This is a genomic window from Yoonia sp. (assembly GCF_017854565.1).
Classification (GTDB): domain Bacteria; phylum Pseudomonadota; class Alphaproteobacteria; order Rhodobacterales; family Rhodobacteraceae; genus Yoonia.
In genome coordinates, this window is the sequence record NZ_JAFMHJ010000003.1 from 54,771 (window position 1) to 111,345 (window position 56,575).

General features: G+C 59.2%; 60 protein-coding genes (2 of these 60 only partly in view). 31 read left to right on the forward strand and 29 right to left on the reverse strand.

Going from position 1 to position 56,575, the window contains the following annotated elements:
* From dprA to QZ196_RS02595, 5 genes are all read left to right on the forward strand, one after another.
* Positions 1-529: the 3' portion of a DNA-processing protein DprA gene (gene dprA, locus QZ196_RS02575; RefSeq protein WP_296423579.1), read on the forward strand. The gene continues 605 nt to the left of window position 1, outside the view; the window shows 529 of its 1,134 coding nt (coding positions 606-1,134); its start codon lies off the left edge, out of view; its stop codon occupies positions 527-529.
* Positions 530-635: 106 nt separating this feature from the next.
* Positions 636-3,248, forward strand: a complete 2,613-nt coding sequence (topA, locus tag QZ196_RS02580; protein ID WP_296423581.1) for a type I DNA topoisomerase — start codon at positions 636-638, stop codon at positions 3,246-3,248.
* 107 nt (positions 3,249-3,355) lie between these two features.
* Positions 3,356-4,054, forward strand: coding sequence for a CoA transferase subunit A (locus QZ196_RS02585; RefSeq protein WP_296423583.1), 699 nt, complete (start codon positions 3,356-3,358; stop codon positions 4,052-4,054).
* 11 nt (positions 4,055-4,065) lie between these two features.
* Positions 4,066-4,317: a hypothetical protein gene (locus tag QZ196_RS02590; RefSeq protein ID WP_296423585.1), complete on the forward strand. Its 252-nt coding sequence runs from the start codon at positions 4,066-4,068 to the stop codon at positions 4,315-4,317.
* 3 nt (positions 4,318-4,320) lie between these two features.
* Positions 4,321-4,947, forward strand: coding sequence for a 3-oxoacid CoA-transferase subunit B (locus QZ196_RS02595; RefSeq protein ID WP_296423586.1), 627 nt, complete (start codon positions 4,321-4,323; stop codon positions 4,945-4,947).
* Positions 4,948-4,977: 30 nt separating this feature from the next.
* Here the strand turns inward: QZ196_RS02595 and QZ196_RS02600 are convergent, their stop codons facing one another.
* Positions 4,978-5,817, reverse strand: coding sequence for a lytic transglycosylase domain-containing protein (locus QZ196_RS02600; RefSeq protein ID WP_296423588.1), 840 nt, complete (start codon positions 5,815-5,817; stop codon positions 4,978-4,980).
* A gap of 353 nt (positions 5,818-6,170) precedes the next feature.
* Here QZ196_RS02600 and QZ196_RS02605 point away from each other — a divergent pair, with 353 nt between their 5' ends.
* From QZ196_RS02605 to pdeM, 15 genes are all read left to right on the forward strand, one after another.
* Complete coding sequence (locus tag QZ196_RS02605; protein WP_296423591.1) at positions 6,171-6,350, forward strand: hypothetical protein; 180 nt, start codon at positions 6,171-6,173, stop codon at positions 6,348-6,350.
* A 235-nt stretch (positions 6,351-6,585) separates the two neighbouring features.
* On the forward strand, positions 6,586-6,765 hold the full coding sequence (locus QZ196_RS02610; RefSeq protein ID WP_296423593.1) for a hypothetical protein: 180 nt from the start codon (positions 6,586-6,588) through the stop codon (positions 6,763-6,765).
* A 360-nt stretch (positions 6,766-7,125) separates the two neighbouring features.
* Complete coding sequence (cpaB, locus tag QZ196_RS02615; protein ID WP_296423594.1) at positions 7,126-7,965, forward strand: Flp pilus assembly protein CpaB; 840 nt, start codon at positions 7,126-7,128, stop codon at positions 7,963-7,965.
* A 214-nt stretch (positions 7,966-8,179) separates the two neighbouring features.
* Positions 8,180-9,607, forward strand: a complete 1,428-nt coding sequence (locus tag QZ196_RS02620) for a type II and III secretion system protein family protein (RefSeq protein WP_296423596.1) — start codon at positions 8,180-8,182, stop codon at positions 9,605-9,607.
* A gap of 15 nt (positions 9,608-9,622) precedes the next feature.
* Positions 9,623-10,285 carry an OmpA family protein gene (locus tag QZ196_RS02625; protein ID WP_296423598.1) on the forward strand — a complete coding sequence of 221 codons (663 nt, stop codon included), beginning with the start codon at positions 9,623-9,625 and terminating at the stop codon, positions 10,283-10,285.
* A gap of 245 nt (positions 10,286-10,530) precedes the next feature.
* Positions 10,531-11,775, forward strand: coding sequence for an AAA family ATPase (locus tag QZ196_RS02630; protein ID WP_296423601.1), 1,245 nt, complete (start codon positions 10,531-10,533; stop codon positions 11,773-11,775).
* An 11-nt stretch (positions 11,776-11,786) separates the two neighbouring features.
* A complete protein-coding gene (locus QZ196_RS02635) occupies positions 11,787-13,244 on the forward strand; it encodes a CpaF family protein (RefSeq protein WP_296423603.1) in 1,458 nt (485 codons plus the stop codon).
* A 5-nt stretch (positions 13,245-13,249) separates the two neighbouring features.
* On the forward strand, positions 13,250-14,215 hold the full coding sequence (locus QZ196_RS02640; protein ID WP_296423605.1) for a type II secretion system F family protein: 966 nt from the start codon (positions 13,250-13,252) through the stop codon (positions 14,213-14,215).
* Positions 14,216-14,219: 4 nt separating this feature from the next.
* The gene (locus tag QZ196_RS02645) at positions 14,220-15,197 is read left to right on the forward strand and encodes a type II secretion system F family protein (protein WP_296423607.1); all 978 of its coding nucleotides are present in this window, start codon (positions 14,220-14,222) and stop codon (positions 15,195-15,197) included.
* A gap of 4 nt (positions 15,198-15,201) precedes the next feature.
* Positions 15,202-15,762: a tetratricopeptide repeat protein gene (locus QZ196_RS02650; RefSeq protein ID WP_296423609.1), complete on the forward strand. Its 561-nt coding sequence runs from the start codon at positions 15,202-15,204 to the stop codon at positions 15,760-15,762.
* A 28-nt stretch (positions 15,763-15,790) separates the two neighbouring features.
* On the forward strand, positions 15,791-16,645 hold the full coding sequence (locus tag QZ196_RS02655) for a tetratricopeptide repeat protein (protein ID WP_296423611.1): 855 nt from the start codon (positions 15,791-15,793) through the stop codon (positions 16,643-16,645).
* A gap of 5 nt (positions 16,646-16,650) precedes the next feature.
* Positions 16,651-17,142, forward strand: a complete 492-nt coding sequence (locus tag QZ196_RS02660) for a prepilin peptidase (protein ID WP_296423613.1) — start codon at positions 16,651-16,653, stop codon at positions 17,140-17,142.
* Positions 17,143-17,265: 123 nt separating this feature from the next.
* Positions 17,266-18,576, forward strand: coding sequence for an ATPase (locus QZ196_RS02665; RefSeq protein ID WP_296423615.1), 1,311 nt, complete (start codon positions 17,266-17,268; stop codon positions 18,574-18,576).
* Between the two features lie 125 nt (positions 18,577-18,701).
* Positions 18,702-21,107 carry a ligase-associated DNA damage response DEXH box helicase gene (locus tag QZ196_RS02670; RefSeq protein WP_296423617.1) on the forward strand — a complete coding sequence of 802 codons (2,406 nt, stop codon included), beginning with the start codon at positions 18,702-18,704 and terminating at the stop codon, positions 21,105-21,107.
* A gap of 39 nt (positions 21,108-21,146) precedes the next feature.
* The gene (gene pdeM / locus QZ196_RS02675; RefSeq protein ID WP_296423810.1) at positions 21,147-21,830 is read left to right on the forward strand and encodes a ligase-associated DNA damage response endonuclease PdeM; all 684 of its coding nucleotides are present in this window, start codon (positions 21,147-21,149) and stop codon (positions 21,828-21,830) included.
* Here the strand turns inward: pdeM and QZ196_RS02680 are convergent.
* The 17 genes from QZ196_RS02680 to ruvC form a co-directional block, all read right to left on the reverse strand.
* A complete protein-coding gene (locus tag QZ196_RS02680; RefSeq protein ID WP_296423619.1) occupies positions 21,784-22,518 on the reverse strand; it encodes a LytTR family DNA-binding domain-containing protein in 735 nt (244 codons plus the stop codon). The genes pdeM and QZ196_RS02680 overlap by 47 nt on opposite strands.
* Positions 22,519-22,596: 78 nt before the next feature.
* Entirely contained in the window at positions 22,597-23,490 is an 894-nt protein-coding gene (gene folD, locus QZ196_RS02685) for a bifunctional methylenetetrahydrofolate dehydrogenase/methenyltetrahydrofolate cyclohydrolase FolD (protein ID WP_296423621.1), read from the reverse strand.
* Positions 23,491-23,680: 190 nt separating this feature from the next.
* The gene (locus tag QZ196_RS02690) at positions 23,681-25,357 is read right to left on the reverse strand and encodes a formate--tetrahydrofolate ligase (protein ID WP_296423624.1); all 1,677 of its coding nucleotides are present in this window, start codon (positions 25,355-25,357) and stop codon (positions 23,681-23,683) included.
* Between the two features lie 140 nt (positions 25,358-25,497).
* Entirely contained in the window at positions 25,498-26,076 is a 579-nt protein-coding gene (locus QZ196_RS02695; protein ID WP_296423626.1) for an MOSC domain-containing protein, read from the reverse strand.
* Positions 26,077-26,203: 127 nt separating this feature from the next.
* Entirely contained in the window at positions 26,204-28,117 is a 1,914-nt protein-coding gene (gene ftsH / locus QZ196_RS02700; protein WP_296423628.1) for an ATP-dependent zinc metalloprotease FtsH, read from the reverse strand.
* Between the two features lie 79 nt (positions 28,118-28,196).
* Positions 28,197-29,456: a tRNA lysidine(34) synthetase TilS gene (gene tilS, locus QZ196_RS02705; protein WP_296423630.1), complete on the reverse strand. Its 1,260-nt coding sequence runs from the start codon at positions 29,454-29,456 to the stop codon at positions 28,197-28,199.
* Positions 29,447-30,265, reverse strand: a complete 819-nt coding sequence (ybgF, locus tag QZ196_RS02710; RefSeq protein ID WP_296423632.1) for a tol-pal system protein YbgF — start codon at positions 30,263-30,265, stop codon at positions 29,447-29,449. The genes tilS and ybgF overlap by 10 nt, the downstream gene beginning before the upstream one ends.
* A gap of 19 nt (positions 30,266-30,284) precedes the next feature.
* Complete coding sequence (gene pal / locus QZ196_RS02715) at positions 30,285-30,833, reverse strand: peptidoglycan-associated lipoprotein Pal (protein WP_296423634.1); 549 nt, start codon at positions 30,831-30,833, stop codon at positions 30,285-30,287.
* Positions 30,834-30,908: 75 nt separating this feature from the next.
* Positions 30,909-32,225: a Tol-Pal system beta propeller repeat protein TolB gene (tolB, locus tag QZ196_RS02720; RefSeq protein ID WP_296423636.1), complete on the reverse strand. Its 1,317-nt coding sequence runs from the start codon at positions 32,223-32,225 to the stop codon at positions 30,909-30,911.
* 103 nt (positions 32,226-32,328) lie between these two features.
* Entirely contained in the window at positions 32,329-33,501 is a 1,173-nt protein-coding gene (locus QZ196_RS02725) for an energy transducer TonB (RefSeq protein ID WP_296423638.1), read from the reverse strand.
* A 2-nt stretch (positions 33,502-33,503) separates the two neighbouring features.
* Positions 33,504-33,980, reverse strand: coding sequence for an ExbD/TolR family protein (locus QZ196_RS02730; protein WP_296423640.1), 477 nt, complete (start codon positions 33,978-33,980; stop codon positions 33,504-33,506).
* Position 33,981: 1 nt separating this feature from the next.
* Entirely contained in the window at positions 33,982-34,656 is a 675-nt protein-coding gene (tolQ, locus tag QZ196_RS02735; RefSeq protein WP_296423642.1) for a protein TolQ, read from the reverse strand.
* Between the two features lie 113 nt (positions 34,657-34,769).
* A complete protein-coding gene (gene ybgC, locus QZ196_RS02740; protein ID WP_296423644.1) occupies positions 34,770-35,156 on the reverse strand; it encodes a tol-pal system-associated acyl-CoA thioesterase in 387 nt (128 codons plus the stop codon).
* Positions 35,153-35,785, reverse strand: a complete 633-nt coding sequence (locus tag QZ196_RS02745; protein WP_296423646.1) for a hypothetical protein — start codon at positions 35,783-35,785, stop codon at positions 35,153-35,155. The genes ybgC and QZ196_RS02745 overlap by 4 nt, the downstream gene beginning before the upstream one ends.
* A 46-nt stretch (positions 35,786-35,831) precedes the next feature.
* The gene (gene ruvB, locus QZ196_RS02750; protein ID WP_296423648.1) at positions 35,832-36,851 is read right to left on the reverse strand and encodes a Holliday junction branch migration DNA helicase RuvB; all 1,020 of its coding nucleotides are present in this window, start codon (positions 36,849-36,851) and stop codon (positions 35,832-35,834) included.
* A gap of 76 nt (positions 36,852-36,927) precedes the next feature.
* Positions 36,928-37,587 carry a Holliday junction branch migration protein RuvA gene (ruvA, locus tag QZ196_RS02755; protein WP_296423651.1) on the reverse strand — a complete coding sequence of 220 codons (660 nt, stop codon included), beginning with the start codon at positions 37,585-37,587 and terminating at the stop codon, positions 36,928-36,930.
* Positions 37,584-38,090 (reverse strand): crossover junction endodeoxyribonuclease RuvC, encoded by a 507-nt coding sequence (ruvC, locus tag QZ196_RS02760; protein ID WP_296423655.1) that lies wholly within the window; start codon positions 38,088-38,090, stop codon positions 37,584-37,586. The genes ruvA and ruvC overlap by 4 nt, the downstream gene beginning before the upstream one ends.
* A gap of 309 nt (positions 38,091-38,399) precedes the next feature.
* On the opposite strand from ruvC, the gene QZ196_RS02765 reads away from it, so the two are divergent.
* On the forward strand, positions 38,400-38,609 hold the full coding sequence (locus tag QZ196_RS02765) for a DUF1127 domain-containing protein (protein ID WP_296423658.1): 210 nt from the start codon (positions 38,400-38,402) through the stop codon (positions 38,607-38,609).
* Between the two features lie 79 nt (positions 38,610-38,688).
* Here the strand turns inward: QZ196_RS02765 and QZ196_RS02770 are convergent, their stop codons facing one another.
* The 6 genes from QZ196_RS02770 to QZ196_RS02795 form a co-directional block, all read right to left on the reverse strand.
* Positions 38,689-39,033: a hypothetical protein gene (locus QZ196_RS02770; protein ID WP_296423660.1), complete on the reverse strand. Its 345-nt coding sequence runs from the start codon at positions 39,031-39,033 to the stop codon at positions 38,689-38,691.
* A gap of 97 nt (positions 39,034-39,130) precedes the next feature.
* A complete protein-coding gene (locus QZ196_RS02775; protein ID WP_296423662.1) occupies positions 39,131-40,009 on the reverse strand; it encodes a 50S ribosomal protein L11 methyltransferase in 879 nt (292 codons plus the stop codon).
* A 31-nt stretch (positions 40,010-40,040) separates the two neighbouring features.
* Positions 40,041-40,742 (reverse strand): SGNH/GDSL hydrolase family protein, encoded by a 702-nt coding sequence (locus QZ196_RS02780; RefSeq protein ID WP_296423663.1) that lies wholly within the window; start codon positions 40,740-40,742, stop codon positions 40,041-40,043.
* A 29-nt stretch (positions 40,743-40,771) separates the two neighbouring features.
* Complete coding sequence (locus tag QZ196_RS02785) at positions 40,772-40,921, reverse strand: hypothetical protein (RefSeq protein ID WP_296423665.1); 150 nt, start codon at positions 40,919-40,921, stop codon at positions 40,772-40,774.
* Positions 40,914-41,564: a peptide-methionine (S)-S-oxide reductase MsrA gene (gene msrA, locus QZ196_RS02790; protein WP_296423667.1), complete on the reverse strand. Its 651-nt coding sequence runs from the start codon at positions 41,562-41,564 to the stop codon at positions 40,914-40,916. The genes QZ196_RS02785 and msrA overlap by 8 nt, the downstream gene beginning before the upstream one ends.
* Positions 41,565-41,616: 52 nt before the next feature.
* Positions 41,617-42,846, reverse strand: coding sequence for an MFS transporter (locus tag QZ196_RS02795; protein WP_296423669.1), 1,230 nt, complete (start codon positions 42,844-42,846; stop codon positions 41,617-41,619).
* Positions 42,847-43,231: 385 nt separating this feature from the next.
* Between QZ196_RS02795 and QZ196_RS02800 the strand changes: the two genes are divergently transcribed.
* From QZ196_RS02800 to ccoS, 5 genes are all read left to right on the forward strand, one after another.
* Positions 43,232-43,738 carry a hypothetical protein gene (locus QZ196_RS02800; protein WP_296423671.1) on the forward strand — a complete coding sequence of 169 codons (507 nt, stop codon included), beginning with the start codon at positions 43,232-43,234 and terminating at the stop codon, positions 43,736-43,738.
* 304 nt (positions 43,739-44,042) lie between these two features.
* Positions 44,043-45,458: a cytochrome c oxidase accessory protein CcoG gene (ccoG, locus tag QZ196_RS02805; protein WP_296423672.1), complete on the forward strand. Its 1,416-nt coding sequence runs from the start codon at positions 44,043-44,045 to the stop codon at positions 45,456-45,458.
* Positions 45,455-45,907: a FixH family protein gene (locus QZ196_RS02810; protein ID WP_296423674.1), complete on the forward strand. Its 453-nt coding sequence runs from the start codon at positions 45,455-45,457 to the stop codon at positions 45,905-45,907. The genes ccoG and QZ196_RS02810 overlap by 4 nt, the downstream gene beginning before the upstream one ends.
* Positions 45,904-48,051 (forward strand): heavy metal translocating P-type ATPase, encoded by a 2,148-nt coding sequence (locus tag QZ196_RS02815; protein ID WP_296423676.1) that lies wholly within the window; start codon positions 45,904-45,906, stop codon positions 48,049-48,051. The genes QZ196_RS02810 and QZ196_RS02815 overlap by 4 nt, the downstream gene beginning before the upstream one ends.
* Positions 48,048-48,221 (forward strand): cbb3-type cytochrome oxidase assembly protein CcoS, encoded by a 174-nt coding sequence (gene ccoS, locus QZ196_RS02820; protein WP_296423678.1) that lies wholly within the window; start codon positions 48,048-48,050, stop codon positions 48,219-48,221. The genes QZ196_RS02815 and ccoS overlap by 4 nt, the downstream gene beginning before the upstream one ends.
* On the opposite strand, the gene QZ196_RS02825 is transcribed toward ccoS, so the two are convergent.
* The 5 genes from QZ196_RS02825 to hmgA are packed head-to-tail and all read right to left on the reverse strand — an operon-like array spanning position 48,190 to position 53,203.
* Positions 48,190-48,372 carry a DUF2783 domain-containing protein gene (locus QZ196_RS02825; RefSeq protein ID WP_296423680.1) on the reverse strand — a complete coding sequence of 61 codons (183 nt, stop codon included), beginning with the start codon at positions 48,370-48,372 and terminating at the stop codon, positions 48,190-48,192. The genes ccoS and QZ196_RS02825 overlap by 32 nt on opposite strands.
* Positions 48,356-49,948 (reverse strand): FAD-dependent oxidoreductase, encoded by a 1,593-nt coding sequence (locus QZ196_RS02830; RefSeq protein WP_296423682.1) that lies wholly within the window; start codon positions 49,946-49,948, stop codon positions 48,356-48,358. Before QZ196_RS02830 ends, QZ196_RS02825 begins: the two co-directional genes overlap by 17 nt.
* A complete protein-coding gene (locus QZ196_RS02835; protein WP_296423684.1) occupies positions 49,945-50,895 on the reverse strand; it encodes an MBL fold metallo-hydrolase in 951 nt (316 codons plus the stop codon). Before QZ196_RS02835 ends, QZ196_RS02830 begins: the two co-directional genes overlap by 4 nt.
* Positions 50,892-51,851, reverse strand: coding sequence for a fumarylacetoacetate hydrolase family protein (locus tag QZ196_RS02840; RefSeq protein ID WP_296423687.1), 960 nt, complete (start codon positions 51,849-51,851; stop codon positions 50,892-50,894). The genes QZ196_RS02835 and QZ196_RS02840 overlap by 4 nt, the downstream gene beginning before the upstream one ends.
* The gene (gene hmgA, locus QZ196_RS02845; RefSeq protein WP_296423689.1) at positions 51,848-53,203 is read right to left on the reverse strand and encodes a homogentisate 1,2-dioxygenase; all 1,356 of its coding nucleotides are present in this window, start codon (positions 53,201-53,203) and stop codon (positions 51,848-51,850) included. The genes QZ196_RS02840 and hmgA overlap by 4 nt, the downstream gene beginning before the upstream one ends.
* A 67-nt stretch (positions 53,204-53,270) precedes the next feature.
* Between hmgA and QZ196_RS02850 the strand changes: the two genes are divergently transcribed.
* From QZ196_RS02850 to QZ196_RS02870, 5 genes are all read left to right on the forward strand, one after another.
* The gene (locus QZ196_RS02850; protein ID WP_296423691.1) at positions 53,271-53,705 is read left to right on the forward strand and encodes a MarR family transcriptional regulator; all 435 of its coding nucleotides are present in this window, start codon (positions 53,271-53,273) and stop codon (positions 53,703-53,705) included.
* Between the two features lie 149 nt (positions 53,706-53,854).
* A complete protein-coding gene (locus QZ196_RS02855; RefSeq protein WP_296423692.1) occupies positions 53,855-54,139 on the forward strand; it encodes a co-chaperone GroES in 285 nt (94 codons plus the stop codon).
* Between the two features lie 73 nt (positions 54,140-54,212).
* The gene (groL, locus tag QZ196_RS02860) at positions 54,213-55,850 is read left to right on the forward strand and encodes a chaperonin GroEL (RefSeq protein ID WP_296423694.1); all 1,638 of its coding nucleotides are present in this window, start codon (positions 54,213-54,215) and stop codon (positions 55,848-55,850) included.
* A 117-nt stretch (positions 55,851-55,967) separates the two neighbouring features.
* Positions 55,968-56,462, forward strand: coding sequence for an N-acetyltransferase (locus QZ196_RS02865; RefSeq protein ID WP_296423696.1), 495 nt, complete (start codon positions 55,968-55,970; stop codon positions 56,460-56,462).
* 3 nt (positions 56,463-56,465) lie between these two features.
* On the forward strand, positions 56,466-56,575 hold the 5' portion of the coding sequence (locus QZ196_RS02870; protein WP_366510941.1) for a hypothetical protein. 502 nt of this gene lie beyond the right edge of the window; 110 of the gene's 612 nt are visible here — the first part of the coding sequence; its start codon is at positions 56,466-56,468; the stop codon falls past the right edge of the window.

A 56,575-nucleotide genomic window follows, 5' to 3' on the forward strand; every position in this document is an offset into this window, starting at 1 on the left:
AGGGCTGCGGCTGTCGGAAATGCCGATGGGGTTGCAGCCGCAAGCGCGGCATTTTCCGGCGCGCAATCGGATCATTAGCGGGCTGTCGCGGGCCGTTGTCGTCGTCGAAGCCGCCGCGAAATCCGGCAGCCTGATCACCGCACGCAATGCACTTGACCAGGCGCGCGATGTGCTTGCCGTGCCCGGCCACCCGTTCGATGCGCGCGCGTCCGGCTGCAACATGCTGATCCGCGATGGGGCACAGTTGGTCCGCAACGCCGCCGACATCATCGAGGCGCTGAGTGCCACCGCCGCCCACACACCCGAACTTCCCCTGCCCGCGCCGGAACCCGCCAAACGATCACTGCGGACCACGGTGGCACTGCACGACCTCATTCTGTCGCGTCTGGGTCCGGCGCCTGTCGCCGAAGACCAGCTGATCCGCGACATCGCCGCCCCCATGACCATGGTCGCACCGATTCTCGTCGATCTGGAACTTGACGGCAAAATCATCCGGCAGGCAGGCGGGCTTTTGTCCCGCGTCGTGTGACCCAGAGCGCACAAAATCCCAAAGGGTTTTCGCTGCATTGACATTCCACCTACAGACGCCACATCTAGCCGCACCATATTGCTCGCTGGATTAAGTTAGGATTCCTATGCCCGTTGTCGTCGTCGAATCCCCCGCCAAGGCCAAGAAAATAAACGAATATCTCGGCAAGGGTTACGTCGTTCTGGCCTCTTATGGGCATGTCCGCGACCTGCCGCCCAAGGACGGATCGGTCTTGCCGGACGAAGATTTCGACATGAAATGGGAAATCGCGAGCGACAGCAAAAAGCATATCAAAGCCATCGTTGACGCGCTCAAAGACGACAATGAACTGATCCTCGCAACCGACCCCGACCGCGAAGGCGAGGCGATCAGCTGGCATCTGACCGAGGCATTGACCGCCCGCAAAGCGATCAAAAAAGACACGCCGGTCAGCCGTGTCGTGTTCAACGCGATCACCAAGAATGCGATCCTCGAGGCGATGAAACACCCCCGTCAGGTCGATGCGCCCCTGGTCGAGGCATATCTGGCCCGCCGCGCGCTGGACTATCTGGTCGGCTTCAACCTGTCCCCCGTCTTGTGGCGCAAACTGCCCGGTGCGAAATCGGCTGGCCGCGTCCAATCCGTGACCCTGCGCATCATCGTCGAGCGCGAAATGGAAATCGAAGCCTTCCGCAATCAGGAATATTGGACCGTCAAGGCGCTGCTGCAATCCCCGCGCGGCCAGACCTACGAGGCGCGTTTGACGACACTGGCTGGCAAGAAGCTTGATAAATTCGACCTTGCCAATACCACACAGGCCGAAATGGCCGCGCAGGCCATCAATTCGCGCGATCTGGTCGTCACATCGGTCGAGGCAAAGCCCGCGACCCGCAACCCCTCACCACCCTTCATGACCTCGACCCTGCAGCAAGAGGCCAGCCGCAAATTCGGCATGGGTGCCAAGCAAACCATGAGCGTGGCGCAGCGCCTCTACGAGGCGGGCCTGATCACTTACATGCGGACCGACGGCATCGACATGGCCCCGGAGGCTGTGATCGGCGCCCGTGATGCAATCAAGGCGAAATTCGGCGCAAACTACCTGCCCGACACCCCGCGCATCTATAAGAACAAGGCCAAGAACGCTCAGGAGGCCCACGAATGTATCCGGCCAACGGATATGATGGTGGCCGCCGACCAAGCCGACATCAAAGACAGCGACCAGCGCAAACTGTACGATCTGATCTACAAACGCACCCTTGCCAGTCAGATGGCAGCGGCGCGTCTGGAACGCACAGCCGTGGATGTGGCCAGCCGCGATGGACAGGTGGTGCTGCGGGCCAACGGGCAGGTCATGCTGTTTGACGGTTTCATTGCGATCTACGAAGAAGGCAAAGACGACAGCGTTGTCGATGATGATGACAAGCGCCTGCCGCAGCTCGCCGAAGGCGAAAAAGCCGACAAGAAATCCGTCGAGCCCGAACAACATTTCACCCAGCCTCCGCCCCGCTACACCGAGGCCACGCTGGTCAAACGTATGGAAGAGCTTGGGATTGGCCGCCCTTCGACCTATGCGTCGATCGTGACGACGATACAGGACCGCGGCTATGTCGAAAAAGACAAGAACCGCCTTATTCCCCAAGACAAAGGGCGTTTGGTTACGGCATTCCTGACAAACTATTTCCGCAAATATATCGGCTATGATTTCACGGCGGATCTGGAAAACCAGCTGGACGAAGTCAGCGCGGGCAACGCCGACTATAAAAAAGTGCTGGAACGGTTCTGGCGTGATTTTTCGGCGGCCATCGCCGAAACCGCCGATCTGCGCATCACCGAAGTGCTGGAAAAGATCAACGAGGTACTTGAACCACATCTGTTCCCACCGACCGAAGACGGCAGCGATCCGCGCCTTTGCCCCAACTGCGGCGCCGGACGTCTGTCAATGCGCACGGCCCGGTCTGGTGGCGCATTTATCGGTTGCTCGAACTATCCCGAATGTCGCTATACCCGCCCCTTTGGCCCACCGAACCACGAGGCAGAGGCGTCGGCGATCCCCCCCGAAGGCAAGCTGCTGGGAACCGATGCAGATGATGAAATCCGTGTGTTCAAAGGCCGTTTTGGTCCCTACGTCCAGCGCGGCGCACTGACGGAAGACAACAAGAAGCCCCCGCGCCAGTCGATCCCAAAAGAATGGGAACCAGAAGAACTGGATCTGGAACACGCCTTGATGTTGCTATCGCTGCCGCGCGAAATCGGCCCACATCCCGAAGACGGTGTGATGGTCTGGGCCAACATCGGGCGCTATGGCCCCTATATCAAACACGCGCCCAGCACATCGGACCGTGGCGGCACCAATGCCAATCTTGACGGCATTGACGAGGTGTTCACCGTCGGGATGAACCGCGCCGTGCAGTTGTTGGCCGAAAAGGTCGCGTCACGCGGTGCGCGCGGCAAGGCGGCGGCACCGATCCACGAATTGGGCGAACACCCGGAGGCGGGCGGGCCCGTCAATATTTACGACGGCAAATATGGCCCCTACGTGAAGTGGGAAAAGATCAACGCGACCATCCCCGAAGACATCGCGCCTGCCGACCTGACCTTGGCGCAGGCGGTACATCTGATTGATGAACGCGCTGAAAAGGCTGGAAAAAAGAAACCTGCGGCCAAGAAAAAGCCTGCGGTCAAAAAGAAGCCCGCAGCAAAGAAGGCGCCGGCTGCCAAGAAAGCCGTTGCAAAAAAGTAGGATAGCGTGGGGCAGACGCCCGACCGCATTGCCGCACGCCGCATGAATTGACTTTCCCCACGGGGGCGGTCAGTTTCTGCCAAATAGTCACACCGGGGATTCCGTCAATGAAGAAAATTTATGGGTCAGCTGCTGACGCGCTTGATGGCTTGCTGCACGACGGGATGTTCATCGCCGCCGGTGGATTTGGCCTGTGCGGCATCCCCGAACTTCTGCTTTCCGCGATCCGCGATGCGGGCACCAAGGACCTGACCTTTGCGTCGAACAACGCGGGCGTCGATGATTTTGGCATCGGCATCCTGCTGCAAACCCGGCAGGTCAAAAAGATGATCAGCTCTTACGTGGGCGAAAACGCCGAATTCATGCGCCAATATCTGTCAGGTGAACTCGAACTGGAATTCAACCCCCAAGGGACGCTGGCCGAACGGATGCGCGCCGGCGGCTCCGGTATCCCCGGATTTTATACCAAAACAGGCGTCGGCACCGTGATCGCCGATGGCAAGGAACACAAAGATTTCAACGGCCAGACCTATATCTTGGAAGAAGGCATCGTTGCCGATCTGGCCATCGTAAAGGCATGGAAAGCGGACGCGACCGGCAATCTTGTTTTCCGCAAGACCGCCCGCAACTTTAACCCGCCCGCCGCCATGTGCGGCAAGATTTGTGTGGTTGAGGTCGAGGAAATCGTGCCGACAGGCAGCCTTGACCCCGACTGCATCCACCTGCCCGGCATTTACGTGCACCGCATCATTCAAGGCGACCACGAGAAGCGGATCGAACAACGCACCACCCGGCCCGCTGCATAAGGACAGGTGAAATGACCGCACCACGCAAAGACCCGGCTGCTGCCGAACGCCGGAAAATGGTCGCTCAGAATTTCCAGCACTGGGTCGGCCGCGCCCGCGAGTTGGTGCATGCCAATTTTGGTGGCAACGAGGCAGAGCTGCAACACCTGACGCTTCAGGCCGCCCACAGCCTGATGCTGGAACATCGGCTGGGCGAAATCGAAGCGAATATGGCCGATATCAAATCACTACTGACCAGCCCGGCGCGTCCGGCGGAGGAATAAACCATGGCTTGGGACCGCAATCAAATGGCCGCACGGGCCGCACAGGAACTGCAAGACGGCTGGTATGTGAACTTGGGCATCGGTATCCCGACGCTGGTGTCCAACTACATCCCCGACGGGATCGAGGTGACCTTGCAGTCCGAAAACGGCATGCTCGGCATGGGCCCTTTCCCGGTCGAGGGCACCGAAGACGCCGACCTGATCAACGCAGGCAAGCAGACGATCACCGAACTGCCGCAGACCGCGTATTTCGACAGTGCGCAAAGCTTTGGCATGATCCGCGGCGGCAAAATCGCCATGGCAATCCTTGGCGCTATGGAGGTCGCCGAAAACGGCGATCTGGCGAATTGGATGATCCCCGGCAAACTGGTCAAAGGGATGGGCGGCGCGATGGATCTTGTCGCTGGCGTGGGCCGTGTTGTCGTGGTCATGGACCACACCAGTAAACATGGCGAAAGCAAGGTGCTCAAATCCTGCACCCTGCCGCTCACCGGTCAAAATGTCGTCGACCGCATCATCACGAACCTTGGCGTTTTTGACGTGGTCGAAGGCGGCTTGAAAATCGTCGAGACAGCGGATGGCGTCACCGAAGACGAACTGCGCGCCGCAACCTTGGCAACGATTGTCTGATTTCACGGCGTGGGCGGCAGGCCCTGCCGCCTAAATACCGTTGACGTTGAAAACACAGCCATCGGTCATCAGTTGCGGCTGCGTCTGACACAGACCCTTTGCCACCTGCCAGGCCGCCAATACCTTTGGCACATAGGCCCGTGTTTCGGCAAAGGGCGGCACACCTTCATGGCGGCGGACATTCCCTTCGCCAGCGTTATAGCCTGCCAATGCCAGAATCGGGTCATTGTCGAAATGGTTCAGCAGCCAGGCCAAATACGCCACGCCACCTTTTATATTCTCACCCGAATTCATACTGTCGCTCACGCCAAACCGGCTGGCTGTCGCGGGCATCAACTGCATCAGCCCCTGGGCCCCTGCGGTGCTGACCGCGTCGATCCGCCCGGCGCTTTCCACCGCGATCACCGCAAGGACAAGCGCCGGTGACACATTCGTACCGACTGTCTCACGCAGAATGTCCTGCCCGTGCGCCGACGCAAGATCTTGCAGGCTTTGCAAACGAGGTGCGGGCACCGCTTTGCCCGGAGGCGGATTATTGATCCGGTTAATCGCAATCTCAAACCGTCCGGCGCGTGTGTCTGCCAGTCTTGGCGACACGGTCTGCCAGAACCACTCAAGCCCGGACAGCGCCGGTGCTGCGATATCCGCCGGGTTCGGTGCTATCGGCGTCGGTGCGGGATCGGCATAGACCGGCCCCCGCCGCGGCGCGTTGGGATCAATCTGTACCGTGATGCGGCTACCGGCATTACCGGCGGGCACTGCTACCCGTTTAAACGAAAAATCCGGCTGCAACCGCACCACCTCGGCGGCGACCGGACCGACGCCCAGCAACAGCGCCAAAGCAGCCAAGGTGATGATCTGACGATTCATTTTCTGTCCTGCCTGCCGTGTCTTGTTGAACGGACCATGGCAGAAAACCGCCAAAAGGCCACGAAAACCCAAACAATTGGGGCAATTTCACGTCATTGCAGGCTTTTGCGCAACGCTATGATGAAGTTTCGAAAAACTGATACGTTAATTTTTCACTAAATATCAAAAGCTTAATTCTGTTTATCGAAAAAAAATGCGGCTATCGGAAAAAATATGGACCGCGTCAAACTCCCGCCCCATTCAAAGGGCTATATAAGGGCATCCAAGATGGGGGACGGGCCGCAGACGAAGCGGTGCCAACCATCCGGCGAGGTAGAGAATGAACACCAGCAATACCCTGAGGAGGGACTACTATGCTTAACTTTATCAAGAATTTCCGCAACGACGAAGACGGCGCAGTAACAGTTGACTTCGTTGTTCTGACTGCAGCAATCGTTCTGCTCGGCCTGCTGGTCGGTACAGCTGTCAAAACCGGTGCAACAACACTGGCCGCTGACATCAAGGCAGACATCGAAGCACAAGTTACACCATAAGTCGCGCATCGACTTATGAGTTGAGAATAAATGGCGTCACCCATCCGGGTGGCGCCGTTTTCATTAAGGATGCAGACATCCGGGCCAATAGTACATTTAAAGTTGTAGCATTGTCGAAATTTTGCCCCAATGCGCGCATAGCATTCGGCGACATCACGGGGGCTACGCCGATACAGTCGTATTGATAGCCACCAAAAAGCGAAACCTAAAGGCAGACCCTTAGGAGGGGTGAGAAATGCAGAAATTATTGCTGAACTTCCACAAGGATGAATCAGGCGCTGTGACGGTTGACTTCGTCATCCTGACAGCGGCCCTGGTGCTTTTGGGCTTTCTGATCATGGCTCTCGTCGGTGGCGCGGCACAAAATAATGCCGACTGGCTCAAAACGACCATGGAAAACCAAGCTACCCCCTAACGTCGTCGTTCGTGACATCATGTCGGCCTGCGTCATCACGTGGCGCGGGCTTTTTGCGTTTAATTGTGACCTACAGCGCACAAAGCCCAAAAAACCGGCGCGGCGCGGCGTCGGCGCGGCTTTGCAACTTGACATCCAAGCCCGGCAGGTACTGTGGTACAAACGTACGATTGGCGGCGACCCCGCCCATCAACTGGGTCAATCCGGCATACACGACGTACGTGCTTTAAGTAGTTATTGCGGAAGTGGTGTTAGGTGCAGAACGCGGGTTCCATTGACCTTTAGGAATACGTACTAGCTTAAAAACGTGATCTGGGAATTTCAGTCGCGGGTCCGAAAAGACGAAAAGAGGTTACGATAATGCGTGCAGTTTTTGGATTGGTTCTGCTGATTGGCATGGGGCTGGCAGGGTTTGCCGTCTTTATGGTCAAAGGCTACTTTGACGCGCAGGCAGTGCAGCTTGCGCAAGAGCAGCGGCGATCGGCAAATGCCATTGCGACCGTGGACTTATATGCACCCAAGCGCGACCTGACCTACGGCGAACTGCTGACCGTTGATGACGTTCAGCTGATCAAATACGCTAAGGAATTTCTACCAAAAGGGGCCTTTCAAACCCAAGAGGAACTGTTCCCCGCAGGCGTGGAAACTCCGCGTGTTGTTATTCTGCCGATGTCGATCAATGAACCGATCCTGATGACCAAAGTGACCGAACCCGGCGCCAGCCGTGGCTTGACCGCGCTTGTGGAGCCCGGAATGCGCGCCTTTCCGATTGAAGGCCGCGTCGCAACGGGCTTTGGCGTGCTGCGCCCCAACGACCGCATCGACGTCTACTGGACCGGTCGCCTGACGAACGGCAACGAGGTGACGAACCTTCTGAAGTCCGGGCTGGAAATTATCGCCGTGACCGGCGATCAGGAATTTGCAGGCGGCCCGCAAAGCGTGGTCGTTCAGGTGACCCCGGAAGAAGTGGCCCTGCTGACACAGGCGACCAACAGCGGCGCATTGACGCTTTCACTTGTTGGTGCCGGCGACCTGACCAACGCCGCCCCGATCCAGATCGACAACCAGCGGATCACCGGAGAGGTAGCAGAGGTCGTGGCCCCTGCCCCGGTCATCGAAGCCGAACCCGAAAGATGCTATCAAACGGTCCGGCGCGGCACAGCGACCGAAGAGACCGAAGTTGATTGCAGCACGCAGTAATTTTGCGCCCACTGCCACCCCGAATCAAACAGCGCCCGGTTTCCGCCGGGCGTTTGTGTTTGTGCGCTCGCAGCAAGAGTGTTGCGCGTTGTCCACATACGGTTCGTCGGACAACTCTTTGATTATTGCAATAAATGGGGAACTGACGCATGGTCGAAAAATCAGGGCATCTTAAGACCCAATAACGAGGCGTGATCGGAGAGGCAGGTCACTTATGAACTATGACAGATTTATCAAAGCCGCACTTACAGGCTTGACGTTGTCGCTGGTAGCGGCACCGACATTGGCACCGGCAGAAACGTTGCGCGTCTTGCGCGGCGAGGCATCCAGTGCACTTAACGTTCCGATGAACCGGGCCGTCGTCGTGGAAAGCGATGTTCCGTTTACGGAACTTTCCATCGCAAACCCCGGCATTGCAGACATTTCTTCCCTGTCCGACCGCACGATCTATGTGCTGGGCAAGGAACCAGGTCGCACCACACTGACCCTCTTGGGCACAGACGGGCGCCTGATCACCAATGTTGAGGTTCATGTCTCTCCTGATATGGCCGAATTCAAGGAACGCCTGACGCAGATCCTGCCCGGCGAAAACATCGAAGTGCGCACGGCCAACGACGGCATCGTACTTTCGGGCACAGTCAGCTCAATCGCGCGGCTTGATCGCGCCATGGAACTGGCGCAGCGTTATGCGCCTGATCGGGTGTCTAACCTGATGAGCGTTGGCGGCACCCAGCAGGTCATGCTGAAAGTGCGGTTTGCCGAAATGCAGCGGTCAGTCAGCAAATCGCTGTCATCGTCGCTGGCTTTGTCCGGCACGGCGCTGGACGGCGATCTTGGGATTACGTCAGGCACCAACACAACCGTTGGCAATGGCGGCATCACCAGTTCCTTGGGTGGCAATGTACCGGGTTTGAACGAAAACAACGGTGCGTTCCTGTTCGGCTTCAACGCAGGCGGCCTCGAAGTTGGCATTCTGCTCGAAGCACTTGAATCGCGCGGCGTCGTGCGCACTCTGGCAGAGCCAAACCTGACAGCCCTCAGCGGTCAGGAAGCAACGTTTCTTGCCGGTGGCGAATATCCCGTTCCCGTCAGCAACTCTGATGGTGGCATCTCGGTCGAATACAAACCATTCGGCGTGGAGCTGAACTTTACACCGCGGGTCGTCGATGGTGACATCATCAATCTTGAGATGATCGCAGCCGTGTCGGCGATTGACCCGTCAAACAGCTTCTCGGCAAATGGCTTTCAGATTGATGCCTTCAGCCGTCGGGAAACATCGACCACTGTCGAAATGCGTGATGGAGAAAGCTTTGCGATTGCCGGGCTTTTGTCAGACGACTTTGTTGACTTGAACGGTCAGGTGCCGTGGATCGGCGATGTACCGATCCTCGGTGCGCTGTTCCGCAGTGCTGAATACAGCCGTCGCCAAACCGAACTGGTGATTATCGTGACGCCACATCTGGTCTCGCCGACCCGTGGCGCAGCACTTTCGCTGCCAACGGATCGCGTACGGCCACCGACCGAGCAGGATTTGTTCCTGTTTGGCCGTGTAGCGGCACAAGATGCGCCATCACGCGGTGGTGCAGGCGAAGTGGCACGTCAGGACTTTAGCGGGTCCTACGGCTATGTCCTGGATGAATGATTGGAGCGCAGGTCGATGAAATACTTTATAACAACGGCAATCGCCGCAATCACACTGGCCGGGTGTACTGCCAAGGACCCGACTTTCTCGTCCTTCTATTCAGAAGCAGGGGCAAAGATCGATTCGGGTAGCTTCGGTGATGCCACCATGAACAATATGATGGTTCAGTCCGGACAGCAGGATTACACCATCAATCTGGCGCGCCGTTTCGCGTCAGAGGTGAACTCCACCGTGAACTTCGCGTTCAACTCAACTGTCCTGGATGCCGACGCGCAAGCAACACTGTTGCGTCAGGCCGACTGGATCCGTCAGTTCCCCGAAGTGCGCTTCAAGGTGTTCGGTCACACTGACCTTGTTGGCAGCCAAGCGTACAACCGCCGCCTGGGTCTGTCCCGCGCGCAAGCTGTCGTTGCCTTCTTGTCGGCACAGGGCATTGACCTCGACCGTCTCGAGGCTGTTGCATCCTTCGGCGAAACACAGCCATTGGTGCCGACGGATGTCCGCGAACGTCGCAACCGGCGCACCGTAACCGAGGTGTCTGGGTTTGTTGACAACGAGCCGATGCTTCTGAACGGCAAATACGCCGAGGTGATCTTCCGCGAATATGTCGCCAGCGCAGCACCGACATCAATGCTGCAGGGCACCACAATCCAAACTGGTGGCGGCAACGGCGGCTAGTCAATAACAAATTGTTCACGCCAAGTGTCAGCCTGGCGTGAACACTCCCTGATTTTCCCCAAGATCGTCGCAATATATCGCACAATTACGATCTTTTGGTCCAAATCTCGACATGATTGTCGCCAATACTCCCATTGATAAAGCATGCGCTGCCGTGTGGCAGAGGACGTAGCGACCGACGGTTGATGGTCGATCATATGGACCATACAAAGGCGCTGATGCCCAACTGATGAGGACGTTAGACTATGAGTACGAGCCCGGTCGTGCAGCACGACCCACCACAAATCGTTGCATGTACGATCAGTCGTGACGTCCAGATATTCGATCTGCTGATTGAAGACATGGAGACAGCACTGGGTGATTCCTGGGGCGACCTCAGCTTTGACGATGCAGTCGCGTTCCTTAGCCAACCCGAAGCAGGCGGTCTGCAATTTGTTACCATCGCCATGGATTCCCACGACGAGGACAACCTCGAATTAGTTTCCGAGGTGATCAGCGTCGCCAAGGCGGCGGGCATCAAGGTGATCTTGATCGCAGAAGACGTCAGCCCGACCGCATTGCACCAGTTGCTGCGGCAGGGCGGCGATGAATTTGTCCCCTACCCCCTTCCCGAAAACGAGCTTGCCCGCGCGATTGAACGGGTGCTCACCGCAGAACCGACGGCCCCGGCCCAAACAGGCGCGACCAAGTTCAAGGCAACGGGCGACAGGTCCGGCGTCGTGATCCCCATTCATGGTCTGGCCGGCGGAACCGGCGCCACGATGTTGGCGGTCAACCTTGCCTGGGAACTGGCCAATATCGACCCCGGCAATCCACCGCGGGTTTGCCTGCTTGATCTGGATTTCCAATTCGGCACCGCATCAACCTATCTTGACCTGCCCCGCCGCGAGGCCGTTCTCGAGATGCTGACCGATACCGTGGCGATGGACAGCGACAGCTTCATGCAAGCGCTTTTGCCCTACGAGCAGAAGCTGCATGTGCTGACATCACCGACCGACATGATCCCGCTTGATATGATCACCTCCGATGACATCCGCCGGCTCATCGAAATGGCGCGTGTCAACTTTGACTATGTCGTTGTGGATATGCCAACCACGATGGTGGAATGGTCGCAGACGGTTCTGGAAGCCGCGCATGTCTATTTTGCGATGATTGAACTCGATATGCGCTCGGCGCAGAATACCCTGCGGATCAAACGCGCCCTGCAATCCGAAGACTTGCCGTTCGAAAAAATTCGCTTCGTGTTGAACCGTGCGCCCGGCTTTACCGACCTGAATGGAAAGGGCCGGGTAAAACGCCTTTCAGAAAGCTTGGGCATTTCGGTCGAAGTCCAGCTGCCCGATGGCGGCAAACCTGTTGCGCAAAGTGGTGACCATGGCATCCCAATGGCTGTCGGAATTCCGAAAAACCCGTTGCGCAAAGAGATACTGAAACTTGCGAAATCTGTGCATGACGTCAATCAGGCGGATGCAACTGAAGCCAGAGCTTAGGAGGCCAGGCCGTGTTTTCAAAATATAAAAAGCCGACGGCAGGAAAAGACGCACCGGCGACTGCGGTATCTGCAAATTCCAAGGCGAATATCGCCCCAGCCCCGGCTGCCAAAATCGACGAGCCACGCAAGTCGTTGATGAAAACGATGCCCATCAGGCCCGCCGAAATCGGCGCCATGGACAAAGACAAGCGCCGCAAGGAACGTTTGGGTGAAATCAAGCTGGAGCTGCACAAGGCCCTCTTGGACAACCTCAATCTTGCCGCATTGGATACCGCGACCGAACAGGAACTGCGGACCGAAATCAACGCGATCGCCAATGAAACCCTCGAAGACATGGGGATCGTGCTGAACCGCGATGAACGCCAGTCGCTCAGCCAGGATCTGTTTTTCGAGGTGACCGGCCTCGGCCCGCTCGAGACACTGCTGAAAGACGACAGCGTCAACGACATTCTGGTCAACGGCCCGCATCAGATTTTTGTGGAACGCGACGGCAAACTGCAGTTGACCGACATCACGTTCAAAGATGAAAAGCACCTTTTGCGGATCATCGACAAGATCGTGTCGGCCGTGGGCCGTCGTGTTGACGAATCCAACCCCTACGTTGACGCCCGTCTTGCCGATGGGTCGCGTTTCAACGCCATGGTGCCCCCCATCGCGGTGGACGGCAGCCTTGTGTCCATTCGTAAATTCAAAAAAGACAAGCTCGGCATCGAAGAGCTGGTCAAATTTGGCGCCTTCACCGAAGAAATGGCCGCTTATCTGCAGGCCGCCGTGTCCACGCGCCTAAATATCATCGTATCGGGCGGTACGGGTTCGGGTAAGACGACGACCTTGAACGCGCTGTCGGGTTTCATCGACGATTCGGAACGTATCCTGACGATCGAAGATACCGCCGAACTTCAGCTGCAACAGACCCACGTCGGCCGCATGGAAAGCCGCCCGCCCAACGTCGAAGGTAAAGGCGGCGTCAGCCAGCGCGATTGCCTTAAAAACGCCCTGCGTATGCGCCCTGACCGGATCATCGTGGGCGAGACGCGTGGCGAGGAAGTCATCGACATGCTGCAGGCCATGAACACCGGCCACGACGGATCAATGACGACAATCCACGCAAACTCGGCGCGGGATGGCGTGTCGCGTTTGGAAAACATGATTGCGATGGCCGGGATTGATATGCCGCTCAAAGCGATGCGGAGCCAGATTTCGTCGGCTGTGAACCTCATCGTGCAGGCATCACGTTTGCAGGACGGGTCGCGCCGCATGGTGTCCATCACCGAAATCACCGGCATGGAAGGCGATGTCATCTCGATGCAGGAAATCTTCCGCTATCAGCGCGTTGGCCTGACACCGGACAACAAGATCATCGGTCACTTCACAGCAACCGGCGTGCGCAGTCACTTTTCTGAGCGCTTCAAGCTGTGGGGCTATGACCTGCCGGCTGCAATCTTTGAACCCATGGTCGCGGAGTAAACCCAATGATTTCTGCTGAACCAATCATCTACATCGTGATTTTCATCGCTGTGCTAGCGCTCGTTCAGGGTGCCTATCTGGTGATCTTCGGCAAATCCATCAGCATGGACGGCAAGGTGAACCGCCGGCTTGAGATGCTTGATAAGGGCGGCAATCGCGAACAGGTGCTCGACCAACTCCGCAAGGAGATGACCCAGCACATGAAATCACAAAGCATCCCGATCTACTCGATGCTGGCGACAAAGGCACAAAAGGCGAATATTGCCTTCACGCCGATGCAACTGATCCTGATGATGATCGTTCTCAGCTTCGTCGCGTTTTTGTTGCTGACCGTCATGACCGATGTCGGCGTCCCCGTCCGGGCCTTGGTTGCGGTGCTGATGGGGGTTGGCGGGATCTATACGTGGATCAGCAACAAAGCCAACAAAAGAACAAGGATGATTGGCGAACAATTGCCCGAGGCCGTTGAATTGATGGTCCGGTCACTGCGCGTCGGGCATCCATTCTCCTCGGCTGTCGCCATCGTGGCCCGCGAAGTTCCCGATCCTCTGGGAACAGAAATGGGCATGATCTCGGACGAGACGGCCTACGGTCGCGATATGGGCGAGACGCTCAAGGCGATGGCAGAGCGACTCGACAGTCAGGATATGCGGTTTCTGGCCGTTGCGGTGACAATCCAGCAGACATCCGGTGGTAATCTGGCTGAAATTCTGGATGGTCTGGCCAAGGTTATTCGGGCGCGTTTTCGCCTGTTTCGCCGCGTGAGCGCTATCACCGCCGAAGCGAAATGGTCCGGCAAACTGCTGTCCGGTTTCCCGATCCTGGCTTTGATCGGGATCAATCTGGTGCAACCAAACTACTTTGACGAGGTGATGAAAAGCCCACTTTTCGTGCCGGCCTGTCTGATCGTCGCAGCCTTTCTCATTCTGAACCTCATCGTTATGCGGTCCCTCGTGAACATCAAGGTCTGAAGATATGACATTTGAAGCCCTCAAGACCATCATCACCGATAACCTTGGCCCTTTCGGACCATTGATGGTTGTCGGTCTGCTCGGGGTATTTATGATCCTGATCACCCTGCCCGTCCTGCTCAAGCGCGAGGTTGATCCGCTGGACAAGCTCAAGGCAAGCAGCCGGCAGACCACGGCAAAAGCCGCCAAGGGTGAAAAACTGCGTGCGGCGTCCAGCAAGGACAAGCTGAAAAAATACTCCAATTTTCTGGAACCCCAGAACGCCGAAGAATATTCGGCTGTCAAACTCAAGCTGTTGCAAGCGGGTTATCGGGGCAAGAATGCGGTCCGTATCTACCACTTTCTGCAATTTTCCCTTGGCATCTTCGGTCTGGTTGGCGGCGGCGCGTTTGCCCTGTTCAAGATGACACAGGGCGACATCGGCACCCAGGAATTGGCGATGACCGTCATGATACCGGGTGGCATCGGTTATGTCCTGCCCAAATACTGGGTCACCCGCCGTCAGGCCATGCGCAAAGAGGCCATTATAAACGGCTTCCCCGACAGCCTTGATTTGATGCTTGTCTGCGTCGAAGCCGGTCAATCCATGGATCAATCCATCATGCGTGTGGCCCGCGAACTCAAGGCTGGCTTTCCCGAACTCGCAGAAGAGTTTGAAACGGTGAGCCAGGAAGTAAAAGCAGGCAAGGACAAGAACTCCGTTCTCAAGGACATGTCAGAACGCGCTGGCGTACAGGACATTTCAAGTTTCGTGACCGTGCTGGTACAATCCCAACAGTTTGGTACGTCCATTGCGGATGCCCTGCGGGTCTATGCGTCGGAGATGCGCGATAAACGCGTCATGCGCGCCGAAGAAGCAGCCAACAAACTGCCGACCAAAATGACATTGGCGACGATGATGTTAACATTGCCGCCGTTGATGGCCATCCTGATCGGCCCATCCATCTACTCCATCATGTCCAATCTCGCTGGGGCCAGTTAAGACAATGTACCGCAAGCGGGCGTTTTACGGCCTGATCCTCGTCATCTTGACCGCCTGTTCTTCAGGCGGTTTTGATCGTTCCAAGGACGAGGTCTTTGCGCCGGGCATTGCCGGCAAGTCAGATATTGACGGGTTGATCATCGGTCACAGACTGATGGGCGCCGGTGAATACGAACTCGCGCTCAAGGCCTATACCCGTGCGGCGGCCCAACAGGGTTTGAATGTCGATACGCTTTCGGCCATCGGCTCAGCGAACCTCCAGTTGGGGCGGCTGGGTCAGGCGGAACGCTGGTTGCGCCGGGCCACCGAAGAAGACCCCGATTTCCCCCCTGCATGGAACAATCTTGGCGTGATTTTGATGGAAAAAGGCGAGATTTCGGAAGCAAGCGAGGTGTTCCGCCGCGCATTTGCCGCAGACAACGGGAATTCCGATGAAATCCGCGACAATTTACGCTTAGCACTCGCAAATTTGGAAAATCCGGGCGATAATGTGCTAGACGAAAATCAGAACTACAATCTGATCCGTCGGGGTACAGGCGACTTTGTTCTCCTGACGGCATTGTAAGGCAAGAGCAGCAAAAGGACGCAGCAACATGCGCCATCCAATCTTCTTGACGCTATGCGCGGCGGCGATAAGCCTGTCCGCTTGTGGAAAATCCGGTGATGCAGAGGTCGAGCGGGCCCTGCAGGACCTGAACGTCGTCGATGAAACCAACCTTAACGATGTCATGTTGACAGTTGGCGACCCAGACGAAGCCGTCAGCTATTTCGCCAAGGCCAATGCGAATGATCCCGGTCGGATTGATCTGCAACGCGGCCTTGCGAAATCACTGGTCCGTGCGCGTCGCAATGCAGATGCGATAGGCGCATGGGAGGCCGTCGTCGCCCATCCAGAGGCTGAAAGCATTGACCGGGTCGATCTGGCAGACGCCATGGTGCGCAACAATCGCTGGGATGACGCTGCCGCGACCCTCAACACCGTGCCACCCACATACGAGACATTCAAACGCTACCGCCTCGAGGCGATGGTCGCCGACAGCAAACAGCAGTGGGACAAGGCGGACAGCTTTTATGAAACCGCCGTCGGCCTCACGACACGGCCTGCCACGGTCTATAACAACTGGGGTTTTTCCAAGCTGACGCGCGGCGATTATCAGGCCGCCGAGCGGTTGTTTGTTGACGCATTGCGGTTCAACAGCGGCATGTTCACCGCGAAGAACAATCTGGTTCTGGCCCGCGGCGCGCAACGCAACTACACGCTGCCTGTCGTGCCAATGACTCAGGTGGAACGCGCGCAACTGCTGCACACGATGGCCCTAGCCGCGATCAAGCAAAATGACGTCACCATCGGAAAATCGCTGCTGAACGAAGCGATCGAAACCCATCCACAGTATTTCCCCGAAGCCGTGCGCGCGCTTCAGGCGCTTGAAAACAACGTGACGAACTAAGGTTGATGGGATTGACAGCACAAGCGGCTTTCTGGTTTCTGCCTGCGGTCATTCCCATCGCCATCTACGTCTCGTGGAGCGATATGAGCGCGATGAAGATCCCCAACAAGGCGGTCTATGCGCTGGTCATCAGCTATGCCGTTTTGGGCCTGATCGCCTTGCCAGTTCAAACCTACCTTTGGCAATGGTCGCACCTGATTGTCATGCTGGTTGTCGGTATTTTACTGAATGCCGCACGCGTGATGGGCGCGGGCGATGCCAAATTCATCGCAGCTGCGGCGCCAATGTTCGCACTGTCGGACCTGCGGTTCGTCCTGATCTTGTTTGCGGCATGTCTGCTGGGTGGGTTCGCGACGCATCGACTGGCCAGATACACGCCGCTGCACAAGGCCGTGCCTGACTGGGACAGCTGGAAAACCGGCAAGCGATTTCCAATGGGGTTCCCGCTCAGCATGACATTGGTCTTCTATCTGGTTTTGGTCGCAGTCTACCGCTAGATCGTTTGATAATGCCTTGGACTGGGACATCTTTGTTCACTATTTCGCCATAATAGGCTGCAATGTATCGTTAACAACGCGAACTGTTTCGCGAATTTTTGGTGTCGATAGGGGCGGATCGAAATGAACATGCAAACCTCCGGTGTCATGGCGCCTCCGGCACCGCGCAGCCTTGAAGCCATGCAGCTTCCTCTTGCGATGATGCGCGACATCCTGATTAAGACCATGTTCCGCATGAACCTTGATCTGGTCTCCACGCTGAGCCGGGCAATATGTCTGCCGATACCCGTTACGCAGGAACTTGTCGATCTGGTGCGCAGCCAGCTTCTGGTCGAGGCGACAGGCACGCTGAATGCCAACAACGGCAACGAAATGGGCTATCAGCTTACGGATGCCGGGCGCGCGCTCGCGCTTGATGCGTTGAACCAATCTGAATATTACGGCGCCATGCCCGTGCCGCTCGCGGTTTACAGCGAACAGATCAAACGTCAGTCGATCCGCAACATCCAGATCACGCGCGATCAACTGTCCACCGCAATGGGCCACCTTGTCCTGCCCGAGGATCTGCTGTCCAACCTTGGTCCCGCCGTCAGCGCCGGTCGCTCAATCTTGATGTACGGTCCACCGGGCAACGGGAAATCGTCCATCTCGAACGGCATTCGTGACGCGCTTGGTGACAAGATTTACGTGCCGCGTTCGATCGAATATTCCGGTCAGGTCATTACCGTCTATGACCCCATCGTGCACAGCGCGGCCGAAGACGATATCGACGATCCCAACAGCCTGCGCCGGACCTTTGGCCGCTTTGACACCCGCTATGTCCGCTGTGAACGACCAACCGTGATCACCGGCGGTGAACTGTCGCTGTCGATGCTTGACCTTGTTTATAACCCCGTCGCGCGGACCTATCAGGCGCCGCTGCAGTTGAAATCGACCGGCGGCATCTTCATCGTGGACGACCTTGGCCGTCAGGCTGAACCGCCACAGACGCTGGTGAACCGCTGGATCGTGCCTTTGGAAGAAAACAAGGACACCCTTGCCCTGCAATCCGGTGAAAAATTCGAGGTGCCCTTTGACACGCTCGTGATCTTCTCGACCAACTTCCACCCCAACGCGATCTTCGACAAAGCCGCCCTGCGCCGTATTTTCTACAAGATCAAGATCGACGGGCCAAATCAGGAAGACTACCTGAAAATCTTTGCGATGGTCGCGCGCAAACGCAAAATGCCCTTGGATGAAGAAACGCTGATCCACCTGCTGAACGTGCGCTATCCCGAAATCGACAATGTCTACGCGAACTATCAGCCAATCTTTCTGATTGATCAGATGATTTCGATCTGCGAATTCGAAGGCATCCCCTACCAGATGACACCGGAACTGATGGATCGCGCATGGGCAAACATGTTCGTCAAAGAAGATGAAATTCTGCGTTGACCCTCTGCGACCATTCCCAAGAGACGGGCTCCCTGCTGTAGTGCCGGGAACCTTTTTTGTCTGGCGTGCGCTGACCGGGGCAACGCGGGCCTTGAACCTCCGGTGCAAATGTCCACCTTAGCCCCATGACCGCCCTGCCACCGATCTTTCAGACATGGTTTTCCACGCGCGGCTGGGATATCCACCCACATCAGCAGGCGATGCTTGACCGGGCCGATGCACCCGCGCTCCTGTTGATCGCGCCGACCGGCGGCGGCAAAACGCTGGCCGGTTTTTTGCCCACGCTTGCCGCGCTTGCTGATGGGCAACACCGCGGGCTGCACACGCTCTATATCTCCCCGCTCAAGGCATTGGCGGCTGACATCAAACGCAATCTACGCACGCCCGTGGACGACATGAACCTGCCGATCCGCATCGAGGACCGCACCGGCGACACATCGTATACCCAGAAACGCAGGCAACGCGCCGACCCGCCGCATATCCTGCTGACAACCCCCGAATCGCTGGCGCTGCTGACCAGCTACGAAGATGCCCCACGTATCTTCAAAGGCCTGAAACGGATCATCGTCGATGAAATCCACGCCCTTGCCGAAAGCAAACGCGGCGACCAGTTGATGCTCGCTCTTAGCCGTCTGCAAACGCTGGCACCCGACCTGCGGCGCGTCGGCCTGTCCGCTACGGTCGAAGACCCGGCAGCCATCGCCCGCACGCTCGCCCGACACCCCGATCCCTGCGAAATTATCAACGCGGATCCCGGTCCGGCCCCTGACATCGCCATGCTCACGACGGACGCACGCCCACCTTGGACCGGCGGCGGTGCAAAATACGCCATTCCCGCCGTGCTGGAACAGGTACGCCAACACAAAACGACGCTGATTTTCCACAATACACGCGCACAGGCAGAAATCTTTTTCCACAATCTTTGGCTGGCCAATACCGACGATCTGCCGATTGGCATCCACCACGGCTCACTCGCCCGTGAACAGCGTGAAAGGGTCGAGGCGGCGATGGTCGCCGGCCACCTGCGCGCCATCGTTTGCACCGGCTCGCTGGACCTTGGCATCGACTGGGGCGATGTCGATCTGGTGATCCAGATCGGCGCGCCCAAGAACGTCAAACGGCTGGTCCAGCGGATCGGTCGCGCCAATCACCGCTATAATGCACCTTCCAAGGCCCTGTTGGTCCCCGCCAACCGTTTCGAGGTCGTCGAATGCGTCGCAGCCTTGGAGGCCGTCAAAGCCCATGACCTTGACGGCGACCCACAGGGGCCCGGCCCCCGCGACGTGCTGTGCCAGCACATCCTGATAACCGCCTGCGCCGGCCCTTTCGACGCCAACGACCTGTTCAACGAAGTCACGGCCGTGGGTGCCTATAGCGCCCTGACCCGCGCCGCCTTTGATGATTGTCTGGATTTTTGCGCCACCGGCGGCTACGCCCTGCGCGCCTATGACAAATGGAAACGACTTCTGCAAACGGCGGATGGCAAGTGGCAACTGCGCGACCCGCGCGCGGCCCAACGCATCAGGATGAATATAGGCACCATTCAGGATACCGACACGCTCAAGGTCCGGTTGAAGGGCGGGTTCAAGCCGCTGGGCGAGGTCGAGGAATCATTTGCAGCGACCCTGACCCAAGGCGACACTTTTTTGATCGGCGGTCAGGTCGTGTGCTATGAACGCCTGCGCGAAATGACGGTTGAGGTAACGCGCCGTGCTGACAAAACGCCCAGGATCGCCACCTTCATGGGCACGAAATTTGCCAATTCGACACAGCTATCCCAGCGTATCCTGCGGATGCTGCAGCAAGACAGCTGGCCCGAACTGCCCGCGCACACCGCCGATTGGCTGGGCCTGCAACGGCAATTTTCCAAACTGCCCCAAGCCGACCGCATCCTTGTCGAAAGCTTCCCCCATGAGGGGCGCCACCACATCTGCGTCTATGGGTTTGCCGGGCGCAACGCGATGCAGACCCTCGGGATGCTGCTGACCCAGCGCATGGAGGAAATGAACCTGCACCCGCTGGGCTTTGTTGCCACCGATTACGCCACGCTCATCTGGGGCCTTGATCCGGTCACCGACCCCGCCCCGCTGTTTCGCGCCCCGGACCTGCGCGCCGGGTTCACGCAGTGGCTTTCGGGCAATGCGGTGATGAAACGCACGTTTCGCGGGGCCGCCACCATCGCGGGGCTGATCGAACGCAACCTGCCCCAAGCGCGCAAAACCGGGCGGCAGGCGGCTTTTTCCTCTGACATCTTGTATGACACGCTGGCGAAATACGACCCCGACCATCTGATGCTGCAAATCACCCGCGAAGAGGCGATGCGCGGTCTTGTCGACTTTGGCCGGATCGAGGAAATGCTTGCCCGGTCTGCGGGCCGCGTTGATCATATGATCCTTGACCGGGTGACCCCCCTCGCCGCGCCGCTGTTTCTAGAGGTGGGGCGCGTGGCGCTGGCCGGTGCGGCGCAGGACAGATTGCTGGAAGAAGCTGCATTGCAGTTGATGACGGCGGCGGGTGTCAGCGCCCTTTGACGCTTGATCAATCGCGCGCAGTCGATCAAGAACCCAACCATGGATAGCCACAGCTTTACCTTCTGCGCAACCCGCTGCGTCGCACGCCCCTCAGGCGCGCTGCACCTGCCGGACCACGATACACTTTGTGTCTCGGACCTGCATTTGGGAAAATCCGACCGGATCGCACGGCGCAGCGGTGTCATGCTACCGCCCTATGAAATCCACGAAACGCTGGAAAAGCTCGAAACCGATATCCACGCCACGGCCCCCCAAACGCTGATCTGCCTTGGCGACAGCTTTGATGACCCCGACGCAGCGCACAGCCTGCCCGATGACATGCGCCTCTGGCTGACCAAACTTCAGGCGGGCCGCAAATGGATTTGGATAGAAGGCAACCACGACCCCGGCCCGATGGACATTGGCGGCACACACCTTGCCCATATCGCCATCGGCACCCTGACGTTCCGACACATCGCCACAGATACCCCCGCCGAGGTGTCGGGCCATTACCACCCCAAACACCGCGTTGCCGGGCGCAGCAGGCCCGCATTTCTATACGATCAATCGCGGATGGTTTTGCCCGCTTATGGGGCCTACACCGGCGGTCTGTCCAGCGATGCGCCAGACCTGCGGCGGCTTTTTGGTCCGCACCCGATCGCCGTACTGACCGGCAAAAAAGCCGTCGCGGTTCCGATTACAGAAAACCCGCCGCCTCCACGTGTTCGCGGTAGGTCTTCGTAACCGGCACCTTCGCACCACCGTGCAACAGCAGATAGTCGCGATTATCCTCGCGCACGGCCCCCACTACATGCGCCGCAGCGACCCAATGTGACCGGTGCGTGTAAAACCCCGGCGTGGCGTCCATCTCGCTCACCGCATCAGCAAGACGCATCAAAATGCGGTGCCTCACGCCATCATCCATGTGTACTTCAACATAATGATCATTCACCGTGAGCCGCACAATCGACCCGGCGGTTTCCTGCGGCAGCCGCGCATACAACCGCCCTCGCCCCCCCGCATCGTCACCGACCATGAAATACGTCAAGAACCCTATCGCCGCCGTGACGCCCAGCACGTTCACCGCAACAAAGAAAAAGCCCGCAATACTGCGATATTCATCCGTAAACAGCCCGTTTTGCAGCCAGACAACCGGCGCAAACATGACGGTAAAAACCGCAACCATCAGCATCTGCCATCGCAGCGGTGATGCCTGCGCAAACAACCGATCCACAATCAGCTGCGACAGGCTTACAAAGATATGCGCACTGACCATCATCGCGGCCCAATAGACCAACCTGACGTCAAGCGGCATCGTCTCAAACGTCCCGAATGGGCCGATCAGCGCCAAGATAACGGATACGCCAAGCAGAAACACCCAGATCGGCCGCGCGAAAAAAGACGACACCGCACTAAGGATGAATCTATTCATGACGTATATGTGCCTGCGAAATACAATTCAGGAAAGTCTTGAGACTGAAACAGTATTTCAAATAACACGATATTGTTGCTAAACCGTCAACCCTTCCGGTTCGGGCAGTCCATTCGCGCGACAGCACGCGGTTACCGTATTAGCCAGCAGGCAGGCGATTGTCATCGGCCCGACCCCACCGGGGACTGGCGTGATCGCCCCGGCGACGGCGGCGCAGCTTTCATATTCGACATCGCCCACCAACCGGGTGCCGCCATCAGGCTTTTCGATGCGGTTGATACCCACATCAATCACCGTCGCACCCGGCTTGATCCAGTCACCGGTGACCATTTGCGGGCGCCCCACCGCCGCCACCACGATATCCGCCCTACCGACGACACCGGGCAGGTCTTTCGTCCGGCTATGCGCGATGGTCACCGTACAGCTATCCCCCAACAGCAACTGCGCCATCGGCTTGCCCACGATATTACTGCGACCAATCACAACCGCATTCATCCCCGAAAGGTTGCCATGATGCTCGCGCAACATCATCAAACAGCCCAGCGGCGTACACGGCACCATGCTTTTCTGGCCGGTCCCCAACAGACCCACGTTCGAGATATGAAAGCCATCCACATCCTTGACCGGATCAATACTGTTGATCACCAAATCACTGTCCAGATGCGCGGGCAGCGGCAATTGCACCAAAATACCGTGGATCGCCGGATCGCTGTTCAGCTGATCAATCAGCGCCAGAAGCTCCGCCTCGGACGTGTCAACGGCCAGCCGATGCTCGACCGAGGCCATGCCAACCTCGACCGTCATTTTCCCCTTTGAGCGGACATAAACCTGACTTGCCGGGTCTTCACCGACCAGAACAACCGCAAGGCCGGGCGTGATCCCATGATCCGCCTTCAGCCGCGCCACGTGATCCGCCACCTTTGCGCGTACCTTTGCCGCGAATACCTTGCCGTCAATTACCTGCGCCGTCATATCGCACCTCTAATTTCTGTTCACCATCTGCCGCCCCGACGGGCCAGCAGCACGACACGATGACATGCATCAATGCCCGGCCCAAAGGCCGCCATCGGGGCCAACATGCCAGCGCGCCGCCAAATTTACCCGGGGGGGTGTGGGGACAGCGTGTTCATGCCCCCAACCCCGTATCTTTGCAAGCAGTCGCCTAGAACAACCCTTCAATCTGGCCGTCCGCATTCAACATGATCTGTTCCGCCGATGGGACACGCGGTAGACCCGGCATTGTCATGATCTCTCCGCAAATCACGACGATGAACCCCGCACCGGCGCTCAGCCGGACTTCGCGGACCGGAACCGAATGCCCGACCGGCGCGCCGCGCAGGTTCGGATCGGTCGAAAAACTATACTGCGTCTTGGCCATACAGACCGGCAGATGACCATAGCCCTGCTCTTCCCACTGCCTGAGCTGATCGCGGATCTTGGTATCGGCAATCACCTCATCCGCGCGGTAGATCCGCTTGGCAATCGTGTCGATCTTGTCAAACAGGCTCATCTCATCGGGATAGATCGGTGCAAAATTCGCCTCGCCTGCGTCTGCAATCTCGGCCACGCGGGTCGCCAACGCCGTGATACCTTCGGACCCAAGCGCCCAATGCTTGCACAATATCGCCTCGGACCCTTGCGTTGCTACATATGCCTGCACCGCAGCCACCTCGGCCTCGGTATCCGTGACAAAATGGTTGATCGCCACGACGACGGGCACACCAAACGACTTCACGTTCTCGATGTGGCGCCCAAGGTTGGCGCAACCGGCATTCACTGCGTCAACATTTTCCGTGCCCAAATCCACCTTAGCGACGCCACCGTTCATCTTCATGGCGCGCACCGTGGCCACCAACACCACACAAGACGGCGCAATGCCTGCCTTGCGGCATTTGATGTTCATGAACTTCTCGGCGCCCAGATCGGCCCCAAAACCGGCCTCTGTCACCACATAATCCGCCAGCTTCAGCGCGGTCGTCGTCGCCGTCACCGAATTGCAGCCATGCGCGATATTCGCGAACGGACCACCATGGACGAATGCGGGGTTGTTTTCCAGCGTCTGCACGAGGTTGGGCTGCATCGCATCCTTCAGCAGTACGGTCATCGCGCCATCTGCCTTCAGATCGCGGCAATAAACCGGGGTGCGATCCCGGCGATACGCAACGATAATATCGCCCAGTCGCGTTTGCAGGTCGCCCAGATTGCGCGCCAAACACAAGATCGCCATCACCTCAGAGGCGACCGTGATGTCAAATCCCGTTTCGCGCGGGAACCCATTCGCCACACCGCCAAGCGATGACGTGATCTGCCGCAACGCCCGATCATTCATATCCAGCACACGGCGCCACACGACACGGCGAATGTCGATGTCCAGTTCGTTGCCCCAATAAATATGGTTATCAATCATCGCAGACAGCAGGTTGTGCGCCGATGTGATGGCGTGAAAGTCCCCGGTAAAATGCAGGTTCATGTCCTCCATCGGCACCACTTGGGCATAGCCGCCGCCCGCAGCGCCGCCCTTCATCCCAAAGCACGGGCCAAGCGACGCCTCTCGAATACAAATCGCCGCCTTCTTGCCAATCGCATTCAGCCCGTCACCCAGACCAACGGTCGTGGTCGTCTTACCCTCGCCCGCAGGTGTCGGATTGATCGCCGTGACCAGGATAAGCTTGCCATCGGCACGGTCCTGCACGCTGTCGATAAACCGCTGGCTGACCTTCGCCTTGTCGTGCCCATAAGGCACCAGATCGTCGCTTTCGATACCCAGTATCGCGCCGATCTCCTGGATGGGGCGTTTTTGCGCGGCGCGCGCGATCGCGATATCTGACTTATATTCCATGAAAGACTTCCCTAGTGGCGGCATCTGCCATTCTTGTTCACTTCGCTTCTAGCCGTGCGGCAGGACGACGCGCACGGCGATTACGACATAATTACCCCCGGAATCGGCGGGAACTGCATCACATGTGTCGGATGGGAAACCTATGGCCGCCATGCGCGTTGGTCGGGCACATGCAGCCGCACCGCATCACCAATGCGCAGCACCCCCGCGCGCTCGACCCACGCCGTGACACCGCGCTTGCCCTTCGCGGCCGCTTTGAACGCATCTCCAGCGCCGGGGTGGTCGGCATTGATGACCCTTGCAGGCAAATGGCAGGGCCGGTTTTCCATATCAATGACAAGCGTGGCACCATCGGGCGTCTGCAATCGGGACGACGGCGGCAGATGCGTGAAATCGGGGATGCCCCTGATGACCAGTGACGCGCCCGCCAGTGCCGGGTCGAACGCCTCTAACCCGCAAGTGGTGGCGATCTCTGCCAACTCCTCGGCGGACATGACGCACAGTTGGCGCACATTGCGGATCTCCGTCCCCTTGCGATGCTGGCTTACCACGCGCGAACATGATGCACGGGTCAGCCCGCCATGGGCCTCGCCGGGAATGCCCGCATAGGTCAGCGCGGCCTCGGTCATCGAGTCAGAGCGCAGCGAAGCCCCCCGATCCGCGACCGAACCAATCCAGACGATTTCCCCGATGATGTCGGTAGGCTTCAACGCAGGCATGGCAATCCCTCGTGTCTGTGGCTTTTCCCGATGGCTACCCCATCCGACGGCCCGCAATCAATTCAGTAATCACAAGACGTCGCCCAAAAGAAAAACGCCGCCCCGATCAGGGCGGCGTTTTCTGGTTTCAGACCGAAGGTTCCGGCTCCATCCCGCCATCAGGCGCACGGGGCTTTTTCGGTTTGGTCTTCGGGATCGCGGTAACCGATGATCCACCAGAGGGCGGCGCATCGTTCGCATCATCCGACAGATGCGGCGGTTCACCCGCCATCACGCGTTTGATCTCATCGCCGGTCAGGGTTTCATACTCAAGCAAACCCTGCGCCAAACGCTCAAACTCGTCGTTCTTCTCGGTGATGATCTTAAAGGCCAGATCATAACCGTCCTGGATAAATCCGCGCACCTCTTCCTCGATCGTCTCTTTGGTGTTGGCAGACACGGACAGACCGGCGGTGTTGCCCTGATACCCTTCGTGGGCCTCGGCATAGTCGATATTGCCGACCTTGTCCGACATACCCCAGCGCAGGACCATCGCACGCGCCAACTGGCTAGCCTGCTGAATGTCACCTGCCGGGCCGTTGCTGACCTGATCGGCACCGTATTTGATGATCTCGGCGGCCTTACCGGCCATCGTCATCGCCAAACGCTGATGGCATTCGTCCTTGAACATGTTCAAACGATCCATCTCCGGCAGGCTCATCACCATGCCCAATGCGCCGCCGCGCGGAATGATCGTCGCCTTGTAAACCGGGTCACACTTCGGCAGGGAAATCCCCACAATCGCGTGGCCAGCCTCGTGATAGGCGGTCATTTCCTTCTGCTCGGCTGTCATCACCATCGACCGCCGCTCGGGACCCATCATGACCTTGTCCTTGGCGGATTCAAAATCAATCATCGTGACAAAGCGTCGCCCGACGCGGGCTGCCATCAACGCGGCCTCGTTAACAAGGTTCGCCAAATCCGCACCCGAAAAACCCGGAGAGCCGCGTGCGATGATCCGCAGATCGACATCGGGACCCAGCGGGATTTTACGCGCATGCACGCCCAAAATCTTTTCACGCCCTTTGATATCGGGGTTCGGCACGGTGATCTGACGGTCGAACCGGCCCGGACGCAACAGCGCGGGGTCCAGCACATCCCGACGGTTGGTTGCCGCCACGATGATCACGCCCTCATTGGCCTCAAAACCGTCCATCTCGACCAAAAGCTGGTTCAGCGTCTGTTCACGCTCGTCATTGCCGCCGCCGATACCCACACCGCGCGAACGGCCCACCGCGTCGATTTCGTCGATAAACACGATGCATGGGGCGTTCTTCTTGGCCTGCTCGAACATGTCGCGCACACGCGATGCACCGACACCCACGAACATTTCCACAAAATCGGACCCCGAAATCGTAAAGAACGGCACACCGGCCTCGCCTGCAATCGCACGCGCCAGCAGCGTTTTACCCGTGCCCGGGGGACCGACAAGCAGCGCACCTTTCGGAATTTTACCGCCAAGCCGCGAGAATTTCTGCGGATTGCGCAGGAACTCGACGATCTCTTCCAGCTCTTCCTTGGCCTCGTCGATACCGGCCACGTCATCAAACGTCACGCGACCCTGCTTTTCGGTCAAAAGCTTCGCGCGCGATTTGCCAAAGCCCATCGCACCGCCTTTGCCGCCGCCCTGCATCCGGTTCATGAAATAAATCCATACCCCGATCAAAAGAAGGAACGGAAGAATGCTCAGAATGAATGACTGGAACACCGACTGTTCTTGGCTGCGCGCCTCAACAGGGACGTTTCGATCAATCAAAAGATTTGTGATTTCAGCATCTTGCGGCTTGATCGTGGAATAGCTGCGGCCACCCTCGGCATAGCGGACCCGCTCACCGTCAATGACGACATCCGTGACCAGGCCATCCTCGACGGCCTGCACAAACTCGGAATAGCTTTTGGTGTCTGTGGCGGTTGTACCGGGTGGGTTGCTGAACAGGTTGAAAAGCGCCAGCACCATAAGGAACAAGACGACCCAGAATACGACGTTACGCGCGTTGCCCAAGGGGGGGGACTCCTTTAGTTCGGGAATTGGAGCGACAGAGTCGCGCCATAAACATTTCCTCTAAAATAGAGGCAAAACCTTAATCTTCAATGCCAAACGCCGCAGAATGAAAATCCGCGACAATCCGCGCGGTCCAGCCATTGCCAAAACCCGCGATTGGCGCCGCGATCAGCGCATCGCCCTGCCAAACCGCAGGCGTCGCCACAAGCGCAACGCGCTGCATCCCCGCTGCGCGCCAGTCCGGGCACTGCCCCACACCATCGCCAAGCGCCGCAATCCGAAGGTCAGGCGCCAGCGGACCACCGATCACCCACCGGCGATCCCACCTGATGCCATCCGCGTCCGGCAGATCGGCGCTGCGCACAATCCGGGCCTGCGTCGCTGCCGCCTCGCGGGTCACCCGCAGCGTGCCGTCCTTTTGCGGCAGCAGGACGCAGCCCGCCAGCGTCACCGCATGTCCCGCGCAGGCGCGCGCCACACTGTCCAACATCGGCGCGAACCGGGGGCGATAGGCATTGCCGCCAACCCACGACAGCGCCGCCGCCATCACCCGGCGCGGCACATCCGCGCCCTCGAGGTCAAGCGCGACAGGGTCAAAAACCAAATCGCCAACGTCCTGATGCACATGGCGTTCCGCAAATTCCCGCGCTGCAATTTGCAGCGACTTACGCGCGGCGCGCATGTGGTCTGCGGTCTGCAACAGCCGCTTGCGGGTCAACCCAAGGTCCTGCAAATGGCCCAGCATCTGTCGGGCGCGAACGCGGTCATACCGGGTGTCGTCGTTGCTGGGGTCGTCGCACCACCCAATCCCGTTGGCCGCCAGCCAATCGCGCAAATCCTGCCGCGAGATATCCAACAACGGCCGCAGGACCCGCATGCCGTCGCGGGGCGCATCACGCGACATGGCCGCCAACCCATCCACACCCGACCCCCGCGCCAGTCGCATCAAGATCGTTTCGACCTGATCGTCTTCGGTATGGCCCAGAAAAACCGCGCCCACATGCGCGTGCTGCGCCCATGCAACCATCGCGCGCCAGCGGCCAACCCGTGCAGCCGCCTGCAAATTGCCGGTGCCATCCCAGTGCCAGCGCAAGACACAATGCGGCAAACCCAGCGCATCGGCCTGCGCCGCGACCACTGCGATTTCATCCGCAGCCTCCGGGCGCAGACCATGATCCACCGTGACAACATGCAGGCGAGATCGGTCACACACCCGCGCGGCAAGCTGCATCATCGCAATCGAATCGCCCCCGCCGGATACGGCAAGGCCAATTTTTGCAACGTCACATTGATCGACTGCCGCGCGAAAACGGGCGCTGATATCGGTGTCTACTGACATCCCAGCTTTTGCATTTCCAGCTGCGCATCAAACACCGTCGGATTGCCGGGGAAACGCACGTCAACCTCGGCCAGCGTCAGACACGCATCCTGCGTCTGGCCAATCGCGCCCAGCGACGCACCCAGCTTGAACAAAGCATCGGGAGCCTTTATCCCGGTCGGCTCACTGGAAAACGCCGCCAGATACGCCCGCGCGGCCTCGGTCATTTCGCCCAGACCTTCCAGCGCTTCACCGCGCAAATAGTCGGACTGCGCCGCTAGCGGGCTACCGGGATAGGTCGCGGCAAAGGTCGCAAGCTGGTCAGCGGCGCCGCGAAAGTCACCCGAAGCGAGCGCCGCCTGCGCCCGCTCAAAATCACTTTGTTCACCAATCGCCAGCGCCGGACCGCCCGTCGCAGGCGGCGGATTGGCCGACGGGACATCGGCGCCGTTATCAACACCGCCCAGTGACGGTGTGTCACCCAGATTGGCGATATCGCAATTTGCTTCCAGCTCGCACAGGCGGAACTCAAGATCGCCAATGCGGTTGGTGCCATCCACGGTGATCCGGTTCACCCGGAACTCCAGTTGTTCGGTCTTGGATGTCAGGCGCTGCAACTCGGCCTCAATCGCGTTCAAACGATCAAGCGGCGTACTGCCCACGACACCCGCATTCAAACCACCCGTCGTCGACAATTCACGCCGCAGGCGCTGCACATCCACATACAGAACCGTCAGCTGTTGACGGATATCGGCCAGCGTTTCTTCTTGCGCCAGCGCCGGCAACGGCGCCAGCGCCAAGGCGCAGATAACGGCAATGCGATACAACATGATGGTCCTTCCCGGTAATTTAGCTGAGCCGTGCAAACGACAGAACGGTCACAGCGCGCCGGTTCTTGGCATAGCACGCCTCTTGGGAACACACCTCGATCGGGCGCTCCTTGCCATAGCTGGTCACTTCCAGACGGGCCGACGGGACCCCGCGCGACACCAGATATTCACGCACCGCATTGGCCCGGCGAAAGCCAAGCGCAAGGTTGTATTCGCGGGTGCCCTGCTCATCGGCATGGCCTTCGATGATCGCACGGTAGTCGGCATTGGTCAGCAACCACTGGGCCTGTCCGTCCAGAATGCTCTTGCCTTGGTCCGTCAAGGTGGAGGTATCGACCGCAAACAGCACCCGATCGCCGATTGCCTGATTAAAGAACTCCGGGCTTGCCGGATCGCTGGCCGATCCCAGCATCCCGGCACCCGCATTTGCGCCGGCGCCAGCACCCACGCCGCCATCCGCACCACCACCACCACCACCACCACCACCACCACCAAAACGGTCGGGATTTGTACAGGCCGCCATGGCCAGCACCAAAAGGATCGCAGTCGCTTTTGTCATCAATTTCATCGGTTCATTCCTGTTTTTATCTGCTCGTTTTTTCCAACATAGCATGGCTTTGCCCGTTGGGGAATTATACATCTGTTACTGCTGCAACGGGCCCCATGACGGATCGGACGCCCCGCTCTGCACGGGCACCGCCTTCAGGTTCCGCCCCGAAATATCGACCGAATACAGCGAAGACGTGCCGCCTGCCCCTTGGGTTTCACGGCTAAACATGATCACGCGGCCATTGGGTGCCCACGTCGGGCCTTCATCCAGAAACGACGACGTCAGCAACCGCTCTTCGGAACCGTCGGTGCGCATCACGCCAATATGGAACCGGCCCGCATTTTGCTTGGTAAACGCAACAAGATCCCCTCGAGGCGACCAGACCGGCGTGCCATAGCGCCCCTCACCAAACGAAATCCGGCGCGCCTCGCCGCCATTTGCGGACATGATATATAACTGCTGCGTGCCCGACCGGTCGCTCTCAAACACAATCTGATCACCGTTTGGCGACAGGCTGGGCGCGGTTTCAATTGACGGCGCCGAGGTCAGGCGCACATGTTGCCCGGTCCCCAGATCGGTGCGGTAAATGTCGGTGTTGCCACCATTTGACAGACTGTAAATCACCTGCCGTCCGTCACGTGAAAACCGGGGGCTGAATGCCATCTCGCCCTGTGCGGTCGGTAACTGCTGCTGCCCGACATTCGCGACGTCCAGCACATTGATCCGGGGGAAACCGCTTTCAAAGCTGGTGTAAAGCACACGGTCGCCATTGGGCGAAAACCGGGGCGCCAGCACAATGGCACTGCTGTCGGTCAGAAACTGCAGGTTCGCGCCATCATAATCCATGATCGCAAGGCGCTTTTGGCGGTTGTCCTTGGGTCCCGCTTCGGACACCAGCACGATGCGGCTGTCAAAATAGCCACCCTCACCGGTGATCCGGCTGTAAACCGCGTCGGCCACTTTATGGCCCATCCGTCGCCAGCCTTGCGTCGTACCTGCAAACTGCAACCCACCGCCCAATTCGGCCCCCGAGAACACATCATACAGGCGGAACTTGACCACCAGCTGGCTGCCGGTGACCGTCACCGCGCCCGTAATCAACGCCTGCGCATTGATCGCGCGCCAATCGGCATAGGCAATCGGCTGCGCAAATGAACTGACCTGCGAAATAAACGCGGTCGCCGGCACTTCGCGAAACAACCCCGTCCCCGCCAAATCCTGCACGACAAGCCGCGATATATCCGCCGCCGCCTGCTGCGCCTCAAGGCTTTCGGCCTGAAAACTGGGCAAGGCAAACGGGATCGGCTCGATCACGCCGTCCGTAATGGTCAGCCGCAACGGACCGCCCTGCGCCAGAACCGGCCCGGCCAACATCAAGGCCACCAACAGTGTCAGAAATCGTTTCATCATTTTCGCCCCACTCTGCGTGTCCGGGTATCGCCCGAAGCATGCCCACATTGTCCTTCATAGCAGCCATGTGAACCGAAATCACATCAACTGCGCGTAACTTCGCCTAACGCAACCGCATCCCGCTGGGGTCAAACGTCAGCTCCACCTCTCGCCACTGCTCGTATTTGTCGCTGGGCAACGTAAAACCCGCCCCGCGATTCTGGCATTGGAATATCGCGGAACGCGCCGTGCGGAACGCAACGGCAATCGCCTGCGCGTCACCGCCCGATGCCGAAACCTGCCGCACATCGCCATCAACCTTGCGGTCCGTGGTCAGATCGAACGCGACGGTGATCGTCACTTGCTGCGCAGCCGAGCTCATACCACCCACATTCCAACACGACTGTACGGACACCCGGAAACCATCGTTTTCCGCGCCCGTCATCGGCGGTCCGGCTGGCACCGCAGGGGCGGCAGTCGGGGTCTGTGACGGCGTATCGTCGGACAATTCGGCCAGCAGATTGTCAATGTCGTCTTGCGCAACGACGGCTGGCGGATCTGCCGGTGTCGGCGGTGTCTCTTGCGGCGGTGTCTCTTGTGGCGGTGTCTCTTGCGGCGGCGTCGATACCGGCGGCGTCGGGCGCGACGGGCGCGATTGCGGACGGACCGATGTTTCAACCGCCCCCGACGGCTTCTCGGCTTCGGTCACAATCTCGGTCGTCGTCTCCGGCGGAGCGGTTGCCTGTGTGGCGTCCAATACCACCTCTGGATCAGCGGCGGCATCCGGAACCGTTTCCTGCTGCGCGACATCCGCGACCTGCGCATCGGGCGGGGCCGGCGCGGATGGGGTCGCGGCAATGCGGTCGGCCTGACGCGGCGTCGGGCGCTGGCTAACCTCAAGCTGCGGCGACGGCGGCGGGGCTGGCGGCGGCGCGGGCGCGACCGGCGGCACATCCGTCGCCTCGGTGACCAATGGCGGGGGCGGCGGCGGCGGCGGATTTTCGGCCACTGGCGGCGCAACCGGATCAGGCGTCGGGGCGGGCGTCGGGGTTGCCACCTGCGCGGGCGGCGGGGGCGGCGTGTCATCGACCACCGGCTGCGGCAGGGCTGTCGGCTCTGCATCGGCAGGTTTCGGCGTTCGCGCTGCCATCATATCGGCAAAGGCGTCACCGCTGATCGTGGTAAACGGAATAGGGTCGATCGGCAAAGGGTCGGCATCAAACCCCCACCCAAGGATCAACCAGCCAATCAGCCCGATATGGCCGATTGCAGAAATATAGATGCCCGGCCCCTTCATGATTACCCGTCAGAACCATCAAACGTCGGCCCGCCGACGTCCGTGACCAGCCCGATGTTGGAAAAGCCACCGGCATTCAACGCGCCCATGATTTCGGCCACCTTGTTCCATGCATTCGACCCGTCAGCCCGCAGGAAAATGCGGTCGCTGGTTCGCTCTGCCGCAATCGCTTGCAGCTTGGCCACCAATTCCGCAGGTGCCGTTTCGGTTTCCTGGATCATCACAATACCAGCGGCGGTGATGGTCACGGTCAACGGCTCTTCCTCGTCGCCCGGCAGCGCGCTTGCTGCGGTCTTGGGCAGTTCGACGGGAACCCCCACAGTCAGCAACGGCGCGGCCACCATAAACACGATCAACAGCACCAGCATCACATCGACGAACGGCGTGACGTTGATTTCAGACATCGGCTGCGTGCGGCCAGACCTGCGGCGGCGGCGCCTGCCCCCACCTCCGTCTGATTTCATGACACCGGCACCCATATCAGCTATCCAATTGGCGGCTTAGAATCGTGGCGAACTCATCGGCAAACGCCTCGTAGCCCGCCACAATCCGATCACTATCCGAAGACAGCTTGTTATAGAATATCACCGCCGGAATGGCGGCCATCAGACCCAGACCAGTGGCCAGCAACGCCTCTGCGATGCCCGGTGCCACAACAGCAAGGTTCGTATTCTGCGCCTGCGCGATCTCGATGAACGCATTCATGATCCCCCAAACGGTCCCGAACAGCCCCACAAACGGGGCCGTCGACCCAACCGTCGCCAAGACTGGCAAACCCTTTTGCAATTTCGCGGCTTCCTTGGCGATTGCCACATCCATCGACCGGTCAATCCGGGCCGTCGCACCCGCGATCAGGCCGCCATCCTGACGGTGTGACCGGCGCCACTCCAACATGCCCGCCACAAATATCTTTTGCGAAGGTCCATCCGGATCGGCCCCGATCTTGTCGAACAAGGCGTCCAACGGCTCTCCTGACCAAAAGGCGCGGTCGAACACCTCTGCCTCGGCGCGGGCTTTGCGGTATTGAATGGCCTTTTCGATAATCACCGCCCAGCACCAGACCGACGCTGCCATCAGCAGGATCATGACCAGTTTGACGGTAATCGTTGCACGCGCAAATAGCGCCCACATTGTAAAGTCGGTTGCTGCTTCCATGTGCCTGCTCTGCCTCTAGGCCCGATTTTGGGCTCTCATTACGCAAGACGTTAAAGCAAACAATTCGGGAAATCCAACCAATCCCACATCACTTCTGCGAAATGACCGGAATTTCAGTGTACCGAACGGCGGATCGCCGCCGGCAGCCGCGCCACAGCACCGTTTGCCTGGATGCAAACGATCGTCACGATCGCTACAAACAGCGAAACATCCGCGCGCTTCACCTCTTGGCGAACCACAAGCCGCACACCCGATCCTTCGTCCATCGTTGTCTCGACGATCAGCTGGTCATCAAATTTTGCAGGCAACAGATAATCCGCTTCGACCCGGCGCACGGCAAAAACAAGGCCCTCCGCCTTCATCTCGACCTGATCAATGCCCAGTTCGCGGACCCATTCACTGCGCGCGCGCTCAATGAACTTCAGGTAGTTGGCGTAATAGACGATACCCGCCAGATCGGTGTCTTCGTAATAGACGCGGATGGGAAAACGGTGTGTCATGACGGGCGGGTTATCCTCGCAGCAAGGCGCAACGCATGGCTCGCGTCCCGCGCCGCAGATGGCATGACAGGATCATAGGCCGCCCGGACCACATCCGCAATCTCGGGGCGCAGCACCGCATGACCCGAAATCATCGCCAGCGGCGCCTTCGCGTCAAACGCAGTATCGGACCACAAGACAATCGTCTGCACGGCTTGGCTAAGCGCCAGCGTATCCGCCGCAACGGTTTCCAAATGAGCGTCCATGCGCAAAAACACAAACGCCGCCTTGATGCCGCCCGCCGGGTCGAACCGGAAAATACGGTACTGATTGGCGCCCGCCGCCTGCAGTTTATCCACCAACGGCCCCAGATCGGGCACCAACTGGTCCAGATGCGGCACGGCGCGCAGTTCGGCCCAGTCACGGCAGAAAAAGACCATCAGGTTGGCCCCTGACAACGCCATATCCGTCTCGTCGATCGTGTGGTTGGCCAGTGCCACGACCGCTTCGATGGCACCCTTGAAGACCGCAAGCGTCGCGTCATCAACGCCGAAAACCACCGGCACGATCGGGCATCCCCAGCGGGCAAACACATAGGCACCATCAGAGCGCGTAAAAAGCGCCGCCACATTATCTATATTATCATCCATGCAAATCTCCGTCCGCGGCATCAAATTTCCAGAAATTTGATCCCCCCTAGCCAAACAAGTCCGCCCGCGACTTGGGCGGCTCCAACCCCAAATGGGCCCAGGCCGCCTGCGCCAGCATCCGGCCGCGCGGCGTCCGCTGGATCAATCCCTTTTGCAGCAGATACGGCTCGATCACATCTTCCAGACTGTCACGGCTTTCCGACAATGCCGCCGACATCGTCTCGACGCCCACCGGCCCCCCGCCATAGCTTTCCGCAATCAGGCGCAAATACCGCCGGTCGGCACTATCAAGCCCCAGATGATCCACGCCCAACCGCGTCAGCGCCATATCGGCAATCGCCTGCGTGACGGTCCCGTCACCTTCGACAATCGCAAAATCCACGACCCGGCGCAGTAGCCGCCCCGCAATCCGCGGCGTGCCGCGCGCGCGCTTGGCAATCTCGCGCGCACCGGCGTCAGCGGCCGGCGCGCCCATCAGACGTGCGCCGCGCGTCACGATCTCGTGCAACTCATCTTCGGTGTAAAACTCCAGCCGCGTCGGAATCCCAAAGCGGTCACGCAACGGCGTGGTCAGCAGCCCCATCCGTGTCGTCGCCCCCACCAGCGTAAAGGGCTGCAATTCGATCCGCACCGTGCGCGCCGCTGGCCCCTCGCCAATCACCAGATCCAGCTCGAAATCCTCAAGCGCGGGATACAGCACCTCTTCGACCGCCGGGTTCAGCCGATGAATCTCATCAATGAACAACACATCGCGGGCTTCCAAATTCGTCAAAATCGCCGCCAGATCGCCCGCCTTGGCCAGAACCGGCCCCGACGTCATGCGAAACCCCACACCCAACTCGCGCGCCATGATCTGGGCAAGCGTCGTCTTGCCCAAACCGGGCGGGCCGTGAAACAGCGCGTGGTCCATCGCCTCACCGCGCCGGCGCGCACTTTCGATAAACACCTTCAGGTTCGCGCGCGCCTCGCGTTGGCCGATGAATTCATCCAGCGTCTGCGGACGCAGCGCGCGATCGGCATCACCGGGCTGAGGGGCGGGACGCAACGTGGGATCAGGTTCATTCATCTCTTCAGCCCATACCGGATCAATCCAAGACGGTCCATCAGCGCCGCGCATCCGACCGCGTCAATACGCACCGCCCCTACCCCTTCGGTGCCAGCAGCTTCAGCGCCGCGCGGATCAACGTCGATGTATCCGCGTCCGGCGCTGCCCCCGCCGCCTCTGCAACCGCGCTCGCGGCTTCGCCCGGCGCATAGCCTAAATTCCCCAAAGCCGACAGCGCCTCTGACTGCGCAGGGTTGGCCCGCTTGGGTGGCGCACGCCGGACCTGATCGGGCGTCTCGACCTCGATCACCGTATCGCCCAGCGCCTCGGTCACGGTTCCGCCCATGGCCATCACACCGGGGGCTTTATCCTTCAATTCAATCGTGATCCGTTGGGCCGTCTTCGGCCCCACCCCCTTGGCCTTGGCCAGCGCGTTCCAGTCACCCAGCGCAATCGCACGCCCCACGCCATCCGCCCCAAGCGCACCCAAAATCGCCATCGACGCCTTGGCGCCAATGCCCTGCACCGTCATCAGCAACCGATGCCACTCCTTTTCGACCAGCGTCGTGAAACCAAAAAGCTGCAAATTGTCTTCACGCACCAGCAGATCGGTATAAAGCGCCACAACCTCGCCCACGGCAGGCAAACCCGCCATCACACGGTCCGACACATAGACAATGTACCCGATACCGCGCACATCTATCAGCACATGATCTGGCGTGCGATATTCCAGACGGCCCGCAATCTTGCCAATCATGCGCCCGCCCTCGCCAAAGCTTTGGCCAAAGTGCCCGCTGACTGCAAATGATGCGCATGACAAATCGCAATCGCCAACGCATCCGCCGCATCGGGCCCCGCAATCTTTACGCCGGGCAACTGCAATTTAACCATATGTTCAACCTGATGCTTTTCGGCATGGCCCACACCCACAACCGCCTTTTTCACAGCGTTTGGCGCATATTCACCCACGGTCAGACCTGCCTGCGCAGGCACCAGCATCGCAATCCCGCGTGCCTGACCGAGCTTCAGGGTGCCCGCCCCGTCTTTATTCACAAATGTCTGCTCGACCGCGGCGGCATCCGGTTGGTACAGATGCATCATATCGGTCAATTGCTCGTGCAACGACAACAGCCGCGCCGCCAGATCGCCACCGACCGAATGACAAATGCCATTGGCCACATGCGACAGCCGCGACCCAGATACCTCGATCACGCCCCACCCCATGTTGCGCAACCCCGGATCAATCCCCAAAACACGCATTGCTCGCCCCAGTTTTTTTGTTCTATCAAACGGTTAGCACAAAACGCGAACAAAGACCAAGAGGCTTTGATGGCACGGCTTACCATGCCGCAGCCGCGCATCCCGCGCAGCATACCCCCCCGGCACCGAGAAGCGCCGAAAATAACACATTATAAATAAAGGGTTTGCGGCGAAATCCGCGTAAAAAAAAGGCATACAAAAAACGCATATGACCCATGCAGAAACGACACTAGTCAGCGACACCAAAGCCCCCTAAATGCGCATTATCAAGTTTATCGCTGCAGCGCAGCACACACAAGGAATATGGCTATGGCCACTCTGAACACCGCCCGCACCGCTGCGGGCCTTTCGACAGGCGGCATCTACGGATTGTTCGCTCGCATAGTCGCAAATGTTGCCGGATGGAATGACGCGCGCGTCACGCGCAAGTCGCTGTCGCGCCTGTCCGCACGCGAATTGGAAGACATCGGTCTGTCGTATGGCGACATCGACACCATCGCCGAACGTCGCACACGCTAAACCAAACCCACGATCCGAAACGCAAAAGGCCGCGCCATTATCAGGCGCGGCCTTTTGCATTGTCATCCGGACCGCTTGATCAGGGCATCATTGTCTTCATCGCGTCGGCGATAAACGTGGTCGCCGGGTCTGGCTGCATGATCCATGCGCCTGCCTGCTCCATCACGGTGCCCTGCTGCAACGATGTGACCCGGTCGGCATAGGCGCCGGACCCGAGGTACGAGAACAGAAATCCTTTGAACAAGAAGCCGATTGCGACCAACAACAGCAGCCCCTTGAGCGGAAAGCGGGGTGTGTAAACCCGTGGACGTGCCACGATCAGACCATCGGCATTCACCGTGCGTACAACGCCGCGGGCCATCCGGTCATGCCGGCGGACAATGCGCTTCAGTCTTTTATCAAACGGGACATTGGCCTGTGCCATGATACCCTCCAGTAGAGTGCGATGAACCTAACATTAACAGGATCGCCAAGATTGCCTTGTGAAACAAGACAAATCGTACGCCACCTAACAAAACGCCCTAAAGTGCTGCGTTTTTGCACATTGTGAGGGTCGTCCAGTCAACAATGCTATCATTTTTAACCAGATTGAACCCATTATCACGGTAAATGCCGATCACCTCATCCGCTTGCTCATTCAGAATACCCGAGAGAATCACATGCCCGCCAGCGGCGACACACCGGCCCATATCAGGGGCCAAACCGATCAATGGGCCCTTCAAAATATTGGCAAAAATCAAATCGTACGGCGCTGCGGCCGCCAACGCAGGCGCATCGAACCCGGCGGCCACAACACAGTTAACGCGGCCCGTCAGCCCATTTGCTGCCACATTCGCGGCGGCCACTTCGACGGCAACCGGGTCAATGTCACTGGCCAGAACGGCGTCGGGCAAAACATGCGCCGCCGCCATCGCCAGCACCGCCGTGCCACAGCCGATGTCCGCCACTTTGCCGCTGGTAAATCCGCCATCCAACAGCGCATCGAACGCCCGCAAACAGCCCAAGGTCGTGCCATGGTGCCCGGTGCCAAACGCCATCGCGGCTTCGATCAGCAGCGCAACCCGGCCTGCCGGCACCTTATCGGCATCATGCGACCCGTAGACGAAAAACCGCCCCGCCTCGACCGGCGCCAGCTCGCGCTGCACCTTCGACACCCAATCCTGATCGGGAATTTCTGAAATGTTGAACGGCTTGGCGTGGTAAAGCGCGCTCAGCACGGCCAGGGCACCGGCATCCGGGCGCTCCATGAAATAGCTCGCGACCTCCCAAAGCCCCGATCCATCCTCGATCTCGAACACGCCGACACCGGTGGGTTCGGGCATCAGATCCTCAACCGCCTCGGCCAGCCTGTCGGCGGCATCTTCGCCCGTAATCGTCGTCAGCGCGGAATATGTCGTCATGGTCAGCAGCCCTTTGCGATGTTGCCCCCCGTTAGGGCCTGTCCCGCGCGGGGTCAAGCAACGCCGGGTCGTCGATGATACTGTCGCAGATCGTCTTGGCCCATGCGGCATAGACCACCGGACCGGGATGAAATCCGTCCTCGGACATATTGTGGGGGCCCAGCGCCACATCGACATGGACGGCGGTGCAATGGTCGCGCGCGGCCACCAGCACGCGCAGATGGCGGTCAAACCGCTTGGCCTGTCTGCCCAGCACCCAGCGCAGCGGTTGCGGCAGCAACGGGAACTGATGCACCGGGGGCAACCCCGACACGATCACACGGCGGGCACCAAACTCGCTGGCGAAACGATCCACCAATGCGGCCTGCTGTGCCAGCCACCGGCGCAGCGGCACGACCTTGGTGACATCATTCACCCCCATGGCCAGCACCACCACATCATAGGTCCGCTCCGGCAGATCATCCAACCAGCCCAGGACCTCGCCGGTTTTGGCGCCGGTGCGCGCGATCAACGTATAGTCGATCGTTGCCACCTGCCCCAGCCGCCCGGTCAACTGCCCCAGCAGCGCCTCGTCCTGGGTCGCGACACCCACGCCCGCCGCCGAAGAATCGCCGATGATCAGCAACCGCAACGTCGGCCCCTGCCCCACCTGCCCCCGGCGCGGGCCGGGCGGTTCCGGCAGCTGCAATGCGCGCGCCCGCAAATAAACCGCCTGCGCGACCAACACGGGCATCAAAATGGCCCGGGCGGTCAGATCAAGGATCACAACGCCAACGTCCCGCTGATCAAGATTTCGACATGGCTGCCGATCATGATACGATCCCCCTCGCGCGACACAAGAACCCTGCCTTCGCCGCCGATATTACGTCCCTTTGCCATGATCAGATCGCACTGGATGAACCGCCTAGACATCAACGCCAATAGGGCAGGTCACGCCCGTCCCGCCAATCCCGCAATACCCGCCGGGGTTTTTTGCCAGATACTGCTGGTGGTAATCTTCGGCAAAATAGAACGTGGGTGCCGCGATGACCTCGGTGGTGATCGCACCATAGCCCGCCTGCGACAAACGCGGCGCAAAATCTGCCTTCGACGCCTGCGCTGCGGCCTGCTGCGCATCCGTGTAGGTATAAATACCCGACCGATACTGCGTGCCCGCGTCATTGCCCTGCCGCATGCCTTGGGTCGGGTCGTGCCCTTCCCAGAACACCTGCAACAGCTGATCATAGGAAATCACCGCCGGATCATAGATCACGCGGACCACCTCATTATGGCCGGTCTTGCCGCTGCACACCTCTTCGTAGGTCGCGTTCGGAGTATAGCCGCCCGCATAGCCAACCATCGTGGATTGCACACCGTCCAGTTTCCACAACATCCGCTCGACGCCCCAGAAACAGCCCATGCCGAACATCGCCGCTTGCATCCCGGCGGGCACGTCACCGGTCAACGGGGTGCCAAACACGAAATGGTCTTCCTTGCGGGCAATCGGTATGGCCCGCCCAGGCAATGCGCTGCCTTCGGCCACGATTTCAGACTTCGCACGGTTCATGAAAAACATTTGGCTCTCTCCTACTGTTCGCTAGGTAATATAGGCGGTGCCGATCCGTTTGCTACTCTGCGGGGGCCAACAACCCGACCTGAAACACGGTCTCGTGACCGGGGGCAGGATGGCGGGGGATCAGCAGCGACAGGATCAGCGACACGATCGCCATGCCCGCCGCCAGCAAAAACACCATCCCCGGCGACGTCAACCAGACATAGCCCAGCAGCGCGGGCAAAAACACAGCAGCAATATGGTTAATCGTAAACGCCACCGCCGCAGTCGGCGCAATATCGCGCGGATCGGCGATTTTTTGGAAATACGTCTTAATCGCCAGCGCGAGGCTGAAAAACAAATGGTTCACGACATAAAGCCCGGTCGCCAGCACCACACCCCAGCCAAAATAATAGATCCCGCCATAGGCAAAGAACACGATACACAGCCCCGCATATTCAAAAATCAGCGCGCGGCGTTCCCCAAACATCGCCACGACCTTGCCCAGCATCGGGGCCGCAATCATATTGGCCACCAGCGTGAACAAAAACAGCTGCGTGATGTCATCGACCTTGTAGCCAAAGCGTTCGACCATCATGAAACCGGCAAACACGACGAATATCTGACGCCGCGCGCCCGACATGAACTGCAACGCATAATACAGCCAATACCGGCGGCGCAGCACAAAGGTTTTGACCTGCGGATGCGGCGCTTCGAACTGGGGATAGGCCAGCAGACAGAACACCGCCACCACGGCGGTAAACCCACCCGAAAGCCAGTAGACGATACTGTAGGTCAGCCCGAACCGTTCCCAGCTCAGGACGATCAACAGATAAACGATCAGCGTCGCCCCTGACCCCGCGGACAATATCCAGCCCAGCATCTGCGGCGCGCGTTTCTTGTCAATCCACTGCAACTGCAATGATTGATTGACCGTCTCGTAATAGTGAAACCCGATCGACGACAGCATGGTCACCGCCAGAATCCCGCCCATCGTCGGAAACTGCGCGGTCACCGCCGTCGATACGCCCAACATCACAAGCGCCACCAGCCCCAGCACCTGCTCGCGGATGAACATGATCAGGGCGATCACCCCAATCGCAAAAAAGCCCGGGATTTCACGCACCGAATGCAGCCAACCGATGTCGGCCCCGTCAAACCCCGCGACCTCGATCACGAAATTATTCAGCAACGCCGACCATGTGGCAAAGGCAACAGGCATGGCCATCGCCATGACAAACAACAGCGACGTAGGCCTGCGCCAGAACGGCAGACTATGCGCATCTTCAAGACGTACTATTTTCATGCCCGAACCATTACGCCCGTTTTTTGATATTGGCGAGATATTTACGCGCCCCGGCCACACCATGAAAAAGCAATCCATGCCAACACCGCATCCGCGCCGGTGGCGCGGCTGTCGCAGGCAACGTGCTGCTGGGTGGTGTGATCGGTCTGGGCGTCGATGCTGCAACGGGCGCGTCGCAGGACTTGGTGCCAAACCCGGTTGCTGTCGCACTCGAATGTTGATCTGAAAAATCGGGGGGTCAGTGCATACGCTGCGGGCCTCCCACCGCAAACAGGGCACGCCGGACGCCGGGCAACTGCACCGGATTGAGCAATGTCAATGCAGCCGCATCTGCCGCAGTGCAGAAAGTGATCATTGCACACCTTTGCACAATCAGGAGAAACCCATGTTCACCGCAACCCCCCTACGCCGCCTTGTCGGCGCAACGGCCCTGCTCGCCGCAGTCGCCAGCGGCGGTGCCGCTCTGGCCGATGATGATGACGTGATGCAGCTTATGCCCTTCGGCGCCGGTCCCTATGGCGGCGGCATGGGCAACATGTCGATGATGGCGCGGCCCATCGACATTGATGGTGATGGCACCGTCACGTCATCCGAAGCATCCCAGCACGCCAGCGCAGGATTTTCCTTGTTCGACAGCGACGGAGACGATCAGATCACCGAAGACGAATACATTGACGGCGGGCCGTTCATGGCACCCGTCGGACGGCGCAGCACCGAACGTCTCTACGTCAACCGCGTCGCCCGCTTCAAGGCGATGGATGGCGATAGTGACGACATCGTGACACTGGCCGAATTCATGGCCAAGGCGCAGGCAAGTTTCGAAGCCGCTGACGCCGACAACGACGGCACGGTCACCGTCTGGGAATTCCGCGCCCAGCAGAACCCGTTCTGATCCAAACGGGCGCCGGATTTCGGCGCCCGTTCACGTTTTCTTCACACATATGGCCGCACGCCGCGTTAACCTTGCCCGCACCGTACAAACGTACGTACGCATTCCATACGGGGTCTGCACGCAGTCTGCATGGCCAGAACCCCCTTTATTTCCTGACAATTAACGCTATAAAAACGATGTCGGCGCAGCACCGGCAACCGGCCCGCCGCGCGTTGCGCAACCGCCTCTTGATCCACATCAAAGACCCGCCGGACAGACCGCTTAGATACAATCGTGCGAACAGAACTAATCCCACGGGTCCCTTATGTCATCTTCCGACAATCAACCGCTTTACGCAGCGCGCGAACCGATTTTTCCGCGCCGTGTCAAAGGCTTCTATCGAAATCTCAAATGGTGGGTGATGGCGGTCACGCTGGGGATCTATTACCTCACGCCGTGGATTCGCTTTGACCGTGGCCCCAATCTGCCCGATCAGGCGGTCCTGATGGACATGGCCGGTCGGCGGTTTTATTTCTTCTGGATCGAGATTTGGCCCCACGAATTTTACTTTGTCGCTGGCCTGCTGATCATGGCGGGGCTTGGCCTGTTCCTCTTCACCTCTGCCCTCGGTCGCGTCTGGTGCGGCTACACCTGCCCCCAGACGGTCTGGACCGATCTCTTCATCCTTGTGGAACGCTGGATCGAAGGCGACCGCAACGCCCGCGTCCGCCTTTGGAATGCCAAGTGGAGCCCGCGTAAGTGGCGGTTAAGGCTGACAAAATGGGTCGTCTGGCTGCTGATATCCGTTGCGACGGGTGGCGCTTGGGTGTTCTACTTCGCCGACGCGCCGACGCTGGCCCGCAGCCTGATCACCCTGCAGGCACCGTCCATCGCATGGGCCACAATTGCCTTGCTGACCGCGACCACATTCATCTTCGGCGGCTTTATGCGCGAACAGGTCTGCAATTTCATGTGCCCTTGGCCACGTATTCAGGCGGCGATGATGGACCCCGAAACGCTGACCGTCGCCTACCGCGACTGGCGCGGCGAACCGCGCGGCAAAAAGCGCGACGCGGATGCGGGCGACTGCATCGACTGCATGGCCTGCGTCAACGTCTGCCCTGCGGGCATCGATATCCGCGATGGCCAACAGATGGAATGCATCACCTGTGCGCTTTGTATTGATGCCTGCGATGACGTCATGGAACGGATAGGCAAGCCACGGGGATTAATTGATTATCTGGCCCTGTCCGATCAAGAAGCCGAAGCGCAGGGGAAGCCGCCCAAACCAATCTGGCAGCACGTCCTGCGCACCCGCACAGTGCTATACACCGTCCTTTGGTCCCTGATCGGGGTCGGACTGGTCTTTGCACTTTTTGTCCGCGCGGATATCGAAATGACCGTGTCGCCAGTGCGCAATCCAACCTTTGTCACGCTCAGCGACGGCACCATCCGCAATATCTACGACATCCGCCTGCTGAATAAACATGGGGAAGACCGTGAATTCCACCTGTCGCTGGCGTCCGACGATATCCTGCGTATTGATCTCGAAGGCACCGCTGAAAACAGCGTTACAGTCCCCGCAAACACAACCCTGCAACAGCGGGTCTATGTCTCGGCCCGCCCCGGCGATCCCGCCGCAGCAAGGGACCGCACAGAACTGCGCTTTTGGGTCGAAGACCTGATTTCAGGCGAGCGTGCGCACAAGGACACAATCTTTAACGGAAGGGCGGCACAATGACCCGCGAATTCACCGGCTGGCACATGCTTGCATTGATGGTTGGCGCCTTTGGCATAATCATCGCCGTCAATCTCACGCTGGCCTATCAGGCCGTTGCGACTTTTCCGGGGTTGGAAACCCGGAACTCTTATGTGGCCAGCCAAACCTTTGATGCCGACCGTGCGGCGCAGGACGCGCTGCACTGGGATGTGACCGCCACATTGATCGACACGCGCCTGACAGTGGTGATTCGCGATGAAAACGGTGCGCCCGTCGCACCGACGATCATCGGCGCCACCTTTGGCCGCGCGACCCACACTGGCCAGGACAGCACCCCGGCCTTCATCTGGGACGGTGAAGCCCTGACCGCGCCCGTCGCTGCCAGCCAGGGCTACTGGAACCTGCGCCTGCATCTCGAGGCCGCCGACGGCACCCAATTCCGCCGCCGCATTCAGCTGCATGCAAAATGAGCAATACCGCGATCTGCCCGGCCTGCGTGGGCCTGCCCGAAGGGGCGCTGGAAGCCGCCACTGCAAAAGGCACCGCACAGATCATTCTGTCGCTGCCGGGCATTCACTGTATCGCGTGCATCAATGGGGTCGAACGTGCCCTGCGCGCCCGTGATGGCGTCGTCAGCGCCCGCGTGAACCTCAGCATGAAGCGGGTCACGGTCGGCACCAACGGCCACGTTGCACCCGAAACGCTGATCGACACGCTAGAGCTTGCCGGGTTCGAGGCGCGCGCGCTCGATACCTCACTTTTAGGTTCAACTTCAGATACTTACGGTCGCGGATTGATGACCCGGATCGCCATCGCCGGGTTTGCGACGATGAACGTGATGCTGCTGTCGGTCGCTGTGTGGTCCGGGGCCGTCGGCGCGACGCAGCACATGTTCCACATCATCAGCGCCAGCATCGCGGTCCCCGCACTGATCTATGCCGCACAACCCTTTTTTCACAACGCTTGGTCCGCCCTGTCGGTCCGCAAACTGAACATGGATGTGCCGATTTCACTGGCTATCGTGCTGGCCGCTGGCATGTCGCTATACGAAACGTTTGTCGGTGGCGCGCAGGCCTATTTTGATGCCGCGCTGTCGCTCACGTTCTTCCTGCTGATCGGGCGCTATCTTGATCATCGCAGCCGCAAGGCCGCCGCCTCTGCCGCCGCGCAGCTTGCCGCACTCGAAGTGCCCCGCGTGATGCGCCTGCGCGATAGCCTGCGCCAGATGGTCGATTTCGCGGACCTGCGGGTCGGCGACACAATTCAGGTCCTGCCCGGTGGGCGCATTCCCGTTGACGGCATCATCACCGATGGCCAAAGCCAGATCGACCGCTCGCTTCTGACTGGTGAAAGCCGCCCCCTGCACGCCACCAGCGGCACAGCTGTCAGCGCAGGCGAGGTGAACATGACCGGCCCCCTGACGATCCGCGCAATGACGGTCGGTGCCGATACGACCCTGCGCAAGATGGTCACGATGGTCGATGCCGCCGAAAGCGTGCGCAACCGCTATACCGCCATCGCGGATCGTGCGGCGGCGATCTATGCCCCCGCCGTGCATCTGTTGGCGCTGTCGGCCTTTGTCGTCTGGCTGATCATTTCCGGCGATCTGCGCCTGTCGCTGAACATCGCCGTGGCCGTGCTGATCATCACCTGCCCCTGCGCGCTTGGGCTGGCCGTGCCCGCCGTGTCGACCACCGCTGCCGGGCGGTTGTTCCGCGCCGGACTTCTGGTCAAGGACGGCACCGCGCTGGAACGACTGGCCGAAGTCAACACCGTCGTTTTCGACAAGACCGGCACACTGACCATGCCCGCCGCCGGTCACACAGCGCTGGACCCCGCGACCCGATCCATCGCGCTGGCCCTGACCCAAAACGCGACCCATCCCGTATCACAAGCCATTGCCGCCGCACTGATCGGCACGGCACCGGCCACCATCACCGACCAGCGCGAACACCCGGGCCACGGGCTCAGCGCGCGGTATGACGGTCGGCAGGTCCGCCTTGGGTCGGGCGCGTGGCTGGGTACGCAACAGGGCACCTACATCCAGATTGGCGACCAGATGCCGCAAAAAATCGCCCTGCGATCCGACCTGCGCGACGGTGCGGCCGATCTGGTCGCAGCATGGCAAGCCGCAGGTCTGACCGTGCATCTGCTATCGGGCGATGACACTGCCGAAACCGCGCGTGTTGCTGGCCTGCTTGGGATCGAACACTGGCAAGCAGAAACAAAGCCCGACGCAAAAGTGCAATATATCAAAACATTAGCCGCGACTGGCGCTAAGGTTCTGATGGTCGGCGATGGGCTGAATGACACCGCCGCGCTGGCTGCGGCGCATGCATCCGTGTCGCCGGCGACCGCCGCAGATGCATCGCGTGCCGCGTCAGACATCGTGCTGCTGAACGACAGCCTCAGACCGATGATTGACCTGCCGCTTGTTGCACGCTCAGCCCGCCAACGGGTTCTCGAAAACTTTGCCATCGCGGCAGGCTACAATGCCATCGCGATCCCCATCGCGCTGCTGGGCTTTGCCACCCCACTGCTGGCCGCAATTGCCATGTCAGCGTCATCAATCACCGTCCTGCTGAATGCGCTGCGACTGCGAGGGCGGGTATGAATATCCTCATCATCCTGATTCCCGCATCGCTGATCCTTGGCGGCCTCGGCCTCGCTGCGTTTTTATGGAGCCTGCGCGCCAACCAATACGAAGACCTTGAAGGCGACGCATGGCGTATCTTGTCCGATGACGATGCCCCTAGCGCGCGGCCCGCAAAGCCGCCCGAATAACATCCCGGTCACCGATCTGATTGCACAAGATCAGGATCAGTCGGGCGTTCAACGCATCGCTTTCCGCGTGACTTAGCCCCATATGCGCCGCAAGCAGATCATCATAAAAACCGTCCGGGTCCACGATATTTGGATCAAGGTTCAATGGCATCTTCGTTCTTCCCAATGGCGGCCCGCATGGCCGCGCGCAGTGCATCTTCGTCGTAGGCGGGCCAGCGTCCGACGATATGCTGGTCCGGGCGGAGCAGGTAGATTGCAGCGGACGCATCGCCCAAATACCGGGCCCTGACCGCATCGGTCATCGGCAGGTCAACGCGCCGTGCAACCACCCCCGCTTCGCGCAGCGCCTCGGGCGCGTCACAGTTGATCGCGAGCATGCAAAAGCCGTGCAATTGCTCCACCAGAAACCCCTGATCCACCGCAACATCCACACAGGCTGCCCCCGGTCGCGTCAGCCCCGGCCCGGCCAAGCCGTCCGCAAGGCCCGGATATATGCAGGGCACGGATAACCGGCCAGAGTTCACCAACGGACGGGCAAATGCATGCGACGCCGCAAGATCCAGTACCGCGTCGCGAAAAATTTGGCTCATGGACGTCTTCGGCGTCAGGAAATCCGTGGCACGGGTGGAATGCAGGATATTTTCATCTGCGGCAAATTCCCGCTCGGCCGCATAAGTATCAAGCAGGTCATCGCGCCCGCCATCCAGAACAAGCACCAGTTTCCACGCCAGATTATCCGCGTCCTGAATACCTGAATTCGCGCCCCGCGCACCAAACGGCGACACCTGATGCGCAGCATCCCCGGCAAACAAGACACGCCCATGGCGAAACTTTTCCATCCGGCGGCACTGAAAGGTATAAATCGACGTCCATTCAAGGTCATACGCCGGCACAGCACCGGTCTGCGATGACAGCATCGCATCGACGCGGGTCCGAATACGCACGGGGTCCAGCTCCGCGGTGCGGTCAATGTCCCACCCAAGCTGGAAATCAATCCGCCACACATCATCGGGCTGTTTATGCAGCAACGCTGATCGGCCCGCCCCCTCGAACGGTGGCGCAAACCAAAACCATCGTTCAGTCGGGAAATCCGCAGCCATTTTCACGTCAGCAATCAAGAAGTTATCTTCAAATACGCGGCCTTCAAACGCCAGACCCAACATATCACGTAGCGGCGACCGCGCGCCGTCACACGCGACCAGCCAATCAGCCTCTAGCGGATATGGGCCGTCGGGTGTGTCCACAGTCAGCGCGACATGATCATCATGCGACACAACCCCAATAACCCGGTTTCCACCCCGGATTTGCACGCCAACAGCGTGGGCGCGCGCCACCAAAGCCGCTTCGAGATAATATTGCTGAAGATTGATGAACGCGGGCTGTTTGTGCCCATCTTCAGCCAGCAAGGTGAAATCATAGACCTCACGCTCACCAAAAAACACGCGGCCCTTGTTCCACTGCACGCCCTTGGCGGTCAGTGGCGCGGCCACCCCCAACCTGTCCAGAATTTCCAGCGTCCGCTTGGCAAAGCAAATCGCGCGCGACCCCGTCGAAACCCGGTCGTTGTCATCCAACACGACCACCGCGACCCCCTGAAGCGCCAGATCAATCGCCAGCGTCAGACCAACCGGCCCGGCGCCCACGATCACAACCCGATGACGGGCCAGCGTATCCTGATCAGCATGCCAAGCATATGGATACAAAGGCGTGTCAAAAACCGCGTTCACCCCTGCAACGCCTCCCACATCTCCAGATCACGTTGCGCAGTCCAGATGCGCGGGGTGTCGATACCGCGCGCCTCATCATAGGCGCGGGCGACATTAAAGGGCAGGCAGTGTTCGTAAATTGCATAGTCCGCAAACTTGGGGTCACAGGCCGCGCGGACCGCATCCCATGCCTCTTTGAGTGATCCACCGCGCGCAGCGACACGGGCCGCAGCACGGTAGGTGCTGTCGACGAAATCGCGGCTGCTTTCAATCGCGCGCGTGACCGCTGCCGTCCCCATCAGCGCATTCCCACGTCCCGGCGCAATGGCATCCACCTCGAAACTGGCAATATTATCAAGCGCATGCCCCCAGTCACCGAAATGTCCGTCACCGCAGTAACAGGCCGAGTGGTCTTCGACGATGTCGCCGGTAAACATGACATTTGCGTCGGGCACATGGATCACGATATCACCTGCCGTATGGGCACGGCCAAGGTGCATCAAATCGACCCGGCGGTGGCCCAGATAGACGGTCATCGCGTCGCTGAATGTGGTCGTGGGGTAGGTCAGACCGGGGATGCTTTCGTGGCCTTCGAACAGACGCGGAAAGCGTTGGAATTCGCTGTCCCAATCTTCCTGCCCGCGCTCAACCACCATGGACCGCGCAACATCGCCCATAATGATCTGATCGGCACCGTACGCCGACGCCCCCAGCACGCGCACCGCATGATAATGGGTCAGCGCCAGATGCGTAATCGGCTTGTCCGTCACGCTACGCACCTTTTCGATCACCTTATGCGCCAGACGCGGGGTCGCCTGTGCCTCGATGATCATGACGCTGTCGTCACCGATGATCACGCCCGAATTGGGGTCACCCTCGGCGGTAAAGGCCCATATATCGCGGCCGACCTCCTCGAACGTGATTTTCTTTTCGGCCATATCCCCTTGGGATGCGAATGCTTTTGTCATGAAATTGCCTTTACGGTTTGATCGAGAGTACCAAAGATGTTTTGTCCGTCCGCGTCATCCATCCAGATTTGAACGCGGTCGCCGGGTTTCAGAAACGGCGTTTTGGGCGCGCCGGTCAGGATGGTTTCAATCATTCGCTGTTCGGCAATGCACGCATACCCGGCCCCGCCGTCAGCGACCGGCTTGCCGGGACCGCCACCCAGTTTATTGGACACAGTGCCCGACCCGATGATCGTGCCCACCGCCAAGCGCCGCGTCGTGGCGGCATGGGCGATCAACTGCCCAAAATCAAAGGTCATATCGACGCCCGCATCAACCCGGCCAAAGGCGGCCCCGTTCAGGTCAATCTTCAAAATTCCGTGCAGCTTGCCATCGCGCCAGCCGGGTAAATCGTCTGGGCTGACCGCCACGGGCGAAAAGGCGCAGGCAGGCTTGGATTGCACAAAGCCGAACCCCTTGGCCAATTCACCCGGGATCAGATTGCGCAGGGATATATCGTTGCAAAGCATCACGAAACGGATGGCCTCCAGCGCGTCCTCGCGCGTGGCACCCATCGGGACGTCGCCTGTGATGACGGCAATTTCACCTTCAAAATCAATGCCCCAGGCGGGGTCGCCGATGATCGGGTCCGTCGGGCCGAGAAAGCTGTCAGAGCCGCCCTGATACATCAGCGGATCGGTCCAGAAGCTGGCAGGCATATCAACGCCCCGCGCGCGGCGCACCAGTTCGACGTGGTTGACATAGGCCGACCCGTCAAGGAACTGATAGGCGCGCGGCACCGGCGAAACGCAGCCCGCAGCGGTGAATGGCGCGGCCATGTTTTGCACCTCGAATCCGACCTGATCCAATGCGGCCTGCAGGCTTTGCGCCTTGCAAAACCACTGCTGCGACAAATCACCCGCGACCACGACCAGCCGGCCATCTGGGCTACCGTCGTTTAAGGTTGCTACCTTCATTTCACCCCCGGCGTGCCGTCAAATTTCTTGTCCAGATCGGCCCAGCAATCAATGTAGTCATCCTGCAAAGGTGCCTCTTTCGCGGCAAATGCCGTCAGATGCTGGGGGAACCGTGTCTCAAACATGAACGACATCGTATCGCGCAGTTTTTCGGCCTTCAAATCCGCTTGCGATGCCCCCTCAAAGGCAGTCCGGTCCGGCCCATGCGGCAGCATCATGTTGTGCAGCGACATGCCGCCGGGGACGAACCCCTTGGGCTTGGCGTCATAAACACCGTAGATATTGCCCATCAGTTCGGACATGACATTCTTGTGATACCACGGCGGGCGAAACGTGTTTTCGGCGACCATCCAGCGGTCGCGAAACAGCACAAAGTCAATATTTGCGGTACCCTCCACGCCCGAAGGCGCGGTCAGCACGGTAAAGATCGACGGGTCAGGATGGTCAAACAACACCGCCCCCACCGGGCAATAGGTGCGCAGATCGTATTTCACCGGGGCATAATTGCCGTGCCACGCGACCACATCCAGCGGGCTGTGGCCAATGTGAGTTTCGTGGAACTGGCCAGCCCATTTGATGGTGACGGTCGATGGCACCTCGCGGTCTTCGAAGGCCGCGACGGGCGTTTTGAAATCGCGCCGGTTGGCCATGCAATTCGCGCCAATCGGCCCGCGTCCGGGCAATACGAATTTCTGGCCGTAGTTTTCACAGACAAACCCACGCGCAGGGCCATCCAGCACCTCGACCCGGTAAACAAGACCCCGCGGCAGGATCGCGATTTCCTGCGGTTCCAGATCAATCACCCCCAATTCGGTGCAAAACCGCAACTGACCTTCCTGCGGGACGACCAGCAGTTCGGAATCAGCGGAATAGAAATAGCTGTCCACCATGGATTGCGTCACCAGATATATATGGGCCGCCATCCCAACCTGCGTATTCACATCCCCCGCAGTCGTCATCGTGCGCATACCCGTCAGCCACGTCAGCGGCTGGTCGACATGGGGGACCGGGTCCCAGCGATACTGGCCCAAACTAACCACGTCAGGATCAATATATGGGGCGGATTTCCAATAGGGCAGGTCGATTTTTGCAAACCGGTGCGTATGCTTCACGGACGGCCGAATGCGATAGCACCACGTCCGTTCATTTTGATGCGCCGGTGCTGTGAATGCCGTCCCGCTAAGCTGTTCGCCGTATAGGCCATAGTTGCATTTCTGCGGACTGTTCATGCCCTGCGGCAAGGCACCCGGCAGGGCCTCTGTCTCAAAATCATTGCCAAATCCGGGCATGTAGCCAGCGGTTGTCCCCACAGGCGTCGGTGCTGCTCGCAATGTGCTGGTCTGCTTGTTCATGGCGGTCTCCTCTGTCATCAATGGGATATTAGTTGATTTTGTAACTAACAAGGTAAAGTTCGACGCAATGACCGATGATCGCAGCTTTGATTTGCAGGGATTTCTGCCCTATTTGTTGGCACAGGCAGCCGAAGCGTCGAGCCTGAAATTCCAGCGTCATTACAAGGATCGCTATGGCATGCTGCGCACTGAATGGCGGGTGCTGTTTCATCTTGGGCGCTATGGGCCAATGACGGCCAAGCAGCTGGGTGACCGGGCGGGCGTGCATAAAACCAAGATCAGCCGTGCGGTTACGGCGCTGGGCGACAAGCGGTTTCTGACGCGGCACGTTGTGGCCGATGACCGCCGCCAAGCGGCCCTGCACCTGACAAAGGCCGGAACCGCCGCCTTTGAAGAGTTGTATGGGGCTGCCCGCGCATTTGATCAGCAGCTCATGGCGCTATTTTCCGGCACGGAAGGTGATGCGTTGAAACGCTGCCTGACCCAATTGGCAAAGATCTGACCGCCTGTTTCGACTTTTCCACAATTATTTCTGATGACCTCGGCGCCGTGTGGTTGACACGCTGGGGGACGGTGCCTAACTACGCATCGTTATCACTCGACGTGATTGAGTGATAACACAAGGGAAACACGAACTGGAGAAGTTCTGAAATGGCATTTACACCACTTCACGACCGCGTATTGGTCCGTCGCATCGAAGGCGACGAGACAACAAAGGGCGGCTTGATCATTCCTGATAGCGCCAAGGAAAAGCCTGCTGAAGGCGAAGTCGTCAGCGTTGGCGAAGGCGCGCGCAAGGACAGCGGTGAGCTGATTGCGATGGCCGTTAAGGCAGGCGACAAAGTGCTGTTTGGCAAATGGTCCGGCACCGAGGTCAAGATCGACGGCGAAGAACTTTTGATCATGAAAGAAAGCGACATTCTGGGGATTCTCTAATCCCGCGTGGTTGGTGCGCATGAACGCGCACCCTACGGTCGTAACGCAATAGAATTTCAAGGAGCACATGCAAATGGCTGCTAAAGACGTCAAATTCGGTACCGATGCACGTAACCGCATACTCAGGGGTGTCAACATCCTTGCAGACGCAGTAAAAGTGACGCTTGGTCCAAAAGGCCGGAACGTTGTTCTGGACAAATCTTTCGGCGCACCGCGCATCACCAAAGACGGTGTATCGGTTGCCAAAGAAATCGAACTGGAAGACAAGTTCGAAAACATGGGCGCGCAGATGGTCAAGGAAGTTGCTTCCCGGACCAATGACGAGGCCGGTGATGGTACAACAACAGCAACAGTTCTGGCTCAGGCGATCGTTCGCGAAGGCATGAAATCGGTTGCTGCTGGTATGAACCCAATGGACCTGAAGCGCGGCATCGACATGGCCACGCTCAAAGTTGTTGAAGCGATCAAAGCGGCTGCGCGTCCTGTGACTGACAGCGACGAAGTTGCGCAGGTCGGCACGATCTCTGCCAACGGCGAAGCTGAAATCGGTCGTCAGATCGCTGATGCGATGCAGAAAGTCGGCAACGAAGGCGTGATCACTGTCGAAGAGAACAAAGGTCTTGAGACTGAGACTGACGTTGTCGAAGGCATGCAGTTCGACCGCGGCTACCTGTCGCCTTACTTTGTGACCAACACAGAGAAAATGACAGCAGAGCTGGAAGACGCCATCATCCTGCTGCACGAAAAGAAACTTTCGTCGCTGCAGCCAATGGTTCCACTGTTGGAGTCGGTCATTCAGTCCGGCAAGCCACTTTTGATCATTTCCGAAGATGTCGAAGGCGAAGCACTCGCAACGCTGGTTGTGAACAAGCTGCGCGGCGGCCTGAAAATTGCGGCTGTCAAGGCTCCTGGCTTTGGCGATCGTCGTAAATCCATGCTGCAGGACATCGCCATTCTGACCGGTGGTCAGGTGATTTCCGACGATTTGGGCATGAAGCTTGAGAATGTCACAATCGACATGCTGGGTTCCGCCAAACGCGTCACCATCACCAAAGATGAGACAACGATCATCGACGGCGCTGGCGAAAAGGCCGAGATCGAAGCACGGGTCACACAGATCCGCGGCCAGATCGAAGAGACAACATCCGACTATGACCGTGAAAAACTGCAAGAGCGCGTGGCCAAACTGGCCGGTGGTGTTGCTGTGATCCGGGTTGGCGGCATGTCCGAAATCGAAGTGAAAGAGCGTAAAGACCGCGTTGACGATGCACTGAACGCGACTCGTGCCGCTGTTCAAGAAGGTATCGTTGTCGGTGGTGGTGTTGCACTGGTTCAGGCTGGCAAAGCACTTGACGGTCTGAAGGGTGCAAACTCTGATCAGGACGTTGGCATTGAAATCGTACGCAAGGCGCTTGAAGCACCGCTGCGTCAGATTGCTGAAAACTCCGGCGTTGACGGTTCTGTTGTTGCGGGCAAGGTTCGCGAAAGCAACGACAAGACGTTCGGCTTTAACGCACAGACCGAAGAATATGGCGACATGTTCAAGTTCGGCGTCATTGACCCGGCCAAAGTTGTGCGTACTGCCCTGCAGGACGCGGCATCCGTTGCGGGTCTGCTGATCACGACAGAAGCCATGGTTGCCGACAAGCCTTCCAAAGAAGGCCAAGGCGGCGGCATGCCCGACATGGGCGGCATGGGCGGCATGATGTAAGATGCGGCTTGGGCTTCGGCCCACCATCTGAGATAAATGAGGGGCGTCCCAACCGGGGCGCCCCTTTTTTGCGTTTAATGGCTTTCGTCACTGCGGCCCAACCGATACCGTTGTCGCATGAACCTGACCCAAGCCCCCCAATTCTCACGCGACATGAAGCCCGGCGAAGAAGATGCGGTCGAAGCCTTGCTGCGGGCCGCATTTGCGGGTCAGGACGAGGCCACCTTGGTCCGCAAGCTGCGGAAATCAGGGGTTATCGCAGGTGAAACCGTCATGCCAATGGGTGACCGGATCGTGGCCTACTATGCGCTATCTTATATGATCAGGCCAACGGGGTGGCTGGTGCTGGCGCCCGTGGCCGTTCACCCGGATGTGCAGCGGCATGGCTATGGCAAGCGCATGATCGGAATGCTGACCGAATGGGCGCGCCTGACGCAGACGCCGGTTGTGGTGGTGGGCGAACCGGGATTCTATGAAAAAGCGGGGTTTTCCCGCGAATGTGCTGCGAACCTCGTGTCGCCATATCCCATTGCACAGACGCTGCTGGCAGGCGTCGGCACCCAAGCCCCGGCCAAAGACCTGATATACCCCCAACCCTTTGCCGATCGTTAGCGTATGAAACTGTTCGTGCTTGTGGCGATCACGATGGCGGCGTTTGCGACCAATTCGGTGCTAAACCGGATCGGGGTGGCGCATTATGGCATGGATTCAATGGCTTTCGCGGC

Excerpts from the sequence above, each read along its gene's own strand:
- QZ196_RS02840 (WP_296423687.1), bottom strand. The coding sequence starts at position 51,851 with ATGAAGGTAGCAACCTTAAACGACGGTAGCCCAGATGGCCGGCTGGTC.
- QZ196_RS02795 (WP_296423669.1), bottom strand. The coding sequence starts at position 42,846 with ATGAAAATAGTACGTCTTGAAGATGCGCATAGTCTGCCGTTCTGGCGC.
- QZ196_RS02850 (WP_296423691.1), top strand. The coding sequence starts at position 53,271 with ATGACCGATGATCGCAGCTTTGATTTGCAGGGATTTCTGCCCTATTTG.
- tilS (WP_296423630.1), bottom strand. The coding sequence starts at position 29,456 with ATGTCAGTAGACACCGATATCAGCGCCCGTTTTCGCGCGGCAGTCGAT.
- QZ196_RS02645 (WP_296423607.1), top strand. The coding sequence starts at position 14,220 with ATGACATTTGAAGCCCTCAAGACCATCATCACCGATAACCTTGGCCCT.
- QZ196_RS02765 (WP_296423658.1), top strand. The coding sequence starts at position 38,400 with ATGGCCACTCTGAACACCGCCCGCACCGCTGCGGGCCTTTCGACAGGC.
- cpaB (WP_296423594.1), top strand. The coding sequence starts at position 7,126 with ATGCGTGCAGTTTTTGGATTGGTTCTGCTGATTGGCATGGGGCTGGCA.
- QZ196_RS02785 (WP_296423665.1), bottom strand. The coding sequence starts at position 40,921 with ATGTCTAGGCGGTTCATCCAGTGCGATCTGATCATGGCAAAGGGACGT.
- QZ196_RS02855 (WP_296423692.1), top strand. The coding sequence starts at position 53,855 with ATGGCATTTACACCACTTCACGACCGCGTATTGGTCCGTCGCATCGAA.
- QZ196_RS02630 (WP_296423601.1), top strand. The coding sequence starts at position 10,531 with ATGAGTACGAGCCCGGTCGTGCAGCACGACCCACCACAAATCGTTGCA.
- QZ196_RS02825 (WP_296423680.1), bottom strand. The coding sequence starts at position 48,372 with ATGCCATTGAACCTTGATCCAAATATCGTGGACCCGGACGGTTTTTAT.
- ybgC (WP_296423644.1), bottom strand. The coding sequence starts at position 35,156 with ATGACACACCGTTTTCCCATCCGCGTCTATTACGAAGACACCGATCTG.
- tolB (WP_296423636.1), bottom strand. The coding sequence starts at position 32,225 with ATGATGAAACGATTTCTGACACTGTTGGTGGCCTTGATGTTGGCCGGG.
- QZ196_RS02775 (WP_296423662.1), bottom strand. The coding sequence starts at position 40,009 with ATGACGACATATTCCGCGCTGACGACGATTACGGGCGAAGATGCCGCC.
- QZ196_RS02650 (WP_296423609.1), top strand. The coding sequence starts at position 15,202 with ATGTACCGCAAGCGGGCGTTTTACGGCCTGATCCTCGTCATCTTGACC.
- QZ196_RS02800 (WP_296423671.1), top strand. The coding sequence starts at position 43,232 with ATGTTCACCGCAACCCCCCTACGCCGCCTTGTCGGCGCAACGGCCCTG.
- ybgF (WP_296423632.1), bottom strand. The coding sequence starts at position 30,265 with ATGTTGTATCGCATTGCCGTTATCTGCGCCTTGGCGCTGGCGCCGTTG.
- QZ196_RS02810 (WP_296423674.1), top strand. The coding sequence starts at position 45,455 with ATGACCCGCGAATTCACCGGCTGGCACATGCTTGCATTGATGGTTGGC.
- QZ196_RS02680 (WP_296423619.1), bottom strand. The coding sequence starts at position 22,518 with ATGAATAGATTCATCCTTAGTGCGGTGTCGTCTTTTTTCGCGCGGCCG.
- QZ196_RS02690 (WP_296423624.1), bottom strand. The coding sequence starts at position 25,357 with ATGGAATATAAGTCAGATATCGCGATCGCGCGCGCCGCGCAAAAACGC.
- ruvA (WP_296423651.1), bottom strand. The coding sequence starts at position 37,587 with ATGATTGGCAAGATTGCGGGCCGTCTGGAATATCGCACGCCAGATCAT.
- QZ196_RS02665 (WP_296423615.1), top strand. The coding sequence starts at position 17,266 with ATGAACATGCAAACCTCCGGTGTCATGGCGCCTCCGGCACCGCGCAGC.
- folD (WP_296423621.1), bottom strand. The coding sequence starts at position 23,490 with ATGACGGCGCAGGTAATTGACGGCAAGGTATTCGCGGCAAAGGTACGC.
- QZ196_RS02835 (WP_296423684.1), bottom strand. The coding sequence starts at position 50,895 with ATGACAAAAGCATTCGCATCCCAAGGGGATATGGCCGAAAAGAAAATC.
- QZ196_RS02585 (WP_296423583.1), top strand. The coding sequence starts at position 3,356 with ATGAAGAAAATTTATGGGTCAGCTGCTGACGCGCTTGATGGCTTGCTG.
- QZ196_RS02865 (WP_296423696.1), top strand. The coding sequence starts at position 55,968 with ATGAACCTGACCCAAGCCCCCCAATTCTCACGCGACATGAAGCCCGGC.
- QZ196_RS02600 (WP_296423588.1), bottom strand. The coding sequence starts at position 5,817 with ATGAATCGTCAGATCATCACCTTGGCTGCTTTGGCGCTGTTGCTGGGC.
- QZ196_RS02595 (WP_296423586.1), top strand. The coding sequence starts at position 4,321 with ATGGCTTGGGACCGCAATCAAATGGCCGCACGGGCCGCACAGGAACTG.
- QZ196_RS02655 (WP_296423611.1), top strand. The coding sequence starts at position 15,791 with ATGCGCCATCCAATCTTCTTGACGCTATGCGCGGCGGCGATAAGCCTG.
- QZ196_RS02605 (WP_296423591.1), top strand. The coding sequence starts at position 6,171 with ATGCTTAACTTTATCAAGAATTTCCGCAACGACGAAGACGGCGCAGTA.
- ccoS (WP_296423678.1), top strand. The coding sequence starts at position 48,048 with ATGAATATCCTCATCATCCTGATTCCCGCATCGCTGATCCTTGGCGGC.
- QZ196_RS02625 (WP_296423598.1), top strand. The coding sequence starts at position 9,623 with ATGAAATACTTTATAACAACGGCAATCGCCGCAATCACACTGGCCGGG.
- tolQ (WP_296423642.1), bottom strand. The coding sequence starts at position 34,656 with ATGGAAGCAGCAACCGACTTTACAATGTGGGCGCTATTTGCGCGTGCA.
- QZ196_RS02640 (WP_296423605.1), top strand. The coding sequence starts at position 13,250 with ATGATTTCTGCTGAACCAATCATCTACATCGTGATTTTCATCGCTGTG.
- ccoG (WP_296423672.1), top strand. The coding sequence starts at position 44,043 with ATGTCATCTTCCGACAATCAACCGCTTTACGCAGCGCGCGAACCGATT.
- ruvB (WP_296423648.1), bottom strand. The coding sequence starts at position 36,851 with ATGAATGAACCTGATCCCACGTTGCGTCCCGCCCCTCAGCCCGGTGAT.
- QZ196_RS02815 (WP_296423676.1), top strand. The coding sequence starts at position 45,904 with ATGAGCAATACCGCGATCTGCCCGGCCTGCGTGGGCCTGCCCGAAGGG.
- QZ196_RS02695 (WP_296423626.1), bottom strand. The coding sequence starts at position 26,076 with ATGCCTGCGTTGAAGCCTACCGACATCATCGGGGAAATCGTCTGGATT.
- QZ196_RS02730 (WP_296423640.1), bottom strand. The coding sequence starts at position 33,980 with ATGGGTGCCGGTGTCATGAAATCAGACGGAGGTGGGGGCAGGCGCCGC.
- groL (WP_296423694.1), top strand. The coding sequence starts at position 54,213 with ATGGCTGCTAAAGACGTCAAATTCGGTACCGATGCACGTAACCGCATA.
- QZ196_RS02610 (WP_296423593.1), top strand. The coding sequence starts at position 6,586 with ATGCAGAAATTATTGCTGAACTTCCACAAGGATGAATCAGGCGCTGTG.
- msrA (WP_296423667.1), bottom strand. The coding sequence starts at position 41,564 with ATGTTTTTCATGAACCGTGCGAAGTCTGAAATCGTGGCCGAAGGCAGC.
- QZ196_RS02670 (WP_296423617.1), top strand. The coding sequence starts at position 18,702 with ATGACCGCCCTGCCACCGATCTTTCAGACATGGTTTTCCACGCGCGGC.
- hmgA (WP_296423689.1), bottom strand. The coding sequence starts at position 53,203 with ATGAACAAGCAGACCAGCACATTGCGAGCAGCACCGACGCCTGTGGGG.
- topA (WP_296423581.1), top strand. The coding sequence starts at position 636 with ATGCCCGTTGTCGTCGTCGAATCCCCCGCCAAGGCCAAGAAAATAAAC.
- ruvC (WP_296423655.1), bottom strand. The coding sequence starts at position 38,090 with ATGCGTGTTTTGGGGATTGATCCGGGGTTGCGCAACATGGGGTGGGGC.
- QZ196_RS02745 (WP_296423646.1), bottom strand. The coding sequence starts at position 35,785 with ATGGATGATAATATAGATAATGTGGCGGCGCTTTTTACGCGCTCTGAT.
- QZ196_RS02660 (WP_296423613.1), top strand. The coding sequence starts at position 16,651 with ATGGGATTGACAGCACAAGCGGCTTTCTGGTTTCTGCCTGCGGTCATT.
- QZ196_RS02590 (WP_296423585.1), top strand. The coding sequence starts at position 4,066 with ATGACCGCACCACGCAAAGACCCGGCTGCTGCCGAACGCCGGAAAATG.
- QZ196_RS02725 (WP_296423638.1), bottom strand. The coding sequence starts at position 33,501 with ATGAAGGGGCCGGGCATCTATATTTCTGCAATCGGCCATATCGGGCTG.
- QZ196_RS02620 (WP_296423596.1), top strand. The coding sequence starts at position 8,180 with ATGAACTATGACAGATTTATCAAAGCCGCACTTACAGGCTTGACGTTG.
- pdeM (WP_296423810.1), top strand. The coding sequence starts at position 21,147 with ATGGATAGCCACAGCTTTACCTTCTGCGCAACCCGCTGCGTCGCACGC.
- QZ196_RS02780 (WP_296423663.1), bottom strand. The coding sequence starts at position 40,742 with ATGCCCGTGTTGGTCGCGCAGGCGGTTTATTTGCGGGCGCGCGCATTG.
- QZ196_RS02770 (WP_296423660.1), bottom strand. The coding sequence starts at position 39,033 with ATGGCACAGGCCAATGTCCCGTTTGATAAAAGACTGAAGCGCATTGTC.
- pal (WP_296423634.1), bottom strand. The coding sequence starts at position 30,833 with ATGAAATTGATGACAAAAGCGACTGCGATCCTTTTGGTGCTGGCCATG.